54 protein-coding genes (1 of these 54 only partly in view) are annotated in these 57,671 nt (G+C 51.5%); 24 read left to right on the top strand and 30 right to left on the bottom strand.

The window, feature by feature from the left end; genetic code table 11:
• Nucleotides 1–163: 163 nt before the first annotated feature.
• From Q4E40_RS13165 to Q4E40_RS13125, 9 genes are all read right to left on the bottom strand, one after another.
• Complete coding sequence (locus tag Q4E40_RS13165; RefSeq protein ID WP_303412785.1) at nt 164–382, bottom strand: hypervirulence associated TUDOR domain-containing protein; 219 nt, start codon at nt 380–382, stop codon at nt 164–166.
• 58 nt (nt 383–440) lie between these two features.
• Entirely contained in the window at nt 441–1,181 is a 741-nt protein-coding gene (locus Q4E40_RS13160) for a cupin domain-containing protein (RefSeq protein WP_303412784.1), read from the bottom strand.
• Nucleotides 1,182–1,477: 296 nt separating this feature from the next.
• On the bottom strand, nt 1,478–1,927 hold the full coding sequence (locus tag Q4E40_RS13155; RefSeq protein ID WP_303412783.1) for an RrF2 family transcriptional regulator: 450 nt from the start codon (nt 1,925–1,927) through the stop codon (nt 1,478–1,480).
• A gap of 131 nt (nt 1,928–2,058) precedes the next feature.
• On the bottom strand, nt 2,059–2,364 hold the full coding sequence (locus tag Q4E40_RS13150) for a cupin domain-containing protein (RefSeq protein WP_303412782.1): 306 nt from the start codon (nt 2,362–2,364) through the stop codon (nt 2,059–2,061).
• A gap of 41 nt (nt 2,365–2,405) precedes the next feature.
• On the bottom strand, nt 2,406–2,801 hold the full coding sequence (locus Q4E40_RS13145) for a group III truncated hemoglobin (protein ID WP_303412781.1): 396 nt from the start codon (nt 2,799–2,801) through the stop codon (nt 2,406–2,408).
• A 2-nt stretch (nt 2,802–2,803) separates the two neighbouring features.
• Nucleotides 2,804–3,205 (bottom strand): cytochrome C, encoded by a 402-nt coding sequence (locus Q4E40_RS13140; protein ID WP_303412780.1) that lies wholly within the window; start codon nt 3,203–3,205, stop codon nt 2,804–2,806.
• A 4-nt stretch (nt 3,206–3,209) separates the two neighbouring features.
• Entirely contained in the window at nt 3,210–3,467 is a 258-nt protein-coding gene (locus Q4E40_RS13135) for a hypothetical protein (RefSeq protein ID WP_303412779.1), read from the bottom strand.
• A 298-nt stretch (nt 3,468–3,765) separates the two neighbouring features.
• On the bottom strand, nt 3,766–4,779 hold the full coding sequence (locus Q4E40_RS13130; protein WP_303412778.1) for a cytochrome c: 1,014 nt from the start codon (nt 4,777–4,779) through the stop codon (nt 3,766–3,768).
• A gap of 63 nt (nt 4,780–4,842) precedes the next feature.
• On the bottom strand, nt 4,843–6,711 hold the full coding sequence (locus tag Q4E40_RS13125; RefSeq protein WP_303412777.1) for a cbb3-type cytochrome c oxidase subunit I: 1,869 nt from the start codon (nt 6,709–6,711) through the stop codon (nt 4,843–4,845).
• Between the two features lie 490 nt (nt 6,712–7,201).
• Between Q4E40_RS13125 and Q4E40_RS13120 the strand changes: the two genes are divergently transcribed.
• The 4 genes from Q4E40_RS13120 to Q4E40_RS13105 all read left to right on the top strand — a co-directional run bounded on the left by Q4E40_RS13120 (nt 7,202) and on the right by Q4E40_RS13105 (nt 9,471).
• Nucleotides 7,202–7,771 carry a Crp/Fnr family transcriptional regulator gene (locus Q4E40_RS13120; protein ID WP_303412775.1) on the top strand — a complete coding sequence of 190 codons (570 nt, stop codon included), beginning with the start codon at nt 7,202–7,204 and terminating at the stop codon, nt 7,769–7,771.
• 62 nt (nt 7,772–7,833) lie between these two features.
• On the top strand, nt 7,834–8,379 hold the full coding sequence (locus Q4E40_RS13115) for a heme-binding protein (RefSeq protein WP_303412773.1): 546 nt from the start codon (nt 7,834–7,836) through the stop codon (nt 8,377–8,379).
• 14 nt (nt 8,380–8,393) lie between these two features.
• The gene (uraH, locus tag Q4E40_RS13110; RefSeq protein ID WP_303412771.1) at nt 8,394–8,801 is read left to right on the top strand and encodes a hydroxyisourate hydrolase; all 408 of its coding nucleotides are present in this window, start codon (nt 8,394–8,396) and stop codon (nt 8,799–8,801) included.
• Between the two features lie 229 nt (nt 8,802–9,030).
• Entirely contained in the window at nt 9,031–9,471 is a 441-nt protein-coding gene (locus Q4E40_RS13105) for a hypothetical protein (protein ID WP_303412769.1), read from the top strand.
• Between the two features lie 249 nt (nt 9,472–9,720).
• Here the strand turns inward: Q4E40_RS13105 and Q4E40_RS13100 are convergent, their stop codons facing one another.
• Nucleotides 9,721–10,290: a hypothetical protein gene (locus Q4E40_RS13100; RefSeq protein ID WP_303412767.1), complete on the bottom strand. Its 570-nt coding sequence runs from the start codon at nt 10,288–10,290 to the stop codon at nt 9,721–9,723.
• Nucleotides 10,291–10,351: 61 nt separating this feature from the next.
• Nucleotides 10,352–10,723 (bottom strand): DUF983 domain-containing protein, encoded by a 372-nt coding sequence (locus Q4E40_RS13095; protein WP_303412765.1) that lies wholly within the window; start codon nt 10,721–10,723, stop codon nt 10,352–10,354.
• Between the two features lie 190 nt (nt 10,724–10,913).
• On the opposite strand from Q4E40_RS13095, the gene Q4E40_RS13090 reads away from it, so the two are divergent.
• A complete protein-coding gene (locus tag Q4E40_RS13090; protein WP_303412763.1) occupies nt 10,914–11,792 on the top strand; it encodes a helix-turn-helix domain-containing protein in 879 nt (292 codons plus the stop codon).
• A gap of 261 nt (nt 11,793–12,053) precedes the next feature.
• On the opposite strand, the gene Q4E40_RS13085 is transcribed toward Q4E40_RS13090, so the two are convergent.
• The 3 genes from Q4E40_RS13085 to Q4E40_RS13075 all read right to left on the bottom strand — a co-directional run bounded on the left by Q4E40_RS13085 (nt 12,054) and on the right by Q4E40_RS13075 (nt 16,278).
• Nucleotides 12,054–12,815 (bottom strand): SDR family NAD(P)-dependent oxidoreductase, encoded by a 762-nt coding sequence (locus Q4E40_RS13085; RefSeq protein WP_303412761.1) that lies wholly within the window; start codon nt 12,813–12,815, stop codon nt 12,054–12,056.
• A gap of 184 nt (nt 12,816–12,999) precedes the next feature.
• Nucleotides 13,000–13,575: a hypothetical protein gene (locus Q4E40_RS13080; RefSeq protein WP_303412758.1), complete on the bottom strand. Its 576-nt coding sequence runs from the start codon at nt 13,573–13,575 to the stop codon at nt 13,000–13,002.
• 498 nt (nt 13,576–14,073) lie between these two features.
• The gene (locus Q4E40_RS13075; protein WP_303412756.1) at nt 14,074–16,278 is read right to left on the bottom strand and encodes a S9 family peptidase; all 2,205 of its coding nucleotides are present in this window, start codon (nt 16,276–16,278) and stop codon (nt 14,074–14,076) included.
• Nucleotides 16,279–16,792: 514 nt separating this feature from the next.
• Between Q4E40_RS13075 and Q4E40_RS13070 the strand changes: the two genes are divergently transcribed.
• The gene (locus Q4E40_RS13070; RefSeq protein WP_303412753.1) at nt 16,793–17,653 is read left to right on the top strand and encodes an MBL fold metallo-hydrolase; all 861 of its coding nucleotides are present in this window, start codon (nt 16,793–16,795) and stop codon (nt 17,651–17,653) included.
• Nucleotides 17,654–18,090: 437 nt separating this feature from the next.
• Here the strand turns inward: Q4E40_RS13070 and Q4E40_RS13065 are convergent, their stop codons facing one another.
• Genes Q4E40_RS13065 through Q4E40_RS13050 form a run of 4 tightly spaced genes read right to left on the bottom strand, consistent with a single transcriptional unit; the run spans nt 18,091 to nt 22,714 of the window.
• Entirely contained in the window at nt 18,091–19,338 is a 1,248-nt protein-coding gene (locus Q4E40_RS13065) for an NAD(P)/FAD-dependent oxidoreductase (RefSeq protein ID WP_303412751.1), read from the bottom strand.
• 1 nt (nt 19,339) lies between these two features.
• Nucleotides 19,340–20,341: a 4-hydroxyproline epimerase gene (locus Q4E40_RS13060; protein ID WP_303412750.1), complete on the bottom strand. Its 1,002-nt coding sequence runs from the start codon at nt 20,339–20,341 to the stop codon at nt 19,340–19,342.
• Nucleotides 20,342–20,349: 8 nt separating this feature from the next.
• Entirely contained in the window at nt 20,350–21,804 is a 1,455-nt protein-coding gene (locus Q4E40_RS13055) for an aldehyde dehydrogenase (NADP(+)) (RefSeq protein ID WP_303412748.1), read from the bottom strand.
• The gene (locus tag Q4E40_RS13050; protein ID WP_303413096.1) at nt 21,794–22,714 is read right to left on the bottom strand and encodes a dihydrodipicolinate synthase family protein; all 921 of its coding nucleotides are present in this window, start codon (nt 22,712–22,714) and stop codon (nt 21,794–21,796) included. Before Q4E40_RS13050 ends, Q4E40_RS13055 begins: the two co-directional genes overlap by 11 nt.
• Before the next feature lie 138 nt (nt 22,715–22,852).
• Between Q4E40_RS13050 and Q4E40_RS13045 the strand changes: the two genes are divergently transcribed.
• Together Q4E40_RS13045 and Q4E40_RS13040 are read left to right on the top strand one after the other, a co-directional pair.
• Entirely contained in the window at nt 22,853–23,728 is an 876-nt protein-coding gene (locus Q4E40_RS13045) for an AraC family transcriptional regulator (protein WP_303412746.1), read from the top strand.
• A gap of 21 nt (nt 23,729–23,749) precedes the next feature.
• A complete protein-coding gene (locus Q4E40_RS13040) occupies nt 23,750–25,120 on the top strand; it encodes an aminopeptidase P family protein (protein ID WP_303412744.1) in 1,371 nt (456 codons plus the stop codon).
• A 295-nt stretch (nt 25,121–25,415) separates the two neighbouring features.
• Here the strand turns inward: Q4E40_RS13040 and Q4E40_RS13035 are convergent, their stop codons facing one another.
• On the bottom strand, nt 25,416–27,674 hold the full coding sequence (locus Q4E40_RS13035) for a S9 family peptidase (RefSeq protein WP_303412742.1): 2,259 nt from the start codon (nt 27,672–27,674) through the stop codon (nt 25,416–25,418).
• Nucleotides 27,675–28,140: 466 nt separating this feature from the next.
• Between Q4E40_RS13035 and ftsH the strand changes: the two genes are divergently transcribed.
• Together ftsH and Q4E40_RS13025 are read left to right on the top strand one after the other, a co-directional pair.
• Nucleotides 28,141–30,141 carry an ATP-dependent zinc metalloprotease FtsH gene (gene ftsH / locus Q4E40_RS13030; protein WP_303412741.1) on the top strand — a complete coding sequence of 667 codons (2,001 nt, stop codon included), beginning with the start codon at nt 28,141–28,143 and terminating at the stop codon, nt 30,139–30,141.
• A gap of 267 nt (nt 30,142–30,408) precedes the next feature.
• The gene (locus Q4E40_RS13025; protein WP_303412740.1) at nt 30,409–31,545 is read left to right on the top strand and encodes a porin; all 1,137 of its coding nucleotides are present in this window, start codon (nt 30,409–30,411) and stop codon (nt 31,543–31,545) included.
• A gap of 54 nt (nt 31,546–31,599) precedes the next feature.
• Here Q4E40_RS13025 and Q4E40_RS13020 read toward each other — a convergent pair whose 3' ends face one another.
• Genes Q4E40_RS13020 through Q4E40_RS13005 form a run of 4 tightly spaced genes read right to left on the bottom strand, consistent with a single transcriptional unit; the run spans nt 31,600 to nt 35,340 of the window.
• The gene (locus Q4E40_RS13020; protein ID WP_303412739.1) at nt 31,600–33,366 is read right to left on the bottom strand and encodes a SulP family inorganic anion transporter; all 1,767 of its coding nucleotides are present in this window, start codon (nt 33,364–33,366) and stop codon (nt 31,600–31,602) included.
• 48 nt (nt 33,367–33,414) lie between these two features.
• Nucleotides 33,415–34,314: a bile acid:sodium symporter family protein gene (locus Q4E40_RS13015; RefSeq protein ID WP_303412737.1), complete on the bottom strand. Its 900-nt coding sequence runs from the start codon at nt 34,312–34,314 to the stop codon at nt 33,415–33,417.
• Between the two features lie 8 nt (nt 34,315–34,322).
• Complete coding sequence (locus tag Q4E40_RS13010; protein WP_303412735.1) at nt 34,323–34,580, bottom strand: sulfatase-like hydrolase/transferase; 258 nt, start codon at nt 34,578–34,580, stop codon at nt 34,323–34,325.
• Nucleotides 34,558–35,340 carry an acetoin reductase gene (locus tag Q4E40_RS13005; protein ID WP_303412734.1) on the bottom strand — a complete coding sequence of 261 codons (783 nt, stop codon included), beginning with the start codon at nt 35,338–35,340 and terminating at the stop codon, nt 34,558–34,560. Before Q4E40_RS13005 ends, Q4E40_RS13010 begins: the two co-directional genes overlap by 23 nt.
• A gap of 198 nt (nt 35,341–35,538) precedes the next feature.
• Here Q4E40_RS13005 and ureA point away from each other — a divergent pair, with 198 nt between their 5' ends.
• The 5 genes from ureA to Q4E40_RS12980 all read left to right on the top strand — a co-directional run bounded on the left by ureA (nt 35,539) and on the right by Q4E40_RS12980 (nt 39,729).
• On the top strand, nt 35,539–35,841 hold the full coding sequence (ureA, locus tag Q4E40_RS13000) for an urease subunit gamma (protein WP_303412733.1): 303 nt from the start codon (nt 35,539–35,541) through the stop codon (nt 35,839–35,841).
• Nucleotides 35,842–35,859: 18 nt separating this feature from the next.
• Entirely contained in the window at nt 35,860–36,234 is a 375-nt protein-coding gene (ureB, locus tag Q4E40_RS12995; protein ID WP_303412731.1) for an urease subunit beta, read from the top strand.
• Nucleotides 36,231–37,952 carry an urease subunit alpha gene (gene ureC / locus Q4E40_RS12990; protein ID WP_303412730.1) on the top strand — a complete coding sequence of 574 codons (1,722 nt, stop codon included), beginning with the start codon at nt 36,231–36,233 and terminating at the stop codon, nt 37,950–37,952. Before ureB ends, ureC begins: the two co-directional genes overlap by 4 nt.
• A gap of 212 nt (nt 37,953–38,164) precedes the next feature.
• Entirely contained in the window at nt 38,165–38,854 is a 690-nt protein-coding gene (locus Q4E40_RS12985) for an urease accessory protein UreF (RefSeq protein ID WP_303412729.1), read from the top strand.
• A gap of 32 nt (nt 38,855–38,886) precedes the next feature.
• Complete coding sequence (locus Q4E40_RS12980; protein WP_303412727.1) at nt 38,887–39,729, top strand: urease accessory protein UreD; 843 nt, start codon at nt 38,887–38,889, stop codon at nt 39,727–39,729.
• A gap of 109 nt (nt 39,730–39,838) precedes the next feature.
• Here Q4E40_RS12980 and Q4E40_RS12975 read toward each other — a convergent pair whose 3' ends face one another.
• Nucleotides 39,839–40,975 (bottom strand): serine hydrolase domain-containing protein, encoded by a 1,137-nt coding sequence (locus tag Q4E40_RS12975; protein ID WP_303412725.1) that lies wholly within the window; start codon nt 40,973–40,975, stop codon nt 39,839–39,841.
• A gap of 317 nt (nt 40,976–41,292) precedes the next feature.
• On the opposite strand from Q4E40_RS12975, the gene Q4E40_RS12970 reads away from it, so the two are divergent.
• On the top strand, nt 41,293–41,940 hold the full coding sequence (locus Q4E40_RS12970) for a protein-L-isoaspartate(D-aspartate) O-methyltransferase (RefSeq protein WP_303412723.1): 648 nt from the start codon (nt 41,293–41,295) through the stop codon (nt 41,938–41,940).
• A gap of 163 nt (nt 41,941–42,103) precedes the next feature.
• Nucleotides 42,104–42,985 (top strand): DUF3078 domain-containing protein, encoded by an 882-nt coding sequence (locus Q4E40_RS12965; RefSeq protein ID WP_303412722.1) that lies wholly within the window; start codon nt 42,104–42,106, stop codon nt 42,983–42,985.
• Between the two features lie 109 nt (nt 42,986–43,094).
• Here the strand turns inward: Q4E40_RS12965 and Q4E40_RS12960 are convergent, their stop codons facing one another.
• From Q4E40_RS12960 to Q4E40_RS12945, 4 genes are all read right to left on the bottom strand, one after another.
• Nucleotides 43,095–43,493 (bottom strand): DUF983 domain-containing protein, encoded by a 399-nt coding sequence (locus Q4E40_RS12960; RefSeq protein ID WP_303412720.1) that lies wholly within the window; start codon nt 43,491–43,493, stop codon nt 43,095–43,097.
• Nucleotides 43,494–43,579: 86 nt separating this feature from the next.
• Nucleotides 43,580–46,009, bottom strand: coding sequence for a TonB-dependent receptor (locus tag Q4E40_RS12955; RefSeq protein ID WP_303412718.1), 2,430 nt, complete (start codon nt 46,007–46,009; stop codon nt 43,580–43,582).
• A gap of 157 nt (nt 46,010–46,166) precedes the next feature.
• Entirely contained in the window at nt 46,167–46,913 is a 747-nt protein-coding gene (locus Q4E40_RS12950) for a DUF72 domain-containing protein (RefSeq protein WP_303412716.1), read from the bottom strand.
• Nucleotides 46,914–46,922: 9 nt separating this feature from the next.
• Nucleotides 46,923–48,404, bottom strand: a complete 1,482-nt coding sequence (locus Q4E40_RS12945; protein ID WP_303412713.1) for a Do family serine endopeptidase — start codon at nt 48,402–48,404, stop codon at nt 46,923–46,925.
• A 251-nt stretch (nt 48,405–48,655) separates the two neighbouring features.
• Here Q4E40_RS12945 and Q4E40_RS12940 point away from each other — a divergent pair, with 251 nt between their 5' ends.
• The 5 genes from Q4E40_RS12940 (at nt 48,656) to Q4E40_RS12920 (ending at nt 54,265) form a co-directional block, all read left to right on the top strand.
• Nucleotides 48,656–50,068 carry an APC family permease gene (locus tag Q4E40_RS12940; protein ID WP_303412711.1) on the top strand — a complete coding sequence of 471 codons (1,413 nt, stop codon included), beginning with the start codon at nt 48,656–48,658 and terminating at the stop codon, nt 50,066–50,068.
• 170 nt (nt 50,069–50,238) lie between these two features.
• A complete protein-coding gene (locus tag Q4E40_RS12935) occupies nt 50,239–50,805 on the top strand; it encodes an SAM-dependent methyltransferase (protein ID WP_303412710.1) in 567 nt (188 codons plus the stop codon).
• Nucleotides 50,806–50,956: 151 nt separating this feature from the next.
• Nucleotides 50,957–51,391: a hypothetical protein gene (locus Q4E40_RS12930; protein ID WP_303412708.1), complete on the top strand. Its 435-nt coding sequence runs from the start codon at nt 50,957–50,959 to the stop codon at nt 51,389–51,391.
• 100 nt (nt 51,392–51,491) lie between these two features.
• Entirely contained in the window at nt 51,492–52,940 is a 1,449-nt protein-coding gene (locus Q4E40_RS12925) for a M14 family metallopeptidase (protein WP_303412707.1), read from the top strand.
• Nucleotides 52,941–53,032: 92 nt separating this feature from the next.
• A complete protein-coding gene (locus tag Q4E40_RS12920; RefSeq protein ID WP_303412706.1) occupies nt 53,033–54,265 on the top strand; it encodes a nucleoside recognition domain-containing protein in 1,233 nt (410 codons plus the stop codon).
• 94 nt (nt 54,266–54,359) lie between these two features.
• Here the strand turns inward: Q4E40_RS12920 and Q4E40_RS12915 are convergent, their stop codons facing one another.
• Together Q4E40_RS12915 and Q4E40_RS12910 are read right to left on the bottom strand one after the other, a co-directional pair.
• Nucleotides 54,360–54,821, bottom strand: coding sequence for a YybH family protein (locus Q4E40_RS12915; protein WP_303412705.1), 462 nt, complete (start codon nt 54,819–54,821; stop codon nt 54,360–54,362).
• Nucleotides 54,822–54,930: 109 nt separating this feature from the next.
• Nucleotides 54,931–55,518 carry a hypothetical protein gene (locus tag Q4E40_RS12910; RefSeq protein WP_303412703.1) on the bottom strand — a complete coding sequence of 196 codons (588 nt, stop codon included), beginning with the start codon at nt 55,516–55,518 and terminating at the stop codon, nt 54,931–54,933.
• 298 nt (nt 55,519–55,816) lie between these two features.
• Between Q4E40_RS12910 and Q4E40_RS12905 the strand changes: the two genes are divergently transcribed.
• The gene (locus tag Q4E40_RS12905; protein ID WP_303412702.1) at nt 55,817–57,361 is read left to right on the top strand and encodes an N-acyl-D-amino-acid deacylase family protein; all 1,545 of its coding nucleotides are present in this window, start codon (nt 55,817–55,819) and stop codon (nt 57,359–57,361) included.
• Between the two features lie 146 nt (nt 57,362–57,507).
• Nucleotides 57,508–57,671, top strand: the start of a protein-coding gene (locus Q4E40_RS12900; RefSeq protein ID WP_303412700.1) for a protein kinase domain-containing protein. The gene runs 1,339 nt beyond the window's last position; the window shows 164 of its 1,503 coding nt (coding positions 1–164); its start codon is at nt 57,508–57,510; the stop codon falls past the right edge of the window.

The raw sequence follows: 57,671 nt of genomic DNA, 5'->3' as shown, positions 1-57,671 counted from the left end.
CTACCGGCATCTCAATCTAAAATGACTTTAGCACTGCCACAAATTCCTCCGGACTTCATGTAGCATGGCCAAAGGTCCAAATGGTATTTTTGCTTTCTGCCCTATAAGATTCTTCTGCCTGTCGAATACCTTTATACTTTTTGCTACAAAGGCTGAACAGTCGCTAGGCTTTCTTAGACTTGGAAAGGGCAGAGCCTTTGTGCGCCGCTATATGGTCTGTCTTGTCGCTCTTAATTTCGTATTGCGGATCTTCTTTACTGGCGCGGTGCGTATGGCCTTTGTAGTCAAAATCAGACGTGTGTACTTTGATGATGGTGCCGGAGACATTGCCGGCCTCTGAGTTCCAGGTAACATGGTCACCGGTTTTAAATGCTTGCTTCATAGAAATTCGGATTGATGGTAATAGGATACTAAACGATTCGGGGCCAACGTTCAGGACATTATTTCCCTGGTTTGGAAATTGCGAGAGTCAGCAAAAAAACAGACTCCTCCATGGCCAAAACGCTGTGCGGAATACCGGCATGAAGCGCCAGCATCTGCCCCTCTGCCAGTTCGGCAGTTTGCTGCTCCGTTTTGAATCTGATCTGCCCCTCCAGCACCTGCACACTTATGATGCCGGGGGCCGTATGAGATTTCATTTCTGCGCCCTGGTGCAGGCCAATGAGCACAAGGCGGAGGCTATTTGTCTTGAAGATGGTAATGGAGTTACGGTCGCTGTTTTGCCAGGCTTGTTCTTCTTTGATTTGTCTTCTGAAGGAGCTGAGATCCATCTCTACCAGGGGCGCATCCAGCGGGCGGTCTCCTTCCGGTCGTTGTGGTGTTGCTTCGTTAAATTTTGCACCCGGGGCAGCCTGCTGCTTTTCAACAGGTACTTCAGAAACTTTCTCCTTCAACGCCTTTATAAGGTCACTGGTCATCTCTTCGCTGTATATACCGTAGCCGTCTACCAGTGTACCCTTCACATCGTGCTTACTTGATGATATGGCATACACCACGGCAGCGTCGCCCGGGTCCGAAATACCTTCGAAGCGGAAATGCTTATCTACCACAAACTCATCAGGAAATACTCTCAGTGAGTTACCATGGCAAACCAGGCAGTTGTCATCCAGGTTAAAGTCGATGTTGTAGCCTTCCTTCTTGAGCTTGTCCAATATTTCTGAAACGGTGGTCATGGTATCCATAGGAATTAAGTCTTGTGATGAAGAGAATATCCCCGCAATGTATTTCAATGCGTCATACTCTTGGTCGTATACCTGATGTATATGGAAACCTTCTGCATAAGGTTATTCCCAAAGTCTTTGATGCAAACTACCTATAGGCAATACGCTTACTGGGGCTTCAAATTGCCGTATTTCCGATTAAGAGTTGCCGCGTGTGCATTTCCCTCTACGCATGCACTTTTTCTATTCGGCTTGCTGCACGAGAGTATTGAATCTTCTTTTGTTCCTGCTCGACATTACCCTGCCTTAGCTTCTGCTTAGGAAATGTCTTGCGAAAGGTTCTTGATAAAGGAAGTACCTTCCTTCAACTCCTTTGCCAGTTGCTCTATGGTCGTATTCTGAAACACATCCCGTAAGGACTCGCGTGCCACTTTAAATTTGTCGTGCATGGGGCACGGGTGGGTTTCGGAGCATTTCTTCAAACCCAGTCCGCATTCCCAGAAAACCGACATTCCGTCTATGGCATTAACGATATTGATGACAGGTTGCTCCAACTGGTATTCATCGATGAAAAAACCACCGTAGGGTCCTTTTAAAGAAGTAATGATCCGGTGCTTGTTGAGGATTTGCAGAATCTTTGCTGTAAAGGCTTCGGGTGCATCTATCTCTTTTGCTATAGCTTTCACATTTAGCTTCACTCCTTCACTAGCTTTCGAGGCGATATAAACGGCCGCCCTGATGCCATATTTGCACGACTTGGAAATCATATGCTGTCCCCTTTTAAGTGTTCTGCTGCAAACATAAAGTATAACTACCTAATAAAGGGCAGAAAACTTCATGTACCTACTGCTGGCTATGACCTATACCTGCTCGTAATACTGCAGCAATGTTTTGGTTACTATCCTGATTCACTTCCGGAAGGCTGGCTGGTGAGGAAATTTATCTGCGCACCGGCAGCTAAAATAACTGTGGCAGCAAAGTTTTCCTGAATTTGCAAACTGTGCGGCTCATTGGCCGGAATAACCAAAGTAGCCCCTGCTTCCAGTACAACTTCCCTTTCCTGAAGTTTCAGCATTCCTTTGCCTTCTCTTATAACCAGGCATGCATCTGACGTAGCATAATGCCGCGGCATCTCCTCTCCTTTGGCTAAGCTAACGCTCAAAACTTTGTAAGCAGCATTGGCATGAATTTCTTTCATCTCCATTTCATCTTCATTAGAGCTTATCAATAAACACTAACTGTCCTCTATACCAATGTTATTGTATCGGTTCCCTTTAGCCCGTCTATACGCCTTTCAAAATTAGTTGCCATGATCAGCGCCCTTTTCTTAGCTTCCTCAGCCATCGGGCCTTCAAAGTAAGTATCCACTGTGCTTATGAAAAGTGAGAGCCAGCGCTCAAAATGCTCCCCATCTACGGGCATGGTCGCGTGCTTAGCAAAAGGGTTACCGGTATAGCCTTTTACACCGAACAGCGCAGCGTTCCAGAAGGTATACATCTTTTCCAGGTGCGGCTTCCAGTAGGTGTTGAGCCTGAAAAGGAAAATGGGCGCCAGCAGTTCGTCGTTACGAACCAAGGTATAGAACTCGTCTACCAATACCTTTATATCCTCCAGTCCGGTTATATCATGTTTTGTCGTCATCTTTATATTGTAAATTGTGTGATCAGGTAATACAATGCCCAGCCGCCAAATACGATGTGCAGGATCCAGACCCAGTTAGGTATACTCCGTGGAGTTTCACTGCCTTCGATCAGGAACACTTTCTGATCTCCTTTGCCATAGGCGCTCACCATAATGGGCAGCACGCCGTCTACTACTTCGTTCTCAGATAGGCCTTCCACGTTAATGTCCGGGCCATTGCGTACTACAAATGGAATCTTACGAATACCTTCTTTGCCGGACGGGTCTTTGCTGACAATACGCAGGGTGTGTTCTCCATCCACCAGTTTCCGGGTATCCAGCTCGAAGTTGATGGGTGATCTGAAGGAGCCGACTGGCTGCGGATCGTCATCTACAAAAATTATTACAGAGCTTTTGTCTTCCATTCTGTCAGAAATCTAATACTGTTCTTTTGATGTGGTCCTCACCTTTTTCGCCGGGACGGGCCAGCCATTTTATGCTAAAAAACAGACAAAGCACCACAATGATCACCGTGGCCCAGACAAGAACGTAGTCCCAGTCACTTTGCGGACCGGCCCCGTGGCTGATGCCCTGCAGCACCTTTGGCTGCTGCTTCTCACACACCGGGCAGGCAAAAGCTGTTAGGCTAAGAAGTGAGGCGAGAACCGTTAGCAGGAATGTTTTCATAGGTCAATTCTTCTTTTAATCTTTTGTTCTCCAGTAATTGTTTGCCTTTGCTATCTCCTGAAACATTCTCCGGGCGCATGCTTTACAACATGCGGCTTCTTTTCGGGTTGCAGCCTTTTTTCCATTAGCCGGCTTAAAAACACAACAAGCAATTTGCTTCTGCTTCAGTCCAACGTCCGGTTGCCTGTCTCAGATCGCTTTCCGGGCAAGGCTTATAGCCAACAGCCGGCCTTCAAACGGCGTAGCAGTCAGCAGTTCCGGTAGCATTGGGTCTGGCATTGCTTCGGACATGTACCATTTACTTTTTAGCTGTCTGTTTGAGAAGATCCATGATCTTCTGTACTTCATCCACCGGTACTTTTCGTGCACTATTGCCCCAACTGCTGCGCTCGTGGTTGATGATGGCGGCAACCTCGGCCGCTGATAAGTTCATGTTTGTTCCAATAGCCGGCATGGACGCAAACTCCGGCCGGGCATCGTAGCCGTTCATCACTATATCAATCAGCACCTCCGGATTATCGTCCAGCACAATCTGGCTACCTTTCAGGGGTGGAAAAGCTCCTTTCAGGCCCGCGCCGCTGGCTTGGTGACAGCTCTGGCAATTAGCCGCATAAAGCGCAGCACCGTCCAGCCCCAGGTCTCCTCCTCCGCCTGCTGTCGCGGTAGTTTTCGCTTCCCGTTTGTAGAGGAATTCAGGCGCAGGTATAGCTTCGGGCAATTGTGCCTGCTTCAGCGACTGCAGGTAAGCTACCAGGTTCAGGGCAACTTTGGTGGCCACAATCTTGCCTATCACTCCCTTCCGGAAAGCATCGGGCACCGGGACCTCCACATCGCCTTCCTCCAACTCAGCTTTCTCCTCAAACAACCACTGGTAAGCCGGCATAACCGACTCCTCTACTACGGCGCGTGGCTGGTACAAATGCAGCAGATTCCATTCGGCGCTTGGCTGGCGGTTGCCTATATCTGTTAAGTCAGGGCCGGTGCGTTCCGTCCCCATCAGGGTGGCAGTATTGCGCCATAGATCGGTGCGTTCTTCATCCGCATAATCTGCCGCGATGCTTGGTCGCTTGCCCCACATTTTGTCCATATCAAGGTTGCGCACCTGCTGAGTATGGCAGGCCACGCAGCCGTTGGCTACGTAGATTGCCTTGCCCTCCAGGGCGGCATCACTCAGAGCCTCTTCGGTTGGCAGCGGGCTGTTGTTGTTCTGGTTGCTGATGGCGGGCATGATGGCAACCAGTATAGTGAGCAAGACAAACAAGCCAAGTGCACTCAGATATAGTTTTCTATAGTCGTTAAAAAAGTCCATCATATGCTGTAAGTGCTAAAGAGCAACTGTTAGGAATTTCATGGGTTATACCTTCGTAGAAGAGTTTCATTTATCGTGGATGTCCACCAGTTCGTTCGCATGGAGTTTCTTGATGGCGGTGTCGTTGATATTTACTGTTTTGCGTGGGTTTATCATATTATACATGTTATAGGCAAACACCAGGTGCGATACCCACATCAGTGAACCGCCAATGGCACGCCACAACCAGTAGGGACCCATCATGGTCACACTTTCAATAAAGGGTAGCCCTTCCATCCACATCAGACCACGCATGGTGCCACCCCACATCAGCGGAACAGTATAGAACATCATCCCGATAAAGGCCATCCAGAAGTGAATGCCCACCGTGATCTGTGGCGGCTCCTGGCGCGTAAGCCGCGGCACAATGGCATAGATACCACCCCACAGAAAGAAGGCGATGATACCGTACATGGTCAGGTGCGAGTGGGCCACCGTGAAGTCGGTAAAGTGCCAGATCAGGTTGGTGCTGCGGAAAGCCTCTGCCGTGCCCTGCAGCGAACCCGTGAAATAGAAGATGATGCCCACAATAAAGAAAGGCAGGGTATAGCTGCCCGCTACTTTATGCCATGCCCCCCGGAAGGTCATCAGGAAATTAGTAGTGCCTGATACGACAGGTATGATCATACCCGCGCTGCCCACAATCGCTACCGTCTGCAACGACCAGGGGATGGCGCTGAATACGAAGTGATGCGTGCCTATCAAAGTATAAAAGAATATCTGCGACCAGAAGGCAAGGATGCCGAGGCTGTAGGAGTAAATGGGCTTGTTGAGCTGTTGGGGCAGGTAATAGTACACCAGACCAAGCGTGAAGAGCATGAACCACATGCCCACGCCCTGGTGCATATAATAACCCTGTATGATGGTCTCGCCGAGTCCGTTCTGAAAGTTTGGCACATACGCTACGATGGAAATCACGATGGCAAACATCACAGCCGCCACAATGTACCAGTTCGATACATAGATCTCTGTCGTTTTGCGGTTAGCAACCGTTCTCAGGTAATTGACCAGGGTGATCACCAGTCCGATGCCGAAAAGCAACTGGATGGGCCAGATGTACTCGCGGTACTCACCGCCACCATTGTTGATGCCGGCCATCAGCGCGATAGTGCCCAGTACGACCGATGCATTGATGAGGATCAGCGACCACCAGCCGCTCTTCGAGCTGTGTAGCCGGATGTTGCTTACCCGCGGCACCACATAGTAGCCCAGGCCCAACATGGCCAGCGAGGACCAGCCCCAGAAAACCGCGTTGGTGTGCACCGGACGCAACCTGCCGAAACTCAGCCAGCTCACCTGGTCCACGTCCGGTGCTACGAACTTAATGCCGACATACTCACCCACCGATGTACCGAAGACAAGCCAGAAAGTGGCGGTGCCCAGAAACCAAAGGATGAGCCTGGATAGCGCCGGGTCGATGCCAGGCCGGACGATGGCTTTGCGCTTGGCTTCTATGAAACGGATGTTGGCCTGCTCGTTTATGCTGCTTAACAGTCCCCTGGAGTCTTCCGGTGAAAAAGGCCCGGCGAGCTCCTGGTTGTTGAGGTGATATACCTGGTGCTCCCTGTCTTTTTGCAGCGCTCCCAGTTGGTCCACATTCAGTGATTTCAGGTAGGCGGCAAAGCGGATGGCCTCTTCGGAGTCCTTTCTGTTCTGGATGTTCCGGAAGAGCGCGTTTGCTTTCACCACCAGCAGAAAAAGGGCGGCGACAACAGGTATGATCAGCAGCGTGATGGTGATGAGGATACCCGGCAAACTGAAAAGACCGCCGTCCCCGGTGCTCCCGGATTGGGCGTAGGCAGCAGACGGAAACAGGCTAGAAGTTGTTAGCAGCATGACGTAAAAGAGCTTCGATCGATTTTTGGGGATTTTATTGCCACTTCTTTGTGTCGTCATGTCAGCAAATTTTAAGGTGCTTATGCCCTAAATGTACGCAAATAATCTATAAAGGATAACTTTATCCTTTATAGATTAAAAAAAGTCACCTACTTTCTCTCCTACCCTCTAGCAAGTTACACTCGCACCTAAATACCTGTGGATAAAGACCGATCTTTCGGTCTGCTGAAAAACCCCTCAGGTATACCTGAGATGGATTTTTTATGCTTAGGTCACTACTCGAATACTAAAGCAGTCTCCCGCCTATCGGGCTTGAGATGCCGCGGCAAATATTTACTTTTGGAGATACCGTTTAGGAAGAAGAATTTTTCCCGCCTCACACTGCTTAGTTTTGGTCTTTCCGCTATCGTACTGTCTTTATCTCCACTCGCATTTATAGCCATGTGGCGCAAGAAATCATAAACTTTAAAGCTTCTGAGCGGTTTCCATCCAAGTTGGACTGCCTATACCTTACTTTCCGCTTTTTGTCAATCGCGTACCTACAAACACCATGTATAACCTTTTAGAAGCCTTCATCAAGAGCAGAACGAGTATAGACGATGCGACTCTGAAAATGATCTGCTCTCACTTCGAGCCGGTGAAAACCAGGCGGAACGAGCTTTTACTGAACTACAGCGACGTTTGCCAGCATTACTATTTTGTCAACAAAGGTTGCATCCGGCTTTACACCATCAACAAAGAGGGGAGTGAAACAACAAGGTTCTTCGCTTTTGAAGGCGGGTTCGGAACTGCCCTGCCCAGCCTGATTGAACAGACTCCCGCCCACGAATACATGCAAACCATTGAAAGGTCCGAGTTGCTCCGAATTTCCAGACACAACTTTTACCACCTCGTTGACACTGTACCCCAATTCGCATTCATCTACAGACAGATTCTGGAATTGGGTTTCATCACCGCCCAGAAGCGGATTTATGGTTTTCAGGGGTTTGATGCGCTGGAAAAAGTAAAATGGGTCATCCGGCACCAGCCTGATTTTTTGTTGCGCGTATCCAATAAAATGGCAGCCTCTTACTTAGGCCTTTCCCCTTCCACTTTAAGCAGAGCAAAAGCCAGACTCTGAAAACGTTGACCTAGGGCAATGCTTTTCCCATGGAGCCCCGGTAGTTTTGTAAAAATTTATTTATGTTCTACAAACTGCAGCTGCTCTTACTCCTATTTATCCCGATGCTTTCCCTGGCGCAAGCCAGTAATCCGGAGCGCAAAATTCAGAAGGTAAGTAATGACCAGGTGCAGGCAAAATTTGTTACTGGGACACACCAGCTCACGCTGGAGGCTGCTTTGGAGCTGACACACCGGGCCCGTGAGGCTGCCAAATCTTTGAACAAAGAGGTGAGTATTGCCATTGTGGACGCCTCCGGGCAGGTCATGGCGTTGACGCGGGGCAATGGCGTAGGGCCGCACAACACCGAAGCTGCCAGAAGGAAAGCCTATACCTCGCTCTCCACTAAAACGCCAACTCTGCTGCTGGCGCGCAATGCCAAAGCCAATGCCGACACCGAAAATCTGGTCAACCTGCCGGAGCTCCTACTGCTGGGCGGTGGTTGCCCCATCTGGCACAACGGACAGGTTATCGGAGGAATTGGTGTAGCCGGAGGCGACGGACCTGAAAATGATCACAACATTGCAAAAGCTGCCGCCATAGAAGACTCAGCCATACTAATACATTAATTCAGACTGACACTATGAGAAATTTAGTTTTAACCCTGCTATTTGTACTGACAACGAGCGCAGCCTTTGCCCAGTCGAACTCCTACCAGTTATCAAGTCATATTCTGGATATCTCGACCGGTACGCCTGCCAAAGGAGTTCCGGTGAGGTTAGAGAAGCTGGATGAGAAAACCCAATCGTGGAAGCAGCTAGATGAGAAGGTAACGGACGAAAATGGGCGTATCAAGGAGTTCTTATCCACTAAAAAGGATAACAGAGGCGTTTACAGACTTCGTTTTTTAGTGGCCGATTATTTCAAAAGCCAAAAGACCGAAAGCTTCTATCCCTTTATTGAGGTGGTCTTCCAAATCAAAGACAACGACCATTACCACGTTCCCATCACGCTGTCACCTTACGGTTACGCCACTTACAGAGGCAACTAATACCAATTTAAGGAGAGCAATCTCACCGGATGCTTCTTTAGCCAAGTCATATCCTGGCTAACTCCCCTTTAAATTTTTTGCAGGTCCAATAACGCCTGCCCCTTTCGTGGAGTGGGGTACGGGTCAGCTTTTGCCCTACTGTTCATGCTGAAAATTATACCTAGAACAGCAGCATCGAGCAACCTGACTAAAATTCAAATTATTGTATTCAATTCTAAAAAACATACTGATGCTTACAAAAAACCTCACGCTATCCTTCATCTTTTTGATGTGTCTGGTAATTGTATCCTGCAAGGGCAAAGATGAATCCGGTCAAAATCCCCTTGACAACAGGCTGTTAGGTAAATGGAACGTAATATCGAAAACAGACACGGAGAGAATCGGTGATAAAGAAATAGAACGGGAGCAGGAATTATATTCCAAAGGCGAAAAGACCTATGAGTTTACTGACAATAACAAACTCATCATCGTCTATGGCCATGGAAAAGGACAAACCACTCTGCCTACGTGGATGACCGACGGAAAGCTATTCATTGGTCAGGACCATCCGTATAAAGAACCCTATACGGTAACTTTTTCCGGGAACAGGGCCACACTTTTTAAAGTGGAAGAAGACAGGAAAGACGGCCAGATAGTGACAGAAACCGAAGAAGTGATTCTGGAAAGATAGGTGGCAACTAGGGGTAGCGCACTTCTACCCATAAAGATGCGGTAAGTGCTTTTTCTTTACTTGTCAAGTTCTACTCTATCCTCGAAGAACTAAACACATGGTCGTTTAAGCCTGTAGCCGTCTTCCCTGAGCCGTTACACCCCAGTGTATAAGACTCAGAGACTGCTTTCTCTGGTCTACAAAAAAGCCGCTTCAGGTATACCTGGAGCGGCTTTTTAAGTGCAATTAAGTTCGTCGTTGGGTGATGCTTTAATCTATAAATTTACGGTAGTTCTCTTCTGTCTCGAAGTATAAGACATCACTATTGCTGCCGGGTTTCAGGGCGATAAAAGCATTAGCCTTGTCTATCTCTTTTCCTGTAAATGGGTCAAGTGCTACACGTACCTGGCGTTCATTCTGAATTGTTTTCACGCACATCTCACAGCAACCATAGTACTGTTTTCCTTCAAATTCAACCAGGAACTGGTCCTTCCCCATGTAGGCGTTGTTCACCATGCAAACCAGTTCTTTCGGCAAGCCCCCTTCCGCTAGTGCGGGGATGCCTGCGTTTGTTTCCTGATCAGCCACTTTAGTCGCGTGCATGTGGCTGGCAGTATTATTTTCAGGCAGGTTCGCTTCTACAGCGTCAGGCTGCGTTTGCACATGATGCCCTTCTTCTCCGCTGCAGGATGCTACGAGCAGAACGACCGGGGCTAAACAATAAAATATTACTTTTTTCATTTGATATTCATCTGGTTCAAATATTACTGTGTCAGCTGTTGTAGGAATACAATAGCCAAGGCCATGAAAACAGCAGCGTACACCAGCCACTTCGTCCATTTTCTCCAGTTTCCTGAAGGCTGTTCATCTCCGGTTTTACAACAATCTCTCATGTTATTGGCTAAACTGTTAGCTTCTTTGGGATCTGGCTGCCGGGCCCCTCATACCTGACGAAAATGCTTATCCATATTACCCTGGATAAACGGAAGATAATGGGCAGGAATCCAACAACCGTAATGGCCACCACCCCAATCATCATCGCCATGGTCACCTCTTCCACAAACTGGGATAGAATGAAAAGCGACACCAGGAAAATAGCCACATTGAACGCGAAACTTACATACATGGCGCCATAATAATAGCCTACCTCCGGTTCAAAAACCTGTCCGCAGCATGGGCAGGATTTGTGCATCGCCGCGAACTTAGTAGAGTACAAAGTGCCTTTCGGAAACATGTTTCCTTCACGGCATCGTGGGCATTTTACTGTTGCCACACTATATAATAATGAATTTCTCTTGCTCATTTAGCGGGTGTTAGAAGCTACAGTACAAAATTAGCCAAACCTTAACGGAGTATGACGGCAATAAAAAGACTAAATGCTGTACTTTTATGCCTGATCCCGGCCGCTGTGGCTGGAGTCAGGCTTAACCTACCATTGAATCCTCAGCAACGTAAAAGCTCTCATGCGGAAAGAACACTTGCCCATTTACCAGATACAGGATTTTGAGGCCCTTGCTAATAAAGACCGCTACTTCTACTTCAGCTCCTTTGCAGCTCATTTAAAGGAGCATCTGTTCATCCGCGAGCCTCATAAGCACGACTTCTACATTATCCTGCTGGTAACAAAAGGCACTGGGGTACATACAATAGACTTCAGGGAGTATGATGTGAAACCAGGAACCGTTTTCCTGTTGACGCCCGGGCAGGTCCACAGTTGGCAACTGTCTAATGATGCTGATGGATTTGTCGTTTTCTTTACGCAGGAATATTATACCAGGGAATACCCGGATCGGCTACTCTCCGATTTTCCTTTTTTTAACGCGCTCCTCTACAGCCCGGTCATACGCCTTTCCGAAACCGATGAAGCTACTCTACTACCGGTGCTGCAGATGCTGAAACAGGAATACGAGCTGGACAGTCCCATGCGAAATAGTGTTCTGAGCAGGTACCTCGATATACTGTTGATGAAGCTGGCCCGGATTTTCCTGCCAGACGGAAATGCAGCAGCTCCCATCGCAAAAGAGCAAACGCTTATTCAGGACCTGGAGCGACTTATCAATTTACACTACAAGGAACATAAGAACGTAGCCTTTTACGCAGACCGTTTACACGTGACTTCAAAGCACTTAAACGAGGTCTGCAAACAATCCTTTGGCAAAACCACGAAAGATATCCTGCAATATCGGATCATACTGGAAGCGCAAAGACTCCTGGTTCATTCTGATTTAACCAGCTCCCAAATAGCCCATGAACTTGGGTATTTTGATAACACGTACTTCTTCCGTTTTTTTAAAAAACACCTGGGCTGCACACCCGAGCAATTCAGGGCTGCCAATAAATAAAGACTGCTAATTAGCTAACCAATGGAAGAGCATCCTATAGACTGGCCCTCAGCCCTTTAAGGTATAGCTGATATTAGTTTAAAGCATATGCGCTGGGGCTGCAAGGGTCCACCGTTTTTAGAATTGAATTAACAGAATCGGACCACCGAAAGCTCTTGCAGCAAATCCAGTAATCCCTACAGCAGCTTTTGGTGGTCCGATAATTATTTATACCTAGAGTGATCCTTTCAGCGATAAGAAACCGGAAGTACGTAAATCTCCCTACTGAACACTTAGTCCGCCGTCTATCACCTGGGTTGTACCGGTTATAAAACGGCTCTCGTCGCTTGCCAGGAACAAGACCAGTTGCGCAATCTCCTCTGGTTCGGCATACCTGCCCAGTGGAATTGTCTTTTCAAGTTCCTGTTTGGCCGCTTCGGCGTGGCCCGGCGCAAATCCCTCCTCCAGCGAGCGCATCATCCGGTTATCGACCGGAGAAGGATGTACGGAGTTCACCCGGATCTTGCGGGGTGCTGCCTCTACGGCCGCAGCCCGCATAATGCCCACCACGGCATGTTTACTGGTGATGTAGGCACTTACATTGGGACTTCCGTTGATGCCTGCCACGGAAGAAGTATTGATGATACTCCCCCCGTCATTCATTTGCGGCAATACGTACTTTATTCCCAGCCAGGCGCCTTTTACATTGACTGCTAGTACCTTGTCGAACATTTCTTCCGGGTAGTCAACAATGGGTTTCACAACCCCTTCAATGCCGGCGTTGTTAAAGAACACATCGATCTTGCCAAACGCCTTCACTGTGTCCTCCACATAGCGCTGCACATCCTCTGATTTTGTCACATCAGCAGTGCTATACTGTACATTATTACTTCCAAGCTCTTTAACTGCCTTCTGCAACGCCTCTTCTTTCAGGTCGACCAGCATTACTTTGGCGCCTTCCTCTAAAAACAGCCTGGCAGTAATTACTCCGATACTGCCTGCCCCACCTGTAATGATGGCAACTTTGTTCTCTAGTCTATTCATAGCTCTTTATCAATTATGTATGTTGTAAGAAAACCTTCCAGTTCGTAGCCGGCTTGTTTTCCCTAAATAACATGTTCTTTTAACAGGTATACGACACGACCTCCTGTTGTAAGTTTGTACGTACCCTCCTCCAGTGAAGCCATTTACACAACACTCTCCTGGCTTATGGTCCTTTGAGTAAAATTTAAAATCGCTTGCCTATACCCAGTCCCATGGAGAAGGTATCGTAGGCATCGGTTCGGCTGTCGTAAAAAATGGTGGGTGCGACATCCCAGTGCGACCCGATCTCAATCTCGTACTCCAGCCCCACCCGAAACACAAAGAGATTTTCTTTCGGCTCAATTTCTATACCTGGTCCAGCCATCACGACCAGTTCTTTCCAGGGTTTCCAAAGGGCATCCAAAGTGAACAGCACAGGGGTTTCACGTTCTATAAAGACTTCTTCTTCGCGTTCGACCTCAAAGCTGACCAGTTCCAGGTCGTTGTGCGAGCCGATGCCCCACTTTTCGTTGAACCAGTATTCGAGGTCTAGTCCCAGCGAAGGCACAATGAGCGTGCGCTTGCCCTCCGATGTGCGCGTTCCGATGTAGGTATGATACATCACGGCAGCTACGCGCCAGTGCTTGAACACATGCCTCTCAGCGGCCTGATATGTCTGATCCCGGCCAGTGACGGGGTCATTTTGGGCGAAAGATGGTGTGGCAAGCAGCGCAACAAATACGACCAGTATAATCTTTCCTAAGTTTTGAAAAGTATTCATTTTAAATGTTCAGACTAAGATTTGGTGAGGCAGAAGCGAGGGCAGACAGGTCAGCGTTCCTTACGAACACCCACCGCCTGCTGTCGTGCTGGTGGGCAAGGCAAATCCGCTACCTACAGGGCTATAGTGGAGCAACTGGGTCTCTGTCCGGGCTACTTGCTATACCTTGCGGTGATAGTATGCTGCTAAATAAGGGTGATATAAATAAGAGGACGGATCTGATCGGTATACCTAATGTACGTGAGGGGTTTATGCCGGTTCCGCAGTCAGCACTTCAACAACATGTTTATACCTTTGTTTTATCCAGACGTGCACATTGTCTGCTAGCCCGCCACTGCGAGTCAGAGAACACACCACGCCAAACCTATCCGCTTCCATAGGGGGAAAGGAGTGCCGGGCTGTGACATTATGCTAGAAAACGAAAAAAAAAAGCACAGCCGGTAGCGTTCTCCTCTACCGGCTGTGCCTTCATAAATTCATCCTCTTAAGAATGAAGTACTACCTGCCTCCCGGAGGACAGTACTGCTTCAGGAAATTGGTAAATAAAGTAGACAGGTGCTCGCTTGTACCCTCCCCTTCCGAAATGCTGTGCGACCGATTTGGATAAGGCATGAACTGGAATTGTTTGTTATACCTGATCAACTCATTGACCAACTGCTCGGCATTGTTATAGTGCACGTTGTCGTCGCCAGTACCATGGATGTAGAGCAGGTTGCCCTTCAGGTTTTTGGCATGGGTGATAGGAGAGCCTTTTACAAAGTCTTCGCGGTTTTCCTGCGGTAGGCCCATGTAGCGTTCCTGGTAAATGTTGTCGTAGGTGAGCTGGTTGGCTACGGCTGCTACTGAAATGCCTGTTTTATAGATGTCGGGGTGCTGAAAAAGCAGGTTGAGCGTTGCTGAGCCGCCGCCACTCCAGCCCCAAACGGCTACCCTGGCGGTATCTACATACGGTAATTTGAGCAGCTCACGCGCTGCCGCAGCCTGATCGGCGATGTTCAACTGGCCTACTTTGCGGTAGATGCTCTTGCGCCAGTTTCTTCCTTTCGGCCCGGGTGTACCCCGGTTGTCTACCGATACATAGATGTAGCCATCTTCGGCCATGCTGCCGTTGTACAGGAAATTCTGGCCGGCCCCATAGGTGTCGGTAACGGTTTGGCTGGCAGGCTCGGAATAAACATAAAACACGATCGGGTACTTCTTCTTCGGATCGAAGTTGGCAGGCTTGGCCATCCAGGCGTCCATTTCAGTGCCATCAGCCGTTTTCACCTTGAGGAACTCCACACCATTGGCCGCTTTATCAGCCGCAGCCAACGCTTTGGTAACAGCGCTTTCGCCACCTGTCGCTTTGTGGTTTGGCAGCGCTACCCACTCACTTACTGGTTTGGTGTAGTGGTTAGAAAAACGGTGCTGTGCATACCTGGCATTTGGTGAAAAGCTATAGGAATGGGTGCCGGGCTGCGATGCCGGGGTAAGGCGCTCGGCCTTGCCTTTGCCATTTAGGCGCGTACGGTACAGGTATTGTTGGGTGGCATTGTCCGGCGAGGCCATGAAGTATACGTAGCCTTCTTTTTCGTCAATGCCGGCAATCTCCATCACATCGTAGTTGCCTTTGGTGATCAGGTGTTCTTTCTTGCCATCGCGACTGACGCGATAGAGGTGGCGCCAGCCGTCTTTCTCACTCGCCCACAAAAACTCTTTGCCATCCTTAAGCCAGTCCCAGCCGCCGTAGCTATAGGAATTATCCCAGCTGGGCAGAATATCGATCCAGGCGTCGTCCTGCTCTTTGTAAAGCTGTTTGGCCTTGCCGTCAGCCGCGTTGCAGAGGTATAGCGTGCTTTCGTTTTGCTTGCGGTTGAGTTGCTGCACGATTAGTTCATCGGCACTTGCGGCCCACTCCATGCGGGGCAGGTAGGTGTTGCCTGGGTCACCGGGAATTTCCATCCATTGGGTAGCAGCCGAGTTGATGTCCACCACGCCGATCTTGTAAGGCGATGGCGCTTCTCCGGCGACCGGGTACTCCACCGGAATTACTTTGGCATACACACCGTCTAACATGTCGAACATGATGTAGTCTTTTACCTGGGTGGCATCCAATTGCCAGTAGGCAATCCGTTTGCTGTCGGGGCTCCAGCGGAAGCCGTCGCGGGCAGAGAATTCTTCTTCGTAAGCCCAGTCGAAGGTGCCGTTGATGAGCTTGCGGGTGCCATCTTGGGTTAACTGCTTTTGCTGCCCGTTCTGCAGGTCTTCTACAAAAACATTGTGCTCGCTCACGTAAGCTACCTTGCCTCCATCCGGCGAGAATTTGGCGAACATGAGCGACGATTCCGGCCTTCCGGCTCCGAGCTGACGCATCTGTTTTTTCTGCAGATCATACACCCAGTAATCGCCCCGGGTATCGTAGCGCCATACCTTTTTCGTGTTGGTATAGATCAGGACTTTCTGTTCATCGGCAGACAAAGTAAAGCTGCGCACTTTCAAGGGTTCCGTTTTACCGGCAGGTACCAGTGCTGCCTTTTCCAGGAAAACACTGGACGCCCCGTCAGGTAAAGTATACTTTACCAGTTGCCCCTGCTCTGCCAGTACATTGGCATTGCCGGCTTTCAGCCACTGGCGGTTCTGGTTGCCCTGGGCAAACGCGGTGACTGTAAAAATCAAAAGCAGCAACAGCTGCAGCAAAAGGGTTCGTAGTTTTAAGTGGTGCATACCTGAATCGTTTAATGAATGATAGTGCAAGTGTAGGTTATTTTCTCCCGCAGGATATCCGTTTTTAGGAGTCCGCATTTCCTGGCAAAAAGCTGTCAGGAAATTTACATATTTATTTGGAGCCGTTCACCTTTTGATTCCTGAGAAACCTGGAAACCGCGATTTGCCAGGTATCCGCACGTATCTAACTAGTGGACCCTAGTGCAGAAACCACATATACTGTATTCTGTGCCTATACCTTGTACTTCTTCAGACCATACCTTCTGCTAGCCTTAAGGTCGGCTCATTCTACTTTCTTGTCATCCTGAAAGGATCCCGATTAGAGTGGTCACGGCCTCTCCCCTTCACCTAGTCTACTTAACAGCATAGCAAAGAATTCCGAACTTGTTATACCTGAACAAAACCGTACTGCTGCCAGCCCAGGTTTTATACCTGCCGCTCTCTGCCCAATTGCTAATAACCTATACCTGGCAAGGCCGTTAGGTTTAAAACTGAACTAAAAACTACTTTTTCTATGGATACAAACCTGCAGCAAAGCGAGGATAATAAGTTTATACCTATGACGTCCATATCAAGCGGAATTGGCCGTGAGGTACGCCCCGACGTTTATTACTACACCAACCAGATCGTGAACCTGGTGCTGTTTGGAGACCCTGCCGGCGAAGATTGGGTGCTCATAGACGCCGGTATGCCTAAGAGCGCTTCTGAAATACAGAAGGTTTTTGAAACCCGGTTCGGCGAATTCCAAAAACCTGCAGCCATCATCCTCACGCATGGGCACTTCGACCACGTGGGCAGTTTGGTTGGTCTGCTAAAAGCATGGGGCAACGTGCCGGTATACGCGCACCCGTTGGAGTTTCCGTTCCTGACCGGGCAACAAGCCTACCCCGAACCGGATACCACAGTAGAAGGCGGCATGCTGGCCAAAATCTCTTCCATCTATCCACATGAGCCTATAAATATCAGTGATGCTAACCTGCTTCCCTTACCAGAAGATGGCAGTGTACCGCACATGCCAGGCTGGGGTTGGCTGCACACGCCAGGCCATTCACCGGGCCATGTTGCATTCTTCCGCGAGCAGGATGGGGTACTCATTTCGGGTGATGCCGTGATCACCGTCAAGCAGGACTCCATGTACAAGGTGCTGGTGCAGCAAGAAGAAGTACAAGGCCCTCCCCGCTACCTCACTTCCGACTGGCAGGCTGCCTGGGACTCGGTGCGTAAGCTGGAAGCCCTGCAGCCGCAGGTCATTATCCCCGGACACGGCACGTACATGGAAGGCGAAGCACTGGCCGAAGGCCTCAGCAAACTAGCCACCGAATTCGACACCATCGCCATACCTGACCACGGCAAATTTGTGGACGATAAGGAATAAACGGTGCAACTGCCCGACTGGCAGAAGTATAAGTAGACAATAAAAAGGAACTGCCTTTGAAGCGGCTCCTTTTTTGTTGTCTTTTAAAGCCTTAGCTCCTGACTAGAAAAAGCTACTAGCTAATTCACTCACATAAAACTCCCCTCAAAGGCAGTGCTGTTCCATTCTCCTCTACTGTCATCCTGGAAGCATCTTGGTGGCGAGGAGCATAAGCTTAACCTCCCTTCAACCAGGTTTCTTAACAGAATGACAGATGATTTGGAGCACGTTATTCAAGAATGAAACGCACCTGCCATTAGGGGAGAATTTAACTCCACTCTCTCGGACATCTATGTACCAAAGCCCTCTGCTGGGAACAAGGAAGCTCGAGATAGCGACGAGCGTTTGCGTAATCGAAAAACTGCAAAGAAGAAAAAGCTATTGCCCTCTAAACAGCCTTAATTATACCTATCTGGTGAGAACGCATCAGTGAGCAGTTGCGTTTTTTTCTGCAATAACTGTTCGGCCAGCACTTTGCCGGTCGCAGGTGCCAGGCTCACTCCCATCATGCTATGGCCCGTGCCAAACAGCACATTGCTCCAACGCTGCGTGGCGCCAATATAGGGCAAACCATCTGGTGAGCACGGTCTCAGGCCGCTCCATACCTTGCCTGCTTCCGGGAAGGTGGGCTGGAAGCCGGTATAGTAGTTGGAAATCGAGTCGAAAATACCGCGCACCCGCTGTTGGTTGATGCTGTGGTCGGTGCCCGTAATTTCCATTGTACCACCGAAGCGCACCTGCTCGCCAAAGGGCGTTACGGCTACTTTCCGCTCGCAAAGGATGGCGGGTAGCTGCAGAGCCGGTTGATTTTGCTGCATAAAACTATAGCCTTTGCCTGAAAGCATGGGCAGGTACATGCCTAGTTTGCTGGCCAGTTCCCCCGACCAGGCCCCGGCACAGACAATCAGCTGTTCACAGGTAAAGTCGCCCTGGGTGGTAACGATAGTTTGAATGCGATCTCCTTTGTGTTCGAACCTGAGTACCTGCGCCTGCGGCACCAGTTGCACCCCTTTGGCTGTCAGGTAGTCCTTCAGAAAACAATGCAGCTTGGCGGGGTCCAGGTGTGCATCGCCCGGAAAATGCACGGCCCCGCGCACGTCGAGCTCTGCGTTCGGTTCGAGTTGTTGCGCTTCCTGCCGCGACAATACATGTGCTTCTACTCCGTGCTGATTGGCCAGGTGCGCCATTTCAATTTCTTCCCGCTCCATTTCCGGCGTTTTGTAGAGCATCAGCAGGCCTTTCTCTTCCAGCCCGATCTGCGACTCTGGATGTTGCAGCGCAAAATCCTGGTAGAGGCGCTTGCTCAGCAGGCTCAGGTTTTTCAGGTAGGGAATACTGTGCTCCACATGCTTTTTATTGGAGGCGCGGTAAAAGTGCAGGCACCATTGCAGCAGGCGCCTGTCCAAACGGGGGTGAATGTAAAAAGGACTGGTAGCGGAGAACATCCACTTCAGTCCTTTACTGATCATGCCCGGCGAAGCCAGTGGTACAATGTGACTCGGCACGATCATGCCGGCATTGCCAGTGGAGCAACCCTGCTGCATGTCTCCCTGATCAAGCAGGGTCACCTCGAAGCCTTCTTCCGAGAGGTAGTAGGCTGTAAACAGGCCTACAATACCCCCGCCAATTATCGTTACGTTGCTCATATCAGATTACCTGGAAACCGTGAACGTATGGATCTTCATCCTCAAAAAAGATGGTATTATGGCCGGTAATGATCGCCCAGCCTTCAATGCCCGGGTAAATGGCTGGTTTGCCCGCTACCGTGGTTTCCTCTTCGATAGTGCCGGTGAAGATCGAGCCGATGATGCTTTCGTGAATGAACTTTTGCCCGGGTTTCAACTTGCCCTTGGCGTACCACTGGGCCATCCGGGCCGAGGTGCCCGTGCCACAGGGCGAGCGGTCGATGGCTTTATCGCCATAGAAAACAGCGTTACGGGCAGTGGAAGTAGTTGCTAAGGGTTTGCCGGTCCAGAGAATGTGCGAGAGGCCATTGATGGCCGGGTTCTCGGGGTGCACGAAGGTATACTGCTCATTCAGGCGCTGGCGCAGCACGCGACTCCAGGAAATAAGCTTGTCGGCTGTATAGTCCTCTATACCTTGGAAATTCTCCTGCGGGTCCACGATGGCGTAAAAATTTCCCCCATAGGCCACATCCACCTTCAATGTACCCAGTTCCGGGCATTCTACGGTCAGGTCTTCCGAATCCAGGTAGGCCGGAACGTTCGTCAGTTTCACCGACTTCACTTTGTCTCCTTCCTGCGTGTACTGCACGCGCACCAGCCCGGCGGGCGTTTCGAGGCGCAGCTGGCCAGGTATTTTGGGGGTGATCAGGCCTTCTTCCAGAGCGATCGTGACCGTACCAATGGTGCCGTGTCCGCACATGGGCAGGCAGCCGCTGGTTTCGATGTACAGCACGGCCACATCGTTCTCTGGATCGTGCGGCGGGTATAGGATGCTGCCCGACATCATGTCGTGACCGCGCGGCTCAAACATCAGCCCTTTCCGGATCCAGTCATACTCCCGGAGAAAGTGCAGGCGCTTTTCGCTCATGTTGTGGCCCTGCAGCACAGGGCCACCGCTTGCCACCAGGCGCACCGGGTTGCCGCAGGTATGGGCATCGATGCAAAAGAATGTTTTTCTGGCCATTTGTCTATTTATAAACTGGCTTGGGAAAGTTTTCCGTTAATGGTGCGCCAGAGGCCACTGCGGTTTTCATCCCGCAACTCTGCCGGCAACAGTGCCTGCGGAGCCGACTGAAACGTGACAGGCCGTGCAAAACGTTTTATGGCGTAGGTGCCCACCGACGTGCTTCTGCTGTCGGTCGTGGCCGGGAAAGGACCGCCGTGCGTCATGGCATGACTGACTTCCACCCCGGTTGGAACACCCGAGTATAACAGGCGCCCGCATTTGTCGCGCAATACATCCGTCAACTTTTGCTGCAGTTCGTGCTCCTGGTCGCTGCCCCAGAGTGTGCAGGTCAGCTGGCCCTGCAACGCTTTTGCTGCCGAGATTAATTCCGCTGCGTTGCTATACCTGACCACCAGGGTAAAAGGGCCGAAGACTTCTTCCTGCAGTGCCGGATTCTGCAGCCAATGCGCTGCGCTGGTACTGGCCAGGGCGGCACGGCCTTCCAGCACGTCAGCTTCCTGGTGCACCAGTGCCTGCACCCCTTCCGCTTGCAGGAGTTTCTCCAGTCCCTTGTAATAGTTGCCGGCAATGCCATCGTGCAGCATGTTGGCGGGAGTCGCATTGGTAAGCTCTTCTTCCAAAGCAGCTATAAAGTGCGGCGTTACCTCACTCTCAGGTATAAAAAACAAACCCGGACAGGTACAGAACTGTCCCGCCCCCAACAGCACCGATGCCGCCGCCTGTCGCGCCAACTGCTCTGTATTCTCTTTTATTCTTTCCGGAAGGATGAAAACCGGGTTGGTACTGCCCATCTCGGCATATACCGGAATAGGTACTTCGCGCTGCATGGCCAGGTCAAAAATAGCTTTGCCGCCTTTATAGGATCCGGTAAAAGCAACAGCCTTTGTGGCGAGATGCTTTACCAGCTCCTGCCCTGCTTCCACGCCACCGCTCACATGCTGGAAAACACCCTCCGGAAGCCCGTTTGCTCGAATTGCCTGGGCAATGGCTTTGTGCACCAGCTGGGATGTTTGCGGGTGGCCCGGATGCTCTTTGTACACCACGGTACAACCCGCAGCCAGTGCGGAGGCCGTGTCGCCGCCAGCGGTGGAGAAGGCGAGCGGAAAGTTGCTCGCACCGAACACCACCACGGGCCCGAGCGGCACCAGCATGCGGCGCAGGTCGGGACGCGGCAAGGGCTGGCGGTCGGGCAAGGCGGTGTCGATGGTAGCTTCCACCCAGGAGCCTTCTTCCACCAGATCGGCAAACAGGCGCAACTGGTTGCAGGTGCGCCCGCGCTCACCGGTCAGGCGGGTCAGCGGGAGATTACTCTCCCGGCTGGCCGTTTCCAACAGTTCATTCCCCAGCGCCTCTATGGCCTCCGCTATACTTCGCAGGAGCTGTGCCCGCTGTGCCGGGGTGGTAATCTTGTATGTCTCAAACGCCTGCGCAGCGTTGGTTAAGGCTTCGTTATACGGCATAGGCTTCTTCTTTAAAATCAGGCAGCTGTGGTCTCGTTTCAATTCCCTTTTGGATGGTGGCGATCACGGCTTCCCGCTCCTCCCCGATCAGTGGCAAACGCGGCGCACGCACATGTTCGCTGCCAATGCCTTCCATCTGCTCGGCCAGCTTAATGTATTGTACCAGTTTCGGGTGAATGTCCAGCTCCAGCAGCGGCATAAACCAACGGTAAATTTCGAGTGCCTCCTGTGCTCTGCCGGCTTTGGCTAACTTGAACATCGCCATTGATTCTTTCGGGAAAGCGCATATCAAGCCAGCCACCCAACCGTGCGCACCCATGAACAAACTTTCCAGGGCCAGGGTATCTACCCCGCACAGAATTTTGATGCGATCGCCAAAGCGGTTGAGCATACGCGTGACGTTGGTCAGATCGCGTGTTGATTCTTTCACGGCCTGTATGTTTTCGTGCACGAGCAGCTCGTCAAACATTTCCAGGGTAATGCTCCTTTTATAGTCTACCGGGTTGTTGTAGATCATGATCGGCAGCGAGGTGCTTTCAGCTACTGCCTTGAAGTAAGCGACGGTCTCTCGGTAGTCAGAGTAGTAGCGCATGGGCGGTAGCAGCATCAGGCCATCTACACCCATTTCTTCGGCTTCGCGGGCACGTAAAATAGCTTCCTCTGTAGCGCCTTCGGCGATGTTCATCACAACAGGCACCCTGCCTGCCACATAGGCGATGGCCCTGCGGGTCAGTTCCTGTTTCTCGTTGGTGCGCAGTACGCTGGCTTCCCCCAACGTGCCGCCCAGGATAATGCCGTCCACGCCGGCTTCGAGCTGTGCGTCTACGTTTTTAAAGAAGGTATCGAAGTCAAGGCTGCCGTCGGCATGAAATTTCGTGGTGAGTGCCGGGAATACGCCGTTCCAGTTGATCATGATAAGAAGGGGTTTGGTTCTATTTCAAAGGTATCGTATAAAACAGCCAAAATCCTGTACTGGATTAGTAAGAACTAATAGAATATTAACTTGTATTTTGCAAGTGATCCGGATATTAGTTAACATGGTACCAGCATGAAGGTGATCCCCTTTAAAATACCGAAGCCGAGTAAAGAGCTGATCCGCTACCAGGTGGACTGCCAGCCCTATTTCTACGATAAACTGCACCAACACCCTGAAATACAGCTAAGCTGCATTCTGGAGGGCGAAGGCAAGCTGATCGTAGGCGATTACATTGGTCGATTTGGGCCTGGTGACATTTTCCTGTTGGGCCAGAACGTGCCCCACGTGTTCCGGAGCGACGACGTGTATTATCAGCCTGATGAGTCCAGACAATGCCACAGCATCATCCTTTTTTTTGATTTGCGTGCCTTTGGCGAAGCATTTTGGGCGGCCGAAGAAATGCAGGAAGTAAAAGAGTTCTTCGAGCAGCTGACCGGTTGCTACCGGGTAAACCTGGCAGCACCGGATAATTTCAGGGAACAGGTACAGCAACTCTTCCATAAGCACAACCTGGAAAAAGTAGTGGGCGCCCTGCAACTGGTAGAAGTGCTCATGCACAAGGCTGCATTGCAGCGCCTGAACCTGGCCGACCAGATGCAGAACCTGAGCGAGCGCGAAGGCAAGCGCATGGAGCAGGTGCTGCAGTTTCTGGTAGAAGAAAGCCACCGGCAGCTCAGCCTCGAAGAAGTGGCCTCGGTCGCCAACATGAGCCGCGAGGCCTTTTGTCGCTTTTTCAAGGAGCGTACCCGCAAAACCCTGGTCACTTTTCTAAACGAGCTTCGTTTAAGTAACGCCTGCCAGGCACTTTTGCACTCCGACCAGACCATCGCCAGCATCGCCTTCACCTGCGGCTTTGCCAACCTCTCGCACTTCAACCGTGTCTTTATCAAGACCATCAGCATCACCCCACGCGAATTCCGCCGCCAGGCGACTGTCAATAAAGTATAAACCTAATCTGAAGAATCACATATGTTTGATGCAAACACCTATATCCAGCGCCGCCAGCAACTGAAGCAACAGCTCGGTGGAGGCCTGATCCTGCTCCTGGGCAACGAGGAAGCCGGCATGAACTACAAAGACAACTGGTACCCTTTTTACCAGGACAGCACCTTCTGTTACTATTTCGGCCTGGACCTGGCTGACCTGACGGGCCTTATCGACATTGACCGCAACGAAGTCATCCTTTTCGGGCCGGAGCAAAGTATAGACGATGTGGTATGGACGGGTCCGCTGCCCAGCCTGGCCTCGCTGGCCGAACAGGTGGGCGTGCACAAGGTACTGCCAACGGAGAAAATAGCCGATTACCTGGCTGGAGCACAAGTCCTGCATTACCTGCCGCCTTACCGCCCGGAGCATCAGTTAAAACTACAGGCCTGGACCGGAAAAACAGTGCTAGAACCAAGCCTGCCCTTGATACAGTCCGTGGTGGCGCAGCGCTCCATTAAATCTGATGCTGAAATACAGGAGATTGAGCGGGCTGTTACCTATACCTCGCGCATGCACCGCAACGTGATGCAGTTTGCCCGCAAAGGCATGAAAGAACACGAAGTGGCATCCGAAGCAGTTCGCTATGCAGAAGCAACAGGCAACCTCCTTTCCTTTCCGGTCATCTGCACCACCCAGGGACAGATCCTACACAACCACTACCGCGGCAACACCCTGCAGTCAGGGGATATGCTCTTGCTCGATGCCGGCATCCAAACCACAACAGGCTACGCCGGTGACATGACCCGCACATTCCCGGTCGGGCCCACTTTTACGGAGCGACAACGCGAACTATACCAGGTCGTGCTGGACACGCACGAAGCAGCCATGGCTGCTCTCAAGCCAGGCATGCTCTACAAAGACGTGCACCTGCTGGCCTGCCGCAAACTGACAGACGGGCTGAAACAGGTGGGGCTGATGCGCGGCGATACCGAAGAAGCCGTGCAGGCGGGCGCGCATACCATGTTCTTCCAGTGCGGCCTAGGCCATATGATGGGCATGGACGTGCATGACATGGAGAACCTGGGCGAGCAATACGTGGGGTATACCCCGGAACTGCGCAAGAGCACCGAATTCGGGCTGAAGTCATTGCGCCTGGGCCGCGCGCTGGAGCCGGGTTTTGTGCTGACGGTGGAGCCGGGCATCTACATCATTCCCGAACTGATCGACATGCGCCGGAACGACAAGGTAACCCAGCAATTCATCAACTTCGAGTTGCTCGACAACTACCGTGATTTTGGCGGCATTCGCATCGAAGACGACCTGGTGATCACTGAAAAAGGCAGCCGTATACTGGGCGAGCCTTTAGAGCGGACGCTTGCCGGGGTAGAGGCCATCCGGCAGCAGGCACTGTAACCTGTCGACTAAGGGTATAGCGTAAAAGCCCTCCGGCATCCCTTAGTGAAGGGTCGCCGGAGGGCTTTTTATGTTTATAGGCTAAAGACTAGTATACCCCTTGTACTAGGGCCGTTTCATTCTAAAAAAACAGGTACCACAACTATTGTCTTACTGTTAAGAAACTTGGTTGAAAGGCAATTTAGCTTTCGCTACTCGCCCACAAGATCCTTTCAGGATGAGAAAAAGCTTGAATGAAACAGCCCTGCCCTTCGTAAGGGCTTTGCGCCATAGGTATAGAGCCTGCAGCCATACCCTACTTCGTCGCACTCGCCGACCCAACTGCCGTGCTGCCGGTTTCCTGCTTGTTTTCCCACTCCGGTGGGTCTACGCCCAGCAGGTGCTTCACGAAGAAGTCGCGTCGCTTGCGCTCGCCGAAATCTCCGCCGGTGCCGTGCGCCATACCGGGCACCAGCAGATAATCGAAGTTCTTGTTGGCCTTGATGAGCGCATCCACCACCTGCGTGGTAGAGGCAGGGTCCACGTTGTCGTCCAGCTCTCCGCCTATCAGCAGGAGCTTGCCCTGCAGTCTGTGCGCATGCACTACGTTGGAGCTCTCGGCGTAGTGCGGACCGAGTTTGCCCATCCACTGTTCGTTCCACCAGATTTTGTCCATGCGGTTGTCGTGGCAACCTACTGAAGACACGGCCACCTTGTAAAACTCCGGATGGAAGAGCAAAGCGCCCATCGAACTTTGCCCACCGGCCGACATCCCGAATATGCCCACACGGGTCGTATCCAGGTAGGCATACTTCTGCGCAGCACTTTTTATCCAGCAGATGCGGTCGGGCAGGCCGGCGTCTTTCAGGTTTTTCCAGGCCACGTCGTGGAAGGCCTTGGAGCGGTTGGACGTGCCCATGCCGTCGATCTGCACCACGATAAAACCCAGCTCGGCCATCTCGTGCATCAGGCTGGCGCCCGGATTGTAGGTTTTGGGCACAAAAGAGTTATGGGGGCCGGCGTAGATGTGCTCGATCACCGGGTACTTTTTAGCCGGATCGAAGTTGGACGGTCGGATGATCACGCCCCAGATGTCGGTCTTGCCGTCGCGCCCCTTGGAAGCGAACACTTCCGGCGCTTTCCAGCCTGTTTTGAGCAATTCGCTTGCGTCTGCCTTCTCTAACTCCATGATCACGTTGCCATCGGCGGCGCTGCGGAGTACCGTAACCGGCGGCACGTCTACCCTCGAGTAAGTATCCACAAAATAGGTATAGTCAGGCGAGAAAGTGGCGCGGTGGTAGGCGTTCTCATTTGTCAAAGCTGCCAGGCCGCTGCCGTCGAAGTTCACACTGTAGTACTGCACTAGGTAGGGGTCCTGATCTGCTTCACGGCCGTTGCCTTCGAAGATGATCCTGCGCTTCGCCTCATCTACCTGCACCACGCGGCGCACCACCCACTCGCCTTTGGTGATCTGGTTTTTCACATGCCCGGTAGTCCCATCCATCAGGTATAGGTGGTTCCAGCCGTCGCGCTCCGACATCCAGATCACCTCTTTGCCGTCGGCCACATCATGGCGAAACTGTTTGCCGCTGTAATGGATAAAAGTTTTGCTACGCTCGTCTATCACATCACGCAGACGGCCGTTTTGCCCGTCTATCTCCAGCACCTTGTATACCTGGTGCCCGCGCTGGTTATACTCTACCGTAAAGGCGCGGCTATCTTGGCGCCACACCGGGTTGGTCAGGTGGTATTGGTCAGCAATAGAAGACGCATCTACTTCCACCTGCTTTTTCGTGTCTACCAAAAACAATTGCGGCTTGCGCTGTGGCACCGCATCGCCGGGCTTCAGGTATAGGCGTGAGTGCAACTTGGGCTGTAATTGGTCAGCCGGGGCTGCCTCCACGAAATAGACCAGGTGCTCGCGACCGGGCCGCACTTTGTTCGTAGCCAGCTTTTTGGAATCGGGTGACCAGGCGATGTGAGCCGAATAATAGTCTGTTTCTGTTCCGTCGTAGCTCAGCTGGTATTCTTCCTTCGGATTAGCAGCGTTGCGGATGAACACATTGTGGCCTTTGGTAAAAGCTTCCCACCTTTTGTCCGGCGAAGGCACCGGCTTTCCTTCCGCTTCGCTGTTGAAGCGCCAGTTCCAGGTACCTGGCTCCCGCTTCTCTACCTTGCCTTTCTCCGTCAGCTGGTTGGAGCTCAGGGTATAGCCCCATACCTTATCATCAAACTCGAACTCCATTTCGCGGCCGCCGGGCAGTACTTTCACCGTAGTGAAAGGCAAGCTATGAGGTGCCACCTGCTTTCCTGAAGCCGCCGTCAGTGCCTTGGCCAGCTTCTCCTGATGGAAGAGCGGCTTGCGGCTTTTTTTAGCTGCATCCACCAGCACAAACTCTTTGCCACGCGGCGTCTGCTGCGTGTACCAAAACCTGTTTTCCTTTTCCAACCAGGTGAAACTGGTAGGCGCATACCATACTTTGTCTTTTATTTTCGCGGGCAGGGAATACGCCCGCTCGTAATCTTCTTTGGTACCCTGTGCCTCCGCTACATATGGGCTCAGCAATAGGGACATAAAAAAGAGAAAGCTGATTTTAAATCCGGTTTTTAAACTTTTGGGGGATCCAGCTATAGAAAAGGAAGTCATGTTTGTGCGATGTGTTGGTTGCAGAGCCAATATACAACAGCTATACCTGAAGTTTGCCTTTAATATTTGCGTTTACTGATACTATATTGACTGGTCAGGAGGAAAGAGCCAGTTAGTACGCCTGTTATTCAAGCTAAATTCCAATCCAGGGGAGTTGTTAACCTGACACGGTCAGTACCGTAAATGCATTTATGTCCATCATCCTGGTTTCCAACCAGAAAGAGCCCAGGCACGTCATCAGAATAGCTTTCATTGAGGCATGCTACTTTGACTCATCTACCAACAATAAAATGGCAGCACCCAGCCATATCCCTTCAAGGGGCATACCAGCAAATGGTATCGCTTCAAGGGCTTCAAAGCGCAGATAAACCGGCAAAATCGAATCACTTGAGTTATGAATACACCTGCACAAAAATCCGGCAGTAACTCTACACCAGGCACTGGTGATTCGCCTGCTAACGACAACCGAAAAAACCCGATGCCTCCCAGCAAAGTCTGGATCTTTTTCCTGGGCCTGCTCCTGCTCAACTTCTTTCTTTCCAGGATTTTTTTCCCCGGTGCGGCAGACCCGGTCAAGGTCCCCTATACCCTCTTTAAAGAAGAAGTAAGCAAGAATAACGTAAAGGCGATTTATACCAAGGGCGAGTTAATCTCAGGACAATTCATCCGGGAGGTTGAGTACAAACCGCAGGACGCGGACAGTACCGCAGCGAACAACGCAGTCCCGGTCAACCACTTTACGACGATTGTACCTTCCTTCGTTGATCCGGGCCTGGAAAGTTTGCTGATCGAACACCGTGTCGAGATTCGGGCGGAGCCAATTCAGGAAGCACCCAATCCGTTCCTCTCGATTTTGTCACTGTTCGGTCCGGCACTCATCATTATCGGCTTTTATATCTGGATGTACCGCCGGGCGAAAAAACAGGCTGGCATGGGCATGGGCGGTATGATGGGCATCGGGCAAAGCAAGGCAAAGCGCTTCGACAAGGGTACACAGAAACGGGTAACTTTTGACGATGTGGCCGGCATTGATGAGGCGAAAAACGAACTGGTGGAAATCGTAGACTTTCTGCAGAACCCCGAAAGGTATACGCGCCTGGGTGGTGCCGCGCCCAAAGGCGTATTGCTGGTTGGGTCGCCCGGAACCGGTAAAACCCTGCTGGCGCGTGCAGTAGCCGGGGAAGCGGGCGTGCCATTTTTCTCGATGAGTGCCTCGGAATTTATCGAGATGATTGTGGGCGTTGGAGCTGCGAGGGTGCGCGATCTCTTTAAACAGGCACGGGAAAATGCACCGGCGATCATCTTTATCGATGAACTGGATTCGATAGGCCGAGCCCGCGGTCAACAGGCCATTGGCGGCTCCAGTGAACAGGAACAGACCCTGAACCAGATCCTGACGGAAATGGATGGCTTTGACAGCAAGGAAGGCGTCATTGTGCTGGCGGCAACCAACCAACCCGATGTGCTAGACAAAGCTTTGCTCAGGCCCGGGCGCTTCGACAGGCGTGTGGTGGTGAACCTGCCGGATAAGTCCGGACGGGAAGCGATTTTTAAGGTGCATACGCGTAACGTGCCGCTGGCACCCGATGTCCGGCTGGATGAGATTGCCGCAGCTACGCCGGGCTTTTCGGGAGCCGATATCAGAAACCTGGTAAACGAAGCGGCCCTGCTGGCGGCACGGCTAAATCAACAAACCGTCAACCAGATAAACTTCTATGACGCCCTGGAGAAGATTGTGCTGGGGCCAGAGCGACCGCTATTATTGAGTTTCGAGGACCGGGAACGGATTGCGTACCACGAGGGGGGCCATGCCATTTTGGGCCTTGTGGTTGCCGGGGCAGACCCAGTCAACCGGGTGACCATTGTGCCGCGGGGTCAGGCACTTGGCGTCACGTACCAGCGACCCGACAGCGACCGCTATAACTACTCAGAGGAATACCTGCACGGCAAGATCATCGGCATTCTGGGTGGACGATCGGCTGAAGAGATTGTATATGGCAATCGAACCACCGGCGCAGAAAACGACATTGAGCAGGCAACCAACCTTGCCCGTTCCATGGTCACCCGCTGGGGCATGAACGACAAGCTGGGCATGGTGCAGCTCGCTCCCCGCCAAAACCAATACCTCGGCAACAGCATGGGCTCATACCCCGGTGCCAAGCCGTTCAGCGAGGCAACAGCGGAAGCAATTGACAAAGAGGTGCTTCGTATCATCAATGAGGCCCATGAGGAAGCACAGCGCTTATTAATAAAATACCGCAGAGAACTGGATGCCCTGGCGCACGCCTTGTTGGAGCGTGAAACGCTGGACGAACAGGAAATTCTGAAAGTGACTGGCTTACCCCCAGCCCCTCCGCTCAAGAGCCAAAAGATTATCGAAGCCACTCCTGGGTAATTCCAGCACCCACGCCAAACCATGTCCCATCATGCCATCGGACTGTACAGGTGATGGCATAGGATGGACGATCTAGAGTAGACTGAATAAATAAGAGAATAGCGGCCTGCAATTTAATTCGGAAAGCGGCATGCTGTCAGTGATACGGATTTACATAAATGTTTTTCAAATTTCATTTTTATGAAGAAATGTTACCTCTTTTTAATCGCCCAACTATTCATAGTACAGTGTGCGTTTGCTCAAGACACTGAAATCAGAAAGAGTGCGATGGATAGCACCAGCTCCAGCAACAATCCGTTGGACCGCCAACCTTCGGCCTACAAATTATCGGAGTTGAGCAGAAGAATAGACCTGAACTTTCTATTCCGAAGCTCGGCAGAGTTTCCAAGTGGCTCTTCCAACCAGGCGGCTGTTAAAATGAACGAATCGCGCATTGAGTTGAAGGGAGATATCACACCCGATCTAAGCTTTCGCGTAAGATACCGGCTGAACAGAAGTTATGCGCCAAACAGTTTAGATAATGCCCCTGGCGCGGTCGACCATGCCAATGTCACCTACCGTTTCGGAAATGAAAAGAAGTGGCACCTGACAGCAGGTAAGCAGGCTGCGAATGTGGGCAGCTGGGAGTTTGATACCAATCCCACGTTTGAATACCAATATAGCGAATATGTAGGCAGGCAACTGAATCTATTTTTACTGGCCCTGGAGCTGGGTTACGAGGTGACCGAAAATCACTCCATCCAATTGCAGTTGCACAACACGTATAATCAGGACTTCAATACCAGCTATAATACGGCGGGTTACGCTAAAAATGGGTTGAGGCCTTCAAAAACGCCTTTCGGCATCTATGTGACCTGGCTGGGAAATATGTTTGATAATAAATGGCAGACTTTTTACAGCTATAATGTCTCGCAGTTCGCCAAGGATAAAACCGACCATGCAGTATCGATCGGCAACAAGCTGGTGCTCGACCGGTTTAATGCCTACCTTGATTTAGCGAGCACCAATCTGGATGTGGACTATGCCAATATCGGGTCACCCGCCGTTAACAATTACCTGGCTCCCCTACCGGCATTTGTACCTACCTTTCTACAAGACATCAACTACAAGACAGTGGTACTTCGGGTAGATTATGAGTTTATACCTAAGTGGTTCATAACAGCCAAAGGCTTTTACGAAACAGCCAGTCAACGGAATAATAGCGAGATCGGAGATGACTTCAGGGAGCATTACGGCTATTGGGCAGGCCTCGAATATAAGCCAGTGGCTAATCAGGACATGAGATTTTTTACCTACTATTACTACAATACTTCCCGCTACAACAATGCTGTGGCAGAAGCAAACGCAGATCAGAAACTACACCTATTCGCAGTCGGAGTGCTTTATTTTGTAAATGTCTTTTAACTCCTTTCAGGCTATAGAATTCAATGCGAAGGTTGTTAAAATGAAACCCCGGATTTAATTCGTCGCAGCGCCGTTTTTCAGCCAATCTTGCGCTTCTAAAACTGCTTGCCGGGTACTTTTGCCAACAATGGAGTCCTTCTTCAGCATGCGTATTCCCCCTAGTACTTCAGGGGCCGCCTGCGCCTGAAAAGAGGCATAGCTATTTTCACCTAACTCTGTGATGTAAAACCTGCCTCCCGCTCTTTTGATCTTGTCGTAAAAATTCTCAATCACCTCCGTCAGCGTAGCGCCGATGTTGTTGCGGCCTCGCAGTTCCAGGATGATGACGGGGTGCCGGGTTTGCGGGTCGAGTTTGGGCCACTGGTTTTCCAGCATCCGTGCCCCGGCAAAGTGCAGGTCGCCGTCCACGGCAAAAATGTGTACCGCCTCGTTTTCTATCTCCTGTGGCATCGGTATTTCCTCAAACCACCCTTCGTTCGTAAGCTGCCTTCTGTGCAGTTTGACCAACCGCGAGGAAGTGAAGAAATAGAGGGTGAAAGAAAGCAGCACGCCGATCAACACTGCGAATTGAACAGGCAGAAACAGTGTCACGAGAAAAGTGCAGACCAGTCCAATTCTGGCACCCCAACCGGCATTCCATACCTGTCTGTTCTCTTCCATCTTAAGGGAACTGGCCATGGCAAAGATCATGATAGCGGCCAGTACCGGCATGGCCACATTCCCCACCAGTCCAGGCAACAGCAAGACCAGCGTGAGCACCAGCATACCCGAAAAGATTCCGGCCCACCGGCTTCTGGCCCCCGAAACAATATTTAAGGAAGTGGAGCCCAGGGAGCCGCCCACGCCTATGCCGCCAAACAAACCCGAGGTCACGTTGGCTATACCCTGGCTGATAAAGTCTTTGGAAGTGTTGGATCGTGAGCCATCCGGATTGGGCACACTCTGGCTGACGCCGGCTGCCTGAATCAGGGTGATCAACGCCAGCGAAAGCGCCCCGCTGATCAGGGCCGGCTGCAGGAGCGAAAAATCAGGCAGGCGGAGCGGCGGTATACCTGTCGGGATCTCCCCCACATCGGTCACCACTTCCACGTCGGTCCATTTCATAAAAAATATTAAAAGGGAAGGAAGCGCGATGGCAACAATGGCTGATTTATGGCCCAGGGGTGTTCTGGGAAGCAGCAACATAAAGACAATTGTTGCCAGCCCCGGTACCAGCGCATGCCAGTTGGTCAGGTGAATGTTCTGAAACAGGTTTAGGGTTTGAAGGATCTTGTTGGCCCCCTCGGCAGGTATAGCAAATAGCGTGGGAAGCTGACTTAAAATCGTAAGGATGGAGATGCCTGCCAGAAAGCCCGTCATAACCGAATGGGAGACAAACCGCACCAGGCTCCCGAGCTTGAGCAAGCCCATCAGAATCATGAAAGCGCCGGAGAGCAGCACCAACAAGATCAAGGCATCCACACGCTGTGCCTCTGGATAAGCCTGCGTGAGCTGATACAGCAAAAAAGCAGCCGCACTGGTGGTGGAGATAATCATCAGTTTGGAACTGTTGAATATACCGCCCACAATGCCTCCGAAGACGGCAGCGAACAGGCCCATCACGGGGCTCACCCCCGCCAACAGACCACAGGCCATGCCATCCGGAATCTCATTCATGGCCACGGTCAGACCAGCATTGGCGTCGTCTTTCAGTGTTGCCCCTTTCGCCCGTTTATGGCGGGCTACTTCCACTGTCTGCTTCAATTCTGCCTCACCTGGAAGCTGATCATCAGGCACCTTAGCGGTCTTCTCGTTTCCTTTATTTCCAGGGTCAATCATCATGGATCACAAGCGTGTGTTGCTATTTATTTCCAGTGCTGTTGTTTAATGTTAAACCCTACGGGCTTCTGCTTGTGGCGTTTGTCTGTAAGTATAAATACCAACTTTGTTATCTTTTGAGAGGAATCTGGCGATCGCTAAAAGAATGGCTATACCCAGGGAGTTGGCAATCGTAATGATCACCAGCACTTCCGGTTGGTCGCTGAAATTTTGCGCGGCGATGATCATACTCGCAGCTGTATTCCGCTGCGCCGTACCCAGTGCCCCAATGTCCTGCAGGTGATCCTCTTTGTTACGGCCACCCAGCAGGTACCCGATGCCAAAGGCGCCCAGAATAAATACGACGCCAATCAGGATGGCGCCCTGCCCCACCATCTCTTTTGTTTCAGGGAAATAACCCACCAGGGTGGAGATTAACAAGATGTACAAGGTCCAGTTACCGATCCTGGCAACCCAGGGTTGCACCGATCTTATCAGTTTGGGGAGCACTTTTGCCAGCAACATTCCCACCACAATAGGTAGTATCAACTGTTTAAGTAACGTCCAGGCGATTGTCCCGCCGTCAATCGCGATCTGAGGCATGAGCAGAGGCAGTAACAGCGGCACGATAATAACGGTGGCAAGTACGAGTATGATCATAGTGCTTGCGCCAAGCGCCAGGTCGTGCTCCGATAGTTGCGTAAGCTTGATCAGGAAGGGGGCACCCGCACAGAGGCTGAATATCGCAAGGCCGACGCGGAGGTATGGGTCAATAGGAAAGAACTGCAACATCAACCACATCAGCAAGGGGGCCAGAATAAAGTTGGCTACCAGCATGCGTAGCGCAAAATTTCCGTCCCTGAGATACCCCATAATGTCTCTCGGCTTCTGGGTAAGACCTACATTGAACATCGTCAGGAGGACGAAAACGGGCAAGACAATCCCCGATATCTTGATTAGGATTTCGAACATGATGCTGCTTAGTTTAATCGCCCAGCCATGTAGGTAGGATAGCCGGCTTCCTTCAGTATTTCAGGAATGGTCAGGACCTTGCTGTTCAGGTAACCTACATAGCCGGGCTGCATGTATTGGCTGGTGGCGTGCGCAGTCGGCCTGTTGCCCAACCCGGCATGTTGGTTGTCGCAGCCCGATAGCAGAATGACCCGGGTGTGCACGCAATGCGGAGCGGTATGGAAATGCCGGAAGCGGGCACCGCTACCGATACACAAGGCCGCCATCAATGAGGGGTGCCTGTCCTGTCATGTAATCCGAATCCGGCCCGGCCAGGTAAGAGACAAAGGCAGCCACATCCTCCGGCGTTTCGGCACGGCCCAGGGCGATGCCTTCCACATATTTCTTATACGTTTCGCCAACGGGCGCCCCCGTGATCTCAGCCATCCGCTTGTCTATCTCCACCCACATATCGGTTCCCACGACACCGGGGCAGTAGGCATTGACGGTGATGCCAGCACTCGCAAACTCTTTGGCCGCTGCCTGTGTAAGGGCACGTACGGCAAATTTAGTTGCCGAATAAAGGCCCAACAAAGCAAAGCCTTCATGCCCGGCGATGGAGGAGGCACTTATGATCTTACCTTTTTGCCCGCGCTGCTTAAACTTCTGTGCAGCGGCCTGTATACCCCACAGTACCCCCTGGACATTGACACGCATGGTTTTTTCAAACTCGTCGGGGGTGATATCGGCAATGCCCTGAATGCTGGCTATACCTGCATTGTTCACCATGATGTCAAAACCACCCAATTCCTTTTCTGCAAAGTCCACGGCGGCAAATACGTTATCACGGTCAGTTACATCGGCTTTGAAGATGACGGCTTTGCTGCCAGCGGCCTTCACTTCGTCTGCCACAGCTTGCATTTTATCTTCTTTGAGATCTACTATCGCCACCCTGGCCCCTTCGTTTGCTAACCTTAGAGCGATGGCGCGGCCAATGCCTTGCCCCGCACCGGTTACCAGCGCCACTTTATTTTCCAGATTTTTCATACACGCCCTCTGATCTAAATGAATAATATGAATTTGCTTTTGCCCTGACCTTTATCTTCCTAAATCACAACTCATTATAAGTAACGTTTTATCGAAGGAATCGTTGAATAATAAGTAATACACCGCTTTTAAATTGTAAAAATCGATTATTCACCATTGTGCCAAATTGAATGATGTAATTCTAACCCACCTCAAACTATGCATTTAAGCCCACGAGAAACTGAAAAGCTGCTGCTGTACATGGTAGGTGAAATAGCAATAAAGCGGAAAGAGCGGGGCATCAAGCTTAACTACCCGGAGGCTATCGCTTTTATCAGCAACCGCCTAATAGAAGCTGCCCGGGAAGGAAAATCGGTGGCCGAATTGATGCAGTATGGAGCTTCTCTGCTAACCAGAGAGGATGTGATGGAGGGAATTCCAGAGATGGTGACAGAAGTGCACGTGGAAGCCACCTTTCCAGATGGCACCAAGCTTGTACCTGTTTTAAACCCTATCCGCTAAATCGATAAATTAATTGATATGATACCAGGAGAATACTTTATAGGCGAAGGTGAAATCATGTGCAATGCCGGGCGGCCTGTGGTCACTATTAAAGTGGTTAATACCGGCGACCGTCCGGTGCAGGTGGGCTCCCATTGTCACTTTTTTGAAATAAACCGGCAAATGCTGTTTAATAGAGGAACGGCTTTCGGAATGCGCCTCAACGTGGCGGCAGGTACGGCAGTGCGTTTTGAGCCCGGTGAGGAAAAGGAAGTAGAACTGGTGTCAATAGGGGGTGCCCGGCGGGTTTTCGGTATTAACAATCTGGTGGGCGGCGATACAGTACTGGAAAGAAGCAAGATAGCCGCGATGAAACGGCTCGAAAACAACAACTTCAAAAACGAGACTTTATGAGCCTGCCCATTGATAAAAAAAGATATGCCCAATTATTCGGACCTACAGTAGGAGACAAGGTTCGTTTAGCTGACACGGACCTGATCATCGAAATAGAACAAGACTTTTGCGTTTACGGCGATGAAAACAAGTTTGGGGGCGGCAAAACGATCCGTGATGGTATGGCGCAATCCTCAACGGCCAGGCGCAGCGAAAGCGTCCTGGACCTGGCCATAACAGGAGTCATCATTATTGATCACTGGGGCATCGTCAAGGCGGACATCGGCATACGGGACGGTAAAATTGTCCACGTCGGGAAGGCTGGTAACCCAGACACCATAGAAGGGGTGGAACCCGATATGATCATCGGTGCTGCCACAGAAGTACACGATGGCAGCGGCCTAATTGCTACGGCAGGTGGCATCGATACCCACGTGCATTTTATAGCGACCGATCAAATAGACCATGCGCTGTTCAGTGGTATTACGACCATGATTGGCGGCGGTGTAGGCACAACGAGTGGCTCCACGGCCAGTTCGGTAACACCTGGTTCCTGGAATCTGGAAAAGATGATCAAATCGGTGGAAGCATTTCCCATGAACTTTGGATTTCTGGGCAAGGGAAGCAGTTCTACGATGCCTCCCCTGGAAGAACAGATTGAAGCCGGCGCACTGGGATTAAAAGTACACGAAGATTGGGGCGCCACACCTGCCGTGCTTGACGCCGCCTTAAAGGTAGCCGATAAGTATGATGTACAGGTTGCCCTCCATGCCGACAGCCTGAATGAGGCAGGCTTTCTGGAAGACACCATCAGCGCCATTAACGGTCGGGTGATTCACATGTTCCATACCGAAGGAGCCGGCGGTGGGCATGCGCCCGATATTCTCAAATCGGCTATGTACCCCAACGTACTTCCGGCATCAACCAATCCGACCCTTCCCTATACGGTAAACACCATAGACGAGCACCTGGACATGCTGATGGTTTGCCATCATTTGAGTAAAGAAATTCCCGAAGACGTAGCCTTTGCCGACTCACGGATTCGCGCCGAAACAGTGGCAGCCGAAGACGTGCTGCACGACATGGGCGTACTTAGCATGACAAGTTCAGATTCCCAGGCAATGGGCCGTGTGGGAGAAGTCATCATACGCACCTGGCAGGTGGCAGACTGCATGAAAAAGCAGCGGGGACCATTAGAAGAAGATAAGGGAAATGGGAACGATAACTTCAGAGTAAAGCGCTACATCTCTAAGTATACCATTAATCCTGCTATCACACAAGGTATAGCAGACTACGTGGGTTCGTTGGAGTCGGGTAAAATGGCGGACATCATACTATGGAAGCCGGCTATGTTTGGCGTAAAACCAGAAATGATCATCAAGGGGGGAATGGTTGCCGGAGGCCAGATTGGGGACCCTAATGCGACGATTACCACACCACAGCCCGTTTTATACCGGCGCACGTTTGGAGCATTTGGAGGCGCCTTGCCTGAAACCTCTGCTACCTTTGTATCCAAAATTTCAATCGAAAAAGGTATTATAGCGAGCTATGGCCTGAAGAAAATAATCCTGCCCGTATTCGGTTGTCGCAATATTTATAAAAAGCACATGATCCATAACGGCCTAACGCCGGATATTGAAGTGGATCCGGAAACTTTTCAGGTGCGGGTAGATGGAGAACTGGCCACCTGCGAACCGGCCAGCGTGCTGCCAATGGCGCAACGCTATTTTGTATTCTAAACCGAAGTATAGGACCTGTGCGGACTCTCCTTAGGTATAGGAAAAACAAAAGCATTCTTGAAAGTCTTTTTTTCAAGCCACTGACAACAAAACAGGCACTCGTCTAACCCTTTTATCTGAAGGTCGCTCTATTGGCCGGCTTCATCCGGACTACCTAAACGTAGAGGTTCTCTCCTTTACATGAATTATTAGCCTGGCTTTAAAACGATATCATGGGAAGTCATTACCTGAGCAGCCTGTTGCATCTTTCCGATCCCACCCTACCCATTGGCGGTTTTTCACACTCCAACGGACTTGAATCGTACGTGCAGCAAGGCACTGTCCACGATGCAGTTTCGGCAGATAACTTTATCAGAAGCATGCTGAGAAACAACATCAAGTACAACGATGCGGCCTTTGTCCGGTTGGCTTATGAAGCAGCTGCTTGCCAGGATGTAGCCGAAATAATCCAGCTGGATCAGGAATGCACGGCGCTGAAAAGCCCTAAGGAAATCAGGCAGGCAAGTATAAAACTGGGAGTGCGGCTTCTTAAAATCTTCAATAGGCAAACAGAACACCAACTGGTACAGCATTACGACACGGCTATCTTTGAAAAGGAAGCTGCCGGGCACTACTGCATTGCTTTCGGCCTGTATGCTTTTCTGATGGATATTCCTGCCAAAGAGGCTTTGCTGGCCTTCTATTATAATGCGGCTGTTGGCATGGTGACAAACTGTGTCAAGCTGATACCGCTGGGGCAGTTGGACGGACAGGCTATTCTATTTCGCCTTCACCCGTTGCTACAGCAGTTGACCGAAGAAACGCTTGAGCTGAAAAGAGAACTGGTGGGTGTCTGCAACATCGGATTCGATATTCACTGCATGCAACACGAGCACCTTTACTCACGGCTCTACATGTCTTAGTACAGAGAATTGTTCTGAACACAACTAACGAAATGATTAGCCAACTAACGATTATTGCTGGTTTCAGGGAAGAGAAGTCTTATCTAAAAGACGCTTATTTCACTCGGCCTTTTCGGTTGGCGAATGTGGGGCAATACAAAACCGATGAGGCGCTATACCTGATGGTGATGAGTTCCTCGCCGGGCTTGCTGGATAAGGATCAGTACGATATTTCCATCAAACTGGAAGTCAGCACCCGCTTACAGTTGCAATCGCAGGCCTACCAGCGTCTGTACAATATGCAGACAGGCGCTACCCAAAAAATGATGATCGCACTGGAAGCCGGAAGCTCTTTCAGCTATGTGCCCCACCCAGTGGTGCCGCATCAAAATTCAAAGTTTAAAGGCCATACGGTAATTTACCTGCAGCAGAATTGCGAACTGCTGCTAAGCGAGATAATAACCTGCGGCAGAAAGCATTCCGGCGAGATATTCCGGTTCACTTCTTTCCAAAACCTGACAGAGATTTATTATGAACAGAAGCTGGTGTTTAAAGATAATGTACTGCTCCAGCCACAACAGGCGCCGCCAGGCACCATCGGCCAATGGGAGGGCTATACCCACCAGGGTACGCTCGTATACCTGAATACCGGTGAGAGGCCTGCCCAGGTATACCTGGATAAGGTACAACAGTTGGTAAAAGAAGAAAACGGTGTCAGTTTCGGACTGTCTGAAATGGCCGTCAACGGGTTTGTATTGCGAATACTAGGCAATGGTGGCGAGCAGTTGTTTAACTGCTTTAAGCGTGTTCAGGAAGCGTTGTGGCCAAATAACTTACTGCTCAAAGCGAATGGCCCAGCCAAGTCTAAAGCACCACTTTTAATACAACAGGTATAGCCGCGCTGACTTTATTACCAATTTCCATCAGTTATTATATGATTGTACCCGGTGATAAAGAGCATTAATCATACTTTTCGCAAATATGGAATTGGTTAGAGTATAGCCATTAAAACTGATGCGGAGATTTTTGAGAATCAACGTTCGAACGTGCTATTTGTACCTGCTTTTTCTCATTTTTTGAACGTGCCGGATACATGAAGCTTCGCACGTCTTTCATGTAGTTCAGGCTGCCGTTGGTCAGGTTGCTGAGCACAATGATGGAGCTGTGGTCGTTGGGGTTGCGCAGGAAATAGGTGTTGAAACCGTGCCACAGACCGCCGTGGTACACGACCGTGTCGCCGCTTTCCAGCTGCTTGATGCGCCAGCCGTAGCCATAGGATTCATCCCTTCTATTGAACTTGCCTGTTGGTGAGAAGGCCTCTTCCAGTGTTTCGCGCTTCACCAGCTTTTGAGTATAGAGCGCCTGGTCCCACTTGTAGAGGTCCTCTACAGTAGAGTACAGGCCTTTGTCACCGAGCACGGTGTCCTGGTAGTCGGGCAGGCGCTTGCGACGACCACCGATGTGACCTGCTGCCACCTTGCCACTTTGGGCCACCAGTTCGTGGTTAAAGGTATAGGTGCTGTTCATTTTGAGGGGCTCAAAAATATGCTCGCGCATAAACTCGGCAAAGGGTTGCCCCGAGGCTTTTTCTACGACAGAAGCCAGCAGGGCATAGCCCGTGTTGCTGTAACTGAAGGTGCGGTCAGGTTGGTAATAGATGTGGGGTTTGTGCACCGCCATCATGCTCAGCACATCGTCGTTGCTCAGGTCCACCTTGCGGTCGGGCCATAGTTCATCACTGAAATAGGTATAGTTGGGCAGGCCGGAACGGTGGGTGAGCAGCTGTTTGATGGTGATGCCACGGTAAGGAAAATCCGGGATGTATACCTGCAGGCTGTCGTCGTAGCTCAGTTTGCCCTGCTCTTTCAGCATCATAATGGCCACGGCCGTGAACTGCTTCGACACGGAGGCGAGTTGGAATACGGTTTGCGTACTCAGGGTGTCTTTTGTCTTGAAATCGGCATACCCGAAAGCGCCCCGGTAAATGATCTGATCATATTTTGTGACAAGCACGGTGCCGTTGAAGCCCTTCCTTTTGTGCAACTGCGTGAAAAGGGAATCTACCTGCCTGCCAAGTTTGGTGGCGACGGTGGGCGTAAAGGTTTCGGGGGCCTCTACGTGCAGTTCACAGTCTTCCTCCACAATTAGCTCTTCGTTTTGAGAGCACGCACTAAAAGACAGAAACAAAGCGCACGCCACTGCGCCTCGGAGTAAGAACGACTGAAAGTTACTAAATGCCATACCTGAAAAATACCAACAAGGGAAATGAGCTTTAAATATAAAAGAAGAGATCGGTTTTCCCTGCACACTCACCGAAAGAAATTTGTATTTACCCGGCAACAGCCCCATAACATATTCTATAGGAAGAAGTATAAATATCTATACCTGTTCCCAAGATTCAGAAGCCTATGATGGTGCCGGTTTATATACTGCTTTCCCTGCTGCTGTTAACGACTCCAGTGCAAGAAGACGCTTACAAAGCACAGCGTGAACAAATGGTGGAGCAGCAGCTGAAGCGACGGGGCATAAGTGACAAGGCGGTGCTGAATGCCATGCGCTCTGTCCAACGGCATCTTTTCGTTCCTCCGGCAATCGCTGCCGAAGCCTACTCCGACGGTGCTCTGCCCATCGGGCACAAGCAAACCATCTCCCAGCCTTACATGGTAGCCTACATGACCCAGGTCATCAACCCCACACCAGGCATGAAAGTGCTGGAGATCGGCACAGGATCGGGCTATCAGGCTGCCGTGCTGGCTGAGATTGTGAAAGAGGTATACACCATCGAGATCATACCGGAGCATGGGAAAATGGCCGCTGCGCGACTAAAGCAACTGGGGTATGGTAATGTAGAAGTAAAAATCGGAGATGGATATGCGGGTTGGGAAGAGCATGCGCCCTTCGATGCGATCGTGGTGACGGCCGGTGCCGAGTCGGTTCCCCCTCCCCTGTTTGAGCAACTCCGGGAAGGAGGCCGTATGGTCATACCTGTTGGGCCGGTATACATGACCCAAACACTCAAACTGATTCAAAAGAAACGGGGCAAAGCCGTCACCCGCAACTTAATGCCGGTGGTGTTTGTGCCGTTCACCAGGGAAAAACAGAAATAGCGTATACGTAAACGGCCCGCCCCTAGCAGCTACCAGGTCGCAAAAAATCATACCCATACCTGCAAAATTGCGTAAGCGCTATATAGCAGCTCGAAAACATAGCACTATACCTATGTAAATTGAGTTTGCTATTCATAATTATTTCGTAAATCAAAGCTTACACATGCAGAAAATTCTACTTTCCTTCCTGATTATTTTATTCACCGTGACTTCAGCAACGGCGCAAGTAGAGCCCGACACCACCTGGCGTCGTAGCTTTGCAGGAGGTATAAACCTCAACCAGGCTGCTTTTAGCGACAACTGGAAAGCTGGCGGCATCAGCTCCATTGCCTTCAATGCCAACGTGGATGCCCGCGCAGATTATAAATTGGGGAAAACCTCCTGGGACAATGCCGTGCAGCTACAATATGGTATGCTCAAAAATAAGGGTGAAGAACAGCGCAAGAGCATCGACCGCATCTTCCTGGACTCCAAGTACGGCTACGCAATCTCCTCTGACTGGAATACTTTTGTGTCAGCAAACTTTCTGTCGCAGTTTACCAAAGGCTATGAGTACGATGTAGATGCCGACGGTACCGACCGCCTGATCTCTAATTTCCTTTCGCCGGGTTTTCTGACCTTTGCGCTTGGTGCCGAGTATAAACCCAATCCTTATTTCTCGCTTCGGCTGAGCCCTTTTGCACCCCGCTTCACGTTTCTGGCAGATGATGCGGTGGCTGAGAATGAGCGTTACGGCGTACCAGAAGGCAAGAGTGTGCGCACAGAGTGGCTCGCCGCCATGGTGCAGGCCAGCTACAACCGCGACATCTTCACCAATGTCAACCTCCGGCTCAACTACATGTCCTATATCAATTACAAGGAACTGTCCGGCAAGCGCATCGACCATATGTTCAACTCCGTGCTGACGGCCAAGGTAAACCGCTACATCAATGTCAACCTGATGGCCAATTTTATCTACGACTACGACCAGGACAGCGCTGTGCAGTACAACCAGTCGCTGGGTTTGGGCATCCTCTACACCATGCAGGGTTTCACTGTTAATTAACCCACGCCTATCTAATAAGCAGCGAGAGCACCTTGGTATTTCCAGGGTGCTCTCGCTTATTTAAAGGTATAGAAAATCGTATTTGCTGCCTGTTCCGGTGTCGACCAGACTAAGAGTGCACCTTTTTAGGTATCTCACTGCAGGGGCCTTCGTAGCGCACGAATATGTGGATGTAGAGGGAGCGCGACCACCTGAAAATGACAGGCAACAGGCCAACCACCACAGCAGCCACCACCCCGATCATCATGGCCATCGTGATCTCCTTTACAAACAGGGACAGGATCAGGAGTGAAACAACGAAGATGGCCACATTAAAACCGAAGCTCACATACATAGCGCCATAGTAAAAACCGGGCTCTGGCTCAAACGCCTGCCCGCAGCAGGGACAATCCTGGTGCATATCGGCAAATTTGGTGGTGTAAAGTCCACTCTTGAACATTTTCCCCTCGCGACAGCGCGGGCATCGGTTAAATAAAATGCTGTATAGAGCGGATCTTTTCTGGCTCATGCTGGTTCTTTGTCTGGTGTAACAATCTACTGTTCAAAGGTACGAAATTTAGAAAGAAAGCGCACCAGCGAGCCGGATTTCCGCCGTTAGAACTCCACGATAAACCCGAGGGTGGGCACCAGGTTGCCATCGTCGTTTTTGAGAATGACAGGTATAGCATTACCTCCGTCCAAACGCAGCGGATTGCCGTCGGTGCTGGCAAAGCCGGTATTGTCCTCGTTGCGCTGGAAGGTATAGCGGTCGTAGCCCGGTGTGTTGCTGCCCAGCACATTGGCAATGTCCAGAAACAGGTCGAGGGTGATGCGGTTGAAATTCCACTTCTTGTCGATGCGCACATCGAGCTGGCTGAACGGTCGTAGACGCTCAGTGTTGAGACGGGTATAGTCCAGTATGCCAACACCCAGCGATGCGTAGTTGCGTTGCGAGGCTTCCAGATCGAACGGGGTGGCAGGCGCGCCACCGGCATAGCGGTACTTGGCCCCGAACTCCCAGTTGCGCGGCAGCTTCTTACCCAGCAACCCGGAGGCCAGGTGGCGGTAATCCCAGGCGCTGGACACGTAGCGGCCGTCGGTTCCGGCAAACTCACTCACCACATAGGTATAGGAAAGCACCCCGAAGACGGTACCTGTCAGCTTCTTCTGCACATAGAACTCGGCACCGTAGGCCCTGCCCTTTCCGGTCGTACTCACTGCCTCATTGCCAATCGAACCAAAGTCTCCTCCCTGGTTGGCCAGTGAAATGCCATCACGCAGCGACACCGGGTAGTTGCTGTAATCTTTGTAAAATCCCTCTACGGTAAAGCGCAGATCTTCGCGTGGCAGAAACTCAGTGCCCAGCACATAGTGGACCGACTGGATGTAATTGGCGGAGCGGTTGAGGAAGTCGTTGTTTTCCTGATAGCCTAGCACGGTATAAGTCGGCAGTTTGTAATAAGTACCCCACGAGCCGTTGATCGTCCATTTATCAGTCAGCAGGTATGAGGCCGACAGGCGCGGCGAGAGGGTTTTCAGCGGGTTGCGCCCCTTGTCGGTGAAAGAGTTCATGTCCGTGCGCAAGCCAAACGACAGCCCAAGCCGGTTGTTGAGCACCGAGCGTGATACCTGCCCGAAGGCGCCATACCTAAAGAAGTCGAGGTTGGTATCGTAGTTAACCGTCACGGCAGGCTCCACCAGGTTACCGTTTTCGTCGCGCACCTCATTACGGATCAAACTGAAGATGTCGTTGGTGAACTGTACATACTGGCCCGATACGCCATAAGCATACTTGAAGCCGTTTTGATACTTGTTCACGTCCAGCCGCAGTTTGTTCTCCGTTTCACGTGAAGTTGACTTTAGTGTGAGCTGCGGAACGCCTCCCTCCTGCGCTGCTTCCGACTTCTCCAGGTCAATGTTGAAGGCATTCCGACTTAGCGCCAGGTTTACGTAGCCATCATTGACGAGCCGTTTCATCGCCACGCCGGTCGTGTAATTCCATTGGTTATTGGAAGGTATAGAGCGCAGGATGTACTCGCTTTCGGGCGTGCTTTTGCGCGGCACCCCGAAGGCAAACTCATCGATGGCCCCCACCCCGATAAAGGAAAGCGAGGTTTTATTGTCGATCTTGTGGTCAACTTTGTACTGAAAATCCCAATAGTTGGGCCGGATAGGCAGATCGAGCAGCTTGAACAAAAACTGCAGGTAGCTGCGGCGGGCCGACACCAGGTAGGTGGTTTTAGGGGAAAGCGGTCCTTCTAATGTAGTCGCAAACTCTGAACCGCTCAGGCGCACGTTACCCGAAAAGCGCTCCGGGTTGCCGTAGCGCTGCCTGAACTCAAACACCGAGGCCAGCGCATTGTCGTAGCGGGCATCAAAAGCCGAAGAGCTCACCTTCAGGTCCTCGATAAAGGACACGTTCAGTATACCTGTCGCGCCGCCGGCACTGCCCTGCGTGGTGAAGTGGTTGATCAACGGAATCTCAATGCCATCCAGGTAATACACGTTTTCGCTCGGCGCGCCCCCCCGTATGATCAGGTCGTTGCGACTGCCCCCGCCTGTACCGCTGGTAGCCACTCCTGGCAGCACCTGCACCACTTTCGAGATATCGAAGTTACCGCCCGGGTTGCTACGAATTTCTTCTGTGCTCAGACTCTGCACCGACAGGGGCGTCACAATATCGGCAATGGCCGCACTTTGCCGGCGCCGCGCCACCACTTCCACCTCGCCCAGCTGACTCGAAGCCGGCACCAACTCAAAATTGATGATCTGGGCATTGCCTGACGTCACGTTCACGTTGAATTTGCTCAGGGACTGATAGCCTATGTAGGAGCTCTGCAAGGTATAGCTCCCCAGCGGAATGTTATCGATCCGGTAGGCGCCGCTCTCGTTGGTGACAGTTCCCAATTGCGCGCCCACTACCTGCACCGAGACTCCGATCAGGGCTTCTTTGGTATTGGCATCGCGCACGGTACCCGTTATCACACCCGATTGGGCAAAGCTGAGTGCAGGCAGGAGCAGTAAGAAAAGGAGTAAGAAGCGCATGGCTGTAAGGCTAAATTGTACCGCAGGTATTACCCGCTTCCACCCGAAATGTTTTGAAAACACTATATATTTTGAGTGGCGAGACTTTCAAGCAGTTACACCCTATCCCAATCCAGTGATGTTTAAAAGCTTAGCATTTTTTCTTCCTTTTAAAAAATCACAGCTCGGTCACCAATTGCCGTAGCCTGTCGGCGTTGAGCACGGCGTTGCCCAGGATGGTGTTGTTAAAGAAAACCCATACCTGCTTGCCGTCTTCCAGCCAGTCTTTCACCATGTAGGCGTAGCGTTCCAGCTTTTCGTCAGAGTAGGACGAGGCGTACATTTTCTCGTCGCCGTGCAGGCGCAGGTAGGCCATATCGGTGGTCGTGACCTCGGTACCCGGAAAGCGCTTTCCCGCGTTGGCGATGACGGTGGTGATATTGAACTCGCGCATCAAATCAAACGATTCCTCTGTAAACCACGACACGTGCCGGGCCTCCAGCGCAAAGGGCTGTTCCGGGTATAGCTCGCGCAAGGTATGGTAAAAGTCACCGGCTACCCCTTTGTCGAAGCGGAAACTTCCGGCGATCTGCACCAGCACCGGCCCCAGCCGCTCGCCCATCAGTAGGTAGCGCGACATGAACTTCTGCAATGGCTCTTCTATATCCTGGAACTTGCGCTTGTGCGTGATCTCCTGGTTAAGCTTGGGCGCGAACTTAAAATGCGCGGGAGTTTGTGCAAGCCACTTCTCGATGGTTTTGGCCATGGTGAAATGGTAGAAGCTGCTGTTGATCTCCGTGCAGTTGAAGCGCGTGGCGTAGTGGCTCAGGAAGTCCGCTGACTTGAGTTCAGGCGGATATAGCACTTCCCGCCAGCGGTAGCTCCAGCCGGAAGTGCCGATGTATAGCTTGCTCAGATCTGTCATTTGGTCTCCTTAGGCACCCAGCGGGAAGTTGAACACAAAGGCCGTTCCGTCCGGCGTTACGCCATCTATCCGCACCATGCCGCTGCGGGAGGCTGCCAGCGATTTGCTAATATCGGTGAGGCTGCTCACCGGACGCCCGTTGATGCGCGCCACGACAGTGCCCTCTGGTATACCTGCCGAATCGAAGAAACCACCAGGCTGCACTTTTGTGACGTACACACCTTCGTTCAGACGATACTGCTGCTTCATGCGGTCGGTGAGCGGGGCGAAACTGGCCCCCAGCCTGGCTTCCAATCCTTTGGCAGCGATGTCGGTAGGTGTTTCTTCTTCCTCGCCCTGCAGGGTAACGGTGACTTTGCGCTGTTTGCCGTCCTGCAGCAGGGCCAGCTCCACTTTGTCACCCGGATAATGGCGGGCGATGCGTTCGGAAAGCTCCGCCGAGGTGTTTACGCCAGTGCCATCTATACCCTGAATAATGTCCCCTTCTTTTATGCCTGCTTTCTCGGCGCCACTGCCCGGCTGCACACCCATGATGTACACACCCTTCACTTTACCCGGATCGATGCCACGAGACCGCAGCAGCTGATCTTCCACGGCGGGCACCGGAAAGTTGACGCCCAGGAAGCCGCGGCGCACCCGGCCAAATTCCCGGATGTCGCCCACCACTTTCTGCATCAGGTTAACAGGTATAGCAAAACCGTAGCCGGCATAGCTCCCCGTTTGGGAGGCAATGGCCGTGTTAATGCCAATCAGTTGCCCGGACGTGTTCACCAGCGCACCGCCCGAGTTCCCCGGGTTGATGGCTGCATCTGTCTGGATAAAAGACTCAATGGCGGTGTTGGCCGTCTGCGCCGGATCGACGTAACCACCCTGACTCGGTCGGTTCAGGATGCCGATGCTCCTGCCCTTGGCACTGACGATACCGGCCGTGACGGTAGAGTTGAGCGTGAGCGGATAACCCACAGCCAATACCCACTCCCCTACCTGCACCTTGTCGGAGTCACCCAGCGGAACCGCCGGCAGGTCTCTTCCCTCCACTTTCAGCAGGGCCAGGTCGGTGCTTGGGTCTGTCCCGATTAGTTTGGCCTGGAAGGTACGGCGGTCGGGCAGCACCACTTCTATACCTGATGCCCGGTCGATCACGTGATTGTTGGTGACGATGTAGCCGTCTTTAGAAATAAGTACCCCTGAGCCTGAGCCCTGCACCGGAGTGGACTGCTGTGGCATCCCGAACATTTCATAAATAGGGTTTCTACTGGTTTGCTCGCCCGCATACTCAGTTTTAATATGCACCACGGCGGGTGTCACGCTGGCCGCGGCCGGCACAAAGTCCGGGTTGCCAGCCGATGACGCCACCGGCATGCCGGCAGCATTAGTTTTATTGTTGAAGTTCCCACTTTGAGCAGAATCACCCTCGAAGAACTTGTACCCTACTATGGCGAGCACAGCAGAAAGGATGGCGATTAGAAAGGTGCCGACAGCTTTTCCCATATATATTGACGTTTTACCACTTGCTTTACCGATTATCATACGAACGGGTTGGCTGAAAGGCAGATTTGAGTTCATAATGTCTTATTTAATAGCTGAATGAATGGATACAGGGGCTATACCTGAGACGGATCTGGCACCCATACTTTATACTATTTACTCTTTAAAAAAGCGCATGGTTTACAACTAAAATCCTGTTGCTGTCCGTAAACACTGAGGCAGAGACGACTAAGCCTATACCTAGCTGTAAAACTATGCCTAACCTGAACGAAGAGTACCCCGCAGCAGACGCGACCCTGGCCAGCACAGAGGCCACCGCCCTGGCCGAAGAAAAGCCAAAAGCGGAACCCAGACCCGCCCTCGGCCTGTTCGACGCCATCGCCGTGATCGTGGGCATTGTGGTCGGGGCCGGTATCTTCAGGACACCCTCGCTTGTGGCAGCCAACGTAGAAAGCGGCACCATGTTCCTATCCACCTGGTTGCTGGGCGGATTGGTATCACTGATCGGGGCACTCTGCTACGCCGAACTCACCACTACCTTTCCGCATGCCGGCGGCGATTACCACTTCCTGACGAGGGCATTTGGTAAACGGCTGGCCTTTTTATTTGCCTGGGCACGTATGAGCATCATTCAGACCGGTTCCATCGCATTGCTTTCCTTTATCATCGGCGACTACATGGCCCAGATCTACAGCATTGGGGAGTTTTCATCAGTTTTGTATGCCGCGCTGGTCGTGATCTCTCTCACCGCCATCAATATTATGGGTGTCAGTTTCGGGGCAGGAGTGCAGAATTTTCTGCTCATACTCGAGGTGCTAGGCATCCTGATCGTGCTGGTGGCAGCCTTCCTGTTCGCACCCAATGAACCGGCGGCAGCGGCTACTGTTGCCACCGGGAACGGCACTTCCATGGGGTTGGCCATGGTCTTTGTGCTGCTTACTTTCGGTGGCTGGAACGAGGCGGCATACATATCGGCGGAGCTCAAAACCGGCCGCCGGGGCATGGCCACCGCCCTGATCGCCAGCATCGCCATCATCACCCTGATCTACCTGCTCATTAATCTGGCCTACCTGCATGTGCTGGGCCTGAAAGGTATGGCCTCCTCCAATGCGATAGCCGCCGACCTGGCACAGGTAACGATCGGCGATGCAGGTATGGTACTGATCGGCATTATTGTAGTGCTTGCCGCCCTCACCTCGGCTAATGCCACTATCCTGACCGGGGCTCGCACCAATTACGCCCTTGGCCGCGACTTCCCGGTTTTCAGTTACCTGGGCCAGTGGAACACCAAAGCCTCCTCGCCGGTGAATGCCTATGTCGTGCAGGGGCTTGTATCGCTGGCGCTGGTCGGACTGGCGCTGTTCACCCGCAACGGTTTTGAAACCATGGTCGAGTACACGGCGCCGGTCTTCTGGTTCTTTTTGCTGCTGGTAGGTATAGCGCTGTTTGTGTTGCGTCGCAAGGAGCCGGAGCGCCCGAGACCTTTTAAAGTGCCGCTATACCCCATCACCCCACTCATTTTCTGTTTCACGAGCGCCTACCTGTTCTACTCCAGCCTGATGTATACCGGCATGGGAGCTCTGGTAGGTATAGGCGTGCTGGTAGTGGGTGTGCTGGTGCTGCTGGCCATACCTCGTATCCGGAAACAAAAAGAACAGGCAAACTAAAGGCGGCTACACTTAAATGAATCCTACTAAAATATACATAAAATGCCAAAATCAGGAACTACTGATACCGGCTGCACGTAAATACAGCCTATGCGCGTTCAGCCAATCAATACCGCTCACCCTATACCTGGTTTTTTTCTAAAATGGATCACTAACTTAATGAAAACAAGATGAGAGCAATCAGACATTCGCTTTGCACACTCGTGCTGACACTTTTCGCTGCAGCGGCATTCGCTCAAACCACGACTACGGCCCCTAAACTGGATGTGCCTTATGTGCCTACCCCACAGAAGGTGGTGGACGCCATGTTGAAACTAGCAAAGGTGTCGAAGGGTGATGTGGTGTATGACCTGGGCTGCGGTGACGGCCGTATCGTGATCACGGCTGCGAAAGAGCATGGTGCCACCGGTATGGGCTTTGATATAAACCCGGAGCGTATTCAGGAAGCCAATGAAAATGCGCGTGAGGCGGGCGTAACCAACAAGGTGAAATTCGTGGAGCAGGATTTGTTTAAGGTCAATTACAAACCGGCCTCCGTCGTGACGCTATACCTGCTGCCAAATGTGAACATGAAGCTTCGCCCGGTGCTGCTTGAGCAGCTCAAGCCAGGCACGCGCATCGTGTCCCACGCTTTCGATATGGGCGACTGGGAGCCGGAAGAGACCCAGGTGATAGACGGCTCTACCATCTATCTGTGGACTGTACCTGAAAACAAAAAGATTGGCAAAGGCCAGTAATCACTGCTATACCTGACCAAGTAACCCCGTGCATTTCGCGTGCACGGGGTTTTCTTTTGCCTGGTGATGCGTGCTCTGAAATCGGGACAGCCTATCTGAATTGATAATTAAATTCCTATATTTACAGCCGACACTAACCACTTTCTCCGAAATGTATACAGGAATACAGCATTTGCACTCTTTCATGACCTATCTCGTGCTGCTAGGTCTGATCATCAGCATTATCTTCGCCTTTATGGGTATGTCTGGCAACAAGACATTCACAGACAAGGACAGAAAAAGAGGCTTGTTGGGCCTTATCCCGGCGCACCTGCAGTGGGTGATCGGTGTGATTCTATACTTTGTATCGCCCCTGGGAATTAATAATGCGACAGAAGGCTTTATGAAGGACTCCACTTCCAGGCTGTACATTCTGGAGCACCCCTTGACCATGATCATTGCCGTGGTGCTGATTACAGTAGGATATGCCCGTTCCAAGCGTCTGCAGAACGATAAGAAACGTTTCAGCAGCATCGCCATTTTCTATACCATCGCCCTGATCCTGATCCTGGCTCGCATTCCGTGGAATGCATGGCCAACCAACTAAGTCACCATCAGGTATAGCCCCAAAGGGCAGCGCCTCCCCTTTCAGGTATAGCCCTGGAGCGGGAGGCGCTTTTATTAGAGAGCATCTAATTACTAGTAAGATGAATACGATACCTTCAGACAACAGCCTACCAGCCGCTATACAGGAACTGGGGCAGAAACTTTACAATAGTCACCACCAATACAAGGAACCCGCCCTGAAGCACAGGCGCTTCCGGCACCGGGATATTGTGCCCCTGATCGAGCAGCTGCAGGAAAAGTCTCTGTTCGAGGTGCAGGTAGCCGGACATTCGGTGCAGGGACGATCGATCTACCTGATCAAGGCAGGCACCGGCAAAACCAGGGTTCTGCTCTGGTCGCAGATGCACGGCGACGAACCAACTGCTACCATGGCACTGTTCGACCTGCTGCACTTTTTCAGCCAGTCCGACGAGCTCAACCCGGTGCGCAAGCACCTACTCGAGCACTTGACCCTTTACATCGTGCCGATGCTCAACCCGGATGGTGCCGAGCTGTACAACCGTCGCAACGCCTTAGGTATAGACATGAACCGCGATGCCCTGCGGCTGCAAAGTCCGGAATCAGTGCTTTTGAAAAAGCTGCGCGACGAGTTGGAACCAGCCTTCGGTTTTAACCTCCACGATCAGAGCCGCTATTATACCGCCGGCTATACTTCACGCCCGGCCACGATTTCCTTTCTTGCCCCAGCCTACGACCATGCCCGCAGCATCAACACGGTGCGTGAGCGGGCCATGCGCACCATCGCCGGCATGGACCACGTGCTGCAGCAGTTCATCCCCGGTCAGGTGGCCAAGTTTAACGACGAGCACGAGCCCCGGGCCTTCGGCGACAATATCCAGAAATGGGGGACCAGCGTGATCCTGGTGGAGTCAGGTGGGCAGCACGGCGATCCGGAGAAGCAGCACATCCGTCAGCTGAACTTTACAGCCATCCTCTCGGGGCTATACCTGATTGCCGGGGAAAATTACAATGCCTTTGTGCTCGAAGGCTATGACCGTATACCTGAAAACCAGCGGCACCTCTACGACCTGGTGCTGCGTCATGTCCGCTATTCCGAAAACGGCCGCGATACGTTGCTGGACATCGGCATTAACCGCCTGGAAGTAGACGCCCCCAACCACCTCGGTTTTTACCATAGCAGTGCCGTAGAGGAAATTGGTGACATGAGCGTTTTCCATGGGTATGAGGAGTTGGACGCCACTGGCCTAACTCTGGTGCCAGGCCAGGTATACGAACAGCCCATCGAGAGCCTGGACGAATTGACCGCCGAGCTTGCTGCTGAACTGCTCAGGCAAGGCTATACCACCGCCAGGGTGCGCCACCTGCCCGGCGTATTGCCCGACCCGACCTCGCTCCCGCTAAACGTGACAGGTATAGCCAGCACTGTGAATCACCAGCTAGCGCTGGATGAGCCGGCTAACTTTCTCTTAAAAGACAGCGAAGGCACGGCAAAATATGCCATCCTAAACGGATTTTTGTATGATTTGCAGGGCGATCGGCCGGAGATCATTCATGGGCTGCGTTACTAAGTTTGCCTCCCGTTAAATTTGTCTGCTAAACCCTGCCCGGTTTTGGAATCAGTTTGTATCTTACAGGCTGATTCCTGACCAACCTTTGCTTCATGGTATTAAACTATCTGTGGGCGGCCTTCTTCCTGATCGCCTTTGCTATTGCTTTGTTCCAGCTCATCGTGTTCCGCGATGTGGAGATTTTCCAGAAACTCGTTACCAGCACCTTCGACAACGCCAAGCTCGGCTTCGAGATTTCGCTCGGCCTGACAGGCGTGATGACCCTTTGGCTGGGCCTGATGAAAGTAGGTGAACGGGGCGGCATTATCGCCATTTTCGCCAGGCTGGTGGGGCCGTTTTTTAACCGGCTCTTCCCCGAGATTCCGAAAAACCACCCTGTGTTCGGCTCCATCCTGATGAACTTCTCGGCTAACATGCTGGGGCTCGACAATGCTGCAACGCCACTGGGTCTGAAGGCGATGAAAGAGATGCAGGAGCTCAATCCGATCAAGGAACGCGCTTCCAACGCCCAGATCATGTTCCTGGTGCTCAACACCTCCGGACTCACGATTATACCGATCAGCATCATGGTATTCAGGGCGCAAATGGGCGCGGCCGATCCCTCTGATATTTTCATTCCTATCCTGCTGGCTACCTTTTTCTCCACAACCGTGGGCCTGATTGCAGTAGCGCTGTACCAACGCATCAACCTGTTCAACCCCGTTATCCTGGCCTACATCGGCACGCTTTTGTTGCTGATCGCGGGACTTATCTATTATTTCAGCACCATCCCGCAGGAGCAGGTGAGCGTGATCTCGCAGGTGGCCAGCAACGTCATCCTTTTCTCGATCATCATCTCCTTTGTGGGACTCGCACTCATCAGAAAAGTGAATGTGTATGAGGCTTTTATCGAAGGAGCCAAGGAAGGATTCTCGGTTGCGATCACGATTATACCTTACCTGATCGCCATTCTGGTAGCCATCGGGGTATTCCGCACATCAGGCGCCTTGGACATGATCGTGGATGGCATGGGCTACCTGATCGCCCTGACTGGTATGAATACCGACTTTGTGCCTGCCCTACCGGTGGCCTTTATGAAACCGCTGAGCGGCAGCGGCGCCCGTGGACTGATGGTGGAAGCCATGACTACTTACGGAGCCGACTCCTTTGTGGGACGTATGGCTTCCGTCTTCCAGGGCTCAACCGAAACGACCTTCTACATCCTGGCGGTATACTTTGGCTCTGTGGGCATCAAACGCACCCGCTACGCCCTCACCTGCGGCCTGATCGCCGACCTGGCCGGTATCATTGCCGCCATCTTCATGGCTTATCTGTTCTTCCACTAGGTATAGCTCCCTGAGGTATAGAAATAGCTATAGCAACAAAAAGCGGCTGATCTTTTGGGATCAGCCGCTTTTTGTTAATTCAATTATTCCTGTATTAATTTCGGGCTACTACCGGGTGTCCTTCCAGCTGCGCGTAGCTTAGCTTCCAGGTGCCATCTTCTGCTTTTTTCCAGAGGAGCATAAAGTTGCCTTCGCCAAGTCCGCGGGGTTCACCAGGACTAACCGGTAAAACGTCTACGGAGAACGTTCCGGCCTCATAGGCAATCTGGGTATCGTTACCCGAACTTACCGGATAGGTTTTCAGGTCGGCAATGGTGCCCATGGTTTCGCGCACCCACTTATCCGACACTTCGGACTTGCCCCGATAGATTACCTCGCCCTGCAGAAACTGCACATCCTCGGCCATCATCGAGATCACTTTGTCAGAGTCACGCGCATTCCAGGCACTGATAAACTCCTGGTTCAGTTCACGGACATCCACTGACTCGCCCCCCTCCGTCTTCGCACAGGAAGCCAAAAAGAACAAGGCAAAAAAGGTGTAAAGTATGTTTTTCATGATTTCTAAAATTTAGGTGAGTGAACCTCGACGCAATACGTCAAAATCGTGTCGTAGGGTTTATACCCTCTCCCAGCAATACACTGGGAGAAGGTAAAGGGTAAATGTGTTACCAGCTTTTTCTGCGCACCTCAGAAGTATAGTAAGGCTTGCTGCGGTCGCCATAGTCCAGGTTAGGCAGGAAGTTAGCATATACCGCCTGAGGAGTCGGTCCCTCTTCAGAGGCATACATCAACGCCAATGAATTGGCCGCTGCTGTCTCAGCCGGCGTGGCCGCTACCAGACTTGACTGTGAAGCTGAAGCTCTTTTTGCAGGAGCTGGAGCAGGTGTGTTTTTAGCAACTGTAGCTCTGTTGGCAGCTGCGGTTCGTTCTGCAGCTGCTGCACGCTGGGCCGCGGCCGCTCTCTCAGCAGCTGCTACACGTGCTGCTTCCGCCTCACGCTCTTTCTGTTTGTTATCGATGACTTTGCCTACACCGTAACCTACGGCGCCACCGGCAACACCACCTACTACACCACCCACTACGCGGTTACGCTTATGTATTATAGCACCGGCCGCGGCGCCTGTACCGGCACCGATCACAGCGCCTTTTGCCTGAGGGCTCCAGCCAGTTCTTTTTTCCTGCGCCTCTGCTGTTCCGCCAAAAGCAACTGATGCCATCAGTGCCAGGCTTAAGATATAGCTTACCTTTTTCATAACTCTTTCAGTTTTGTTAGAAACATTAAACTCTGTTGACAGGGTATTTACAAGTTGCGTGCCAGTGCAGTAAAATTTCATGCTCATACTCACTAAAACACCTCTGCCATATGGCCCTAAACTCCACCAAATAAATTCATAATTAACTGATATATAGAACAATATCATTTCATTTATCTTTTGTTAATATATTTTCAATAAAGGAAAAAAAATTTCCTTCATAAGCTTTACATATGCACCAGGTGTCACTGAAATCAGGTAGGTATTGCTATTTGAGGCTAATAAATTATCTTTAAGAATGGAAAAACTGTATCGCCGCACCTCCCTCCTTGCCAAGTTTATAATTGCCATACTTGTATTTGCCTCCTGCCAGCAGGTTGCTACTGACCAAACTCAATATGAGCTGCTGATTCGCAATGCCATGGTGGTAGACGGTACAGGAAAGGCGGCTTTTGCGGCGCATGTCCTGGTCAGCGGTGATTCCATTGCGCTAATCGACACAGACACCACTAATACTTATACCGCAAACCGCACTATCAACGCCTCCGGCCTATACCTGACTCCAGGATTCATCGACACTCACGCCCACGGAGATCCGCTTGAGACACCCGATTTTTCTAATTTCCTTTCGATGGGAGTTACTACGATCTGCCTGGGGCAGGATGGCTTTAGCCCGGAACGTGAAAACCTGAAAGAGTGGATGCAAGAGGTGGACGGGAAAGACCTGGGCGTTAACGTTGCAATATTTGCCGGGCACAACACACTCCGTATGCTGTCAGGTATAAAATACGACTCCATCCCCTCGCCGCAAGGTATGGCGAAAATGGAACAGCTCCTTACCGACGCACTTGATGCCGGCAGCTTTGGTCTGACTACGGGCCTTGAGTACAATCCGGGCTATTATGCCCGTCGCGATGAGTTAAACAGTCTTGCGAAGATAGTAGGTAAAAAAGGAGGTATCATCATGAGCCACATGCGCAACGAAGACGATGCCTATGTCGAAGCTTCTATCAGGGAGCTACTGGAGCAAGGTAAGTATTGTCCGGTGAATGTGTCTCATATTAAAGTAGTGTATGGCAAAGGCGCGGCGCGTGCCAACCGTGTATTGCAACTACTGGACTCCGCCCGTCAGCAAGGTATACAGGTAACAGCTGACTTTTACCCCTACACGGCCAGCTATACCGGCATCGCCATCCTTTTCCCGGACTGGGCCAAAAAGCCTTATGATTATCAGCAAGTGCTGCAGACCCGCCGCCAGGAATTGGCCACCTTCCTGCGTAACAAGATCATACAGCGCAATGGTCCCGAGGCAACACTGATTGGTTCAGGGCCCTATAAAGGCAAAAACCTGCAGCAGGTTGCGAAAGAGCTAAATAAGCCATTTGAGTTAGCCCTGATGGAAGACATTGGACCCTACGGTGCCGATGGCGCTTACTTCATTATGGACGAGGCCCTGCAGGAAACATTTCTGAAAGATCAGCATGTGATGATTTGCTCAGACGGCAGCCCCACCATGCGCCACCCCAGAAGCTATGGAACATTTGCCAAAGTGCTGGAGACTTATGTGGTGCAAAAGCAACTACTCACCTTGGAGGAAGCTATCCATAAAATGACAGGATTGTCCGCTAAAACGGTTGGTCTGCATGACCGCGGTCTCGTGAAGAAAGGGTATAAAGCTGATTTGCTACTGTTTAAACCTGAAGAAGTGCGTGAAAACGCTACTTATGAGAATCCACTGCAGGAGGCTACAGGGTTCAGGTATGTGCTGGTGAATGGGGTGGTCGTGCGGGAAGAAGGGCAAGGCAAACCTGAGAGAGCAGGACTTGTACTCTCAAAAAAATAAGAGGGGTAGCAAAAACTGATGCTGCCTTCCTGAAACTCATTCAATTGTTTATGATGGGTTTTACACTCTTACAGCACTACCATCCCCCACGTTCTACCACCTAATTCCCTCATTCCCGTATTACCCCATGTGAATACATGGGTTCTATGAGCATACCGGAAACAAACGGCATTTTTGCAACGCATTACTTACTAAAGGAAAAGCTAAGTTCGGGGAGGGTTGAAGAGGTCTGGAAGGCAGAAGACTGGACGGCAGAAGGGGCTCCGGTAACGCTGAGGCTGTATGCTCCTCATATCCGACTCGATCATCA

It is taken from the genome of Pontibacter coccineus (genome assembly GCF_030546575.1).
In the GTDB taxonomy this organism is placed as follows: Bacteria; Bacteroidota; Bacteroidia; order Cytophagales; family Hymenobacteraceae; genus Pontibacter; species Pontibacter coccineus.
This window is presented reverse-complemented; position numbering and strand designations above follow the sequence as displayed.

Bases quoted from the DNA above. Each gene is read 5' to 3' on its own strand.
- Q4E40_RS13015 (WP_303412737.1), bottom strand. From the start codon at position 34,314: ATGTTCGAAATCCTAATCAAGATATCGGGGATTGTCTTGCCCGTTTTC.
- Q4E40_RS13085 (WP_303412761.1), bottom strand. From the start codon at position 12,815: ATGAATAGACTAGAGAACAAAGTTGCCATCATTACAGGTGGGGCAGGC.
- Q4E40_RS12935 (WP_303412710.1), top strand. From the start codon at position 50,239: ATGAGAGCAATCAGACATTCGCTTTGCACACTCGTGCTGACACTTTTC.
- Q4E40_RS13100 (WP_303412767.1), bottom strand. From the start codon at position 10,290: ATGGACGAAGTGGCTGGTGTACGCTGCTGTTTTCATGGCCTTGGCTAT.
- ureC (WP_303412730.1), top strand. From the start codon at position 36,231: ATGAGCCTGCCCATTGATAAAAAAAGATATGCCCAATTATTCGGACCT.
- Q4E40_RS12985 (WP_303412729.1), top strand. From the start codon at position 38,165: ATGGGAAGTCATTACCTGAGCAGCCTGTTGCATCTTTCCGATCCCACC.
- ftsH (WP_303412741.1), top strand. From the start codon at position 28,141: ATGAATACACCTGCACAAAAATCCGGCAGTAACTCTACACCAGGCACT.
- Q4E40_RS12945 (WP_303412713.1), bottom strand. From the start codon at position 48,404: ATGGGAAAAGCTGTCGGCACCTTTCTAATCGCCATCCTTTCTGCTGTG.
- Q4E40_RS12910 (WP_303412703.1), bottom strand. From the start codon at position 55,518: ATGAAAAAGGTAAGCTATATCTTAAGCCTGGCACTGATGGCATCAGTT.
- Q4E40_RS13155 (WP_303412783.1), bottom strand. From the start codon at position 1,927: ATGATTTCCAAGTCGTGCAAATATGGCATCAGGGCGGCCGTTTATATC.
- Q4E40_RS13135 (WP_303412779.1), bottom strand. From the start codon at position 3,467: ATGAAAACATTCCTGCTAACGGTTCTCGCCTCACTTCTTAGCCTAACA.
- Q4E40_RS12905 (WP_303412702.1), top strand. From the start codon at position 55,817: ATGGAAAAACTGTATCGCCGCACCTCCCTCCTTGCCAAGTTTATAATT.
- Q4E40_RS13150 (WP_303412782.1), bottom strand. From the start codon at position 2,364: ATGGAGATGAAAGAAATTCATGCCAATGCTGCTTACAAAGTTTTGAGC.
- Q4E40_RS13005 (WP_303412734.1), bottom strand. From the start codon at position 35,340: ATGAAAAATCTGGAAAATAAAGTGGCGCTGGTAACCGGTGCGGGGCAA.
- Q4E40_RS13140 (WP_303412780.1), bottom strand. From the start codon at position 3,205: ATGGAAGACAAAAGCTCTGTAATAATTTTTGTAGATGACGATCCGCAG.
- Q4E40_RS13130 (WP_303412778.1), bottom strand. From the start codon at position 4,779: ATGATGGACTTTTTTAACGACTATAGAAAACTATATCTGAGTGCACTT.
- Q4E40_RS13080 (WP_303412758.1), bottom strand. From the start codon at position 13,575: ATGAATACTTTTCAAAACTTAGGAAAGATTATACTGGTCGTATTTGTT.
- Q4E40_RS13035 (WP_303412742.1), bottom strand. From the start codon at position 27,674: ATGTCCCTATTGCTGAGCCCATATGTAGCGGAGGCACAGGGTACCAAA.
- Q4E40_RS13115 (WP_303412773.1), top strand. From the start codon at position 7,834: ATGTTCTACAAACTGCAGCTGCTCTTACTCCTATTTATCCCGATGCTT.
- Q4E40_RS13090 (WP_303412763.1), top strand. From the start codon at position 10,914: ATGCGGAAAGAACACTTGCCCATTTACCAGATACAGGATTTTGAGGCC.
- Q4E40_RS13165 (WP_303412785.1), bottom strand. From the start codon at position 382: ATGAAGCAAGCATTTAAAACCGGTGACCATGTTACCTGGAACTCAGAG.
- Q4E40_RS12965 (WP_303412722.1), top strand. From the start codon at position 42,104: ATGCAGAAAATTCTACTTTCCTTCCTGATTATTTTATTCACCGTGACT.
- Q4E40_RS13120 (WP_303412775.1), top strand. From the start codon at position 7,202: ATGTATAACCTTTTAGAAGCCTTCATCAAGAGCAGAACGAGTATAGAC.
- Q4E40_RS13040 (WP_303412744.1), top strand. From the start codon at position 23,750: ATGTTTGATGCAAACACCTATATCCAGCGCCGCCAGCAACTGAAGCAA.
- Q4E40_RS12980 (WP_303412727.1), top strand. From the start codon at position 38,887: ATGATTAGCCAACTAACGATTATTGCTGGTTTCAGGGAAGAGAAGTCT.
- Q4E40_RS13125 (WP_303412777.1), bottom strand. From the start codon at position 6,711: ATGACGACACAAAGAAGTGGCAATAAAATCCCCAAAAATCGATCGAAG.
- Q4E40_RS13105 (WP_303412769.1), top strand. From the start codon at position 9,031: ATGCTTACAAAAAACCTCACGCTATCCTTCATCTTTTTGATGTGTCTG.
- Q4E40_RS12915 (WP_303412705.1), bottom strand. From the start codon at position 54,821: ATGAAAAACATACTTTACACCTTTTTTGCCTTGTTCTTTTTGGCTTCC.
- Q4E40_RS13075 (WP_303412756.1), bottom strand. From the start codon at position 16,278: ATGCACCACTTAAAACTACGAACCCTTTTGCTGCAGCTGTTGCTGCTT.
- Q4E40_RS12960 (WP_303412720.1), bottom strand. From the start codon at position 43,493: ATGAGCCAGAAAAGATCCGCTCTATACAGCATTTTATTTAACCGATGC.
- ureB (WP_303412731.1), top strand. From the start codon at position 35,860: ATGATACCAGGAGAATACTTTATAGGCGAAGGTGAAATCATGTGCAAT.
- Q4E40_RS12950 (WP_303412716.1), bottom strand. From the start codon at position 46,913: ATGACAGATCTGAGCAAGCTATACATCGGCACTTCCGGCTGGAGCTAC.
- uraH (WP_303412771.1), top strand. From the start codon at position 8,394: ATGAGAAATTTAGTTTTAACCCTGCTATTTGTACTGACAACGAGCGCA.
- ureA (WP_303412733.1), top strand. From the start codon at position 35,539: ATGCATTTAAGCCCACGAGAAACTGAAAAGCTGCTGCTGTACATGGTA.
- Q4E40_RS13145 (WP_303412781.1), bottom strand. From the start codon at position 2,801: ATGACGACAAAACATGATATAACCGGACTGGAGGATATAAAGGTATTG.
- Q4E40_RS13020 (WP_303412739.1), bottom strand. From the start codon at position 33,366: ATGATGATTGACCCTGGAAATAAAGGAAACGAGAAGACCGCTAAGGTG.
- Q4E40_RS13045 (WP_303412746.1), top strand. From the start codon at position 22,853: ATGAAGGTGATCCCCTTTAAAATACCGAAGCCGAGTAAAGAGCTGATC.
- Q4E40_RS12930 (WP_303412708.1), top strand. From the start codon at position 50,957: ATGTATACAGGAATACAGCATTTGCACTCTTTCATGACCTATCTCGTG.
- Q4E40_RS13025 (WP_303412740.1), top strand. From the start codon at position 30,409: ATGGATAGCACCAGCTCCAGCAACAATCCGTTGGACCGCCAACCTTCG.
- Q4E40_RS12955 (WP_303412718.1), bottom strand. From the start codon at position 46,009: ATGCGCTTCTTACTCCTTTTCTTACTGCTCCTGCCTGCACTCAGCTTT.
- Q4E40_RS12920 (WP_303412706.1), top strand. From the start codon at position 53,033: ATGGTATTAAACTATCTGTGGGCGGCCTTCTTCCTGATCGCCTTTGCT.
- Q4E40_RS13065 (WP_303412751.1), bottom strand. From the start codon at position 19,338: ATGAGCAACGTAACGATAATTGGCGGGGGTATTGTAGGCCTGTTTACA.
- Q4E40_RS13060 (WP_303412750.1), bottom strand. From the start codon at position 20,341: ATGGCCAGAAAAACATTCTTTTGCATCGATGCCCATACCTGCGGCAAC.
- Q4E40_RS12940 (WP_303412711.1), top strand. From the start codon at position 48,656: ATGCCTAACCTGAACGAAGAGTACCCCGCAGCAGACGCGACCCTGGCC.
- Q4E40_RS12925 (WP_303412707.1), top strand. From the start codon at position 51,492: ATGAATACGATACCTTCAGACAACAGCCTACCAGCCGCTATACAGGAA.
- Q4E40_RS13055 (WP_303412748.1), bottom strand. From the start codon at position 21,804: ATGCCGTATAACGAAGCCTTAACCAACGCTGCGCAGGCGTTTGAGACA.
- Q4E40_RS13010 (WP_303412735.1), bottom strand. From the start codon at position 34,580: ATGGCGGCCTTGTGTATCGGTAGCGGTGCCCGCTTCCGGCATTTCCAT.
- Q4E40_RS13070 (WP_303412753.1), top strand. From the start codon at position 16,793: ATGGATACAAACCTGCAGCAAAGCGAGGATAATAAGTTTATACCTATG.
- Q4E40_RS13160 (WP_303412784.1), bottom strand. From the start codon at position 1,181: ATGGATACCATGACCACCGTTTCAGAAATATTGGACAAGCTCAAGAAG.